Source organism: Mesorhizobium sp. LNHC209A00 (genome assembly GCF_000502915.1).
Lineage (GTDB): Bacteria > Pseudomonadota > Alphaproteobacteria > Rhizobiales > Rhizobiaceae > Mesorhizobium.
In genome coordinates, this window is the sequence record NZ_AYWT01000001.1 from 568,603 (window position 1) to 626,273 (window position 57,671).

Sequence of the window (57,671 nt, forward strand, 5' to 3'; positions counted from 1 at the left end):
TCTGCGCGTCGATTTTGATCGTCACGCCCCCTTCGAAGAACATCAGTGAGCCGGCCGGCAGCATCGACAGATGTGGCACGCCCCCGATCAGCATATTGGCTCCGATCCATTCCGGCTTGATCTCCTTCAGGCCCATGCGCTCGGCGACGATCGAAAGCTCGTCCGTGGCGACCAGCGACAATTGCCGCTCGTTGCGCATCTCCGTGCCGCGCGGATACCAAGGCTCGCGCCCGCCGGAACGCCGCGTCATTCCGGCATGGAAGTCATGCGCGATTCCGTCGAAGCCAAGATGCAATTCCTCGACGGCTTTCGTCTCGAAATGATCGGAGGGAGCGGCATAGAGCGCCACTGCCTTTGCCGTCAGCTTACGGCCCGGGACGATATCGATCGTGGGCTCGGCAGTTGGAAAAAGCTCTAGGTTTGTTTCCTGCATGCTGCTGGTCTAGAGACCTCGGACAATGCGGTCCAGTCGAAAGCGCTGATGATCCGATCACGGCGTTTGATGCCGATCACGACGTTATTACCGGAAATGCCATCCCCTTGCAGCGGGCGCGTCCCATTGCCGCCGCGCCACCGATATATATTCGGCGCCAACTCGGGAGGAGGTTCGGCATGGAGGTTGGACAAGCCATCGCAGCGCTCTGGCTGTTCTGGGTGGTATCCTGGATCGTCGCTGCATTCTGGGCTGATCCCGTCCAAAAGCGCGCCACCATCGTGGCGGAGGCCCGCTATCGCGTCTTCTGGCTGGCCGGCACCGTCCTGCTGTTCGTTCCAGCGCACGGCTATCAAGGCAGGCTGAGATTGTGGACGCCGACCCTTGCCGAAGCCTGGGTCTGCGTTGCCGTGATTGCGGTCGGCATCGGCTTCGCGTGGTGGGCGCGCATCCATCTCGGGCGGTTGTGGTCCGCCACGGTCACAGCCAAGGCAGGTCATCGCGTGGTCGATACCGGCCCCTATCGCCTGGTGCGGCATCCGATCTATACCGGGCTGTTGCTGGCTGTACTTGCCACCATGGCGGCAAAGGGCACGGTCTGGGGGATTGCAGGTACGGCCCTGCTCATCATCGGCGTCGTCATAAAGGCGAGGCTGGAGGAGCGTTTCCTGCGCGACGAACTCGGACCCGCCTATGACGATTACGCCAAGCGGGTGCCGATGCTGGTTCCCTTCACGCCGGCCTAGCGCGGCATCACTTCAGAGCATTCTCAGCAGCGCGCCACCGATCGAGTATCCCGCGCCGAAGGCGCAGATCAGGCCGTGGTCGCCCGGTTTCATGTCGGCATGGTTCTCCGACAGTGCTATGATGGCTCCCGCGCCCGCCGTGTTGCCGAGCCGCTCCAGCACCATCGGCGCGCGGTCATGGCCGACATCGTGGCCGAACGCCAGTTTCAGGATCATCGCATTCATGCGCGCATTGGCCTGGTGCAGCCAGAAGCGCCGCACCGCCTGCGGCGTCAGCCCGTGTTCGGCGAGGAATTCGACGATGAATTTGTGCCCGGCCACGGTGACTTCCTTGAACACCTTGTTGCCGACCTGCTTGATGAGGTTGCCCTCCAGGTCGATCATGTAGGGATCGTCCTGGGCGGTGCGGGTGTGATAGCCGAGATTGGTGCGGATGTTGTTCGACATCTGCGTCCAGATGCGTGTGTCCAGCACCTCGAAGCGGCCCGGCCGCTTCTCGCCCCGGGCCAGCCCCTCCACCACCATCGACACCGAAGCGTCCCCGAAGATGAAATGCGTCTGCCGGTCGCGGAAATTGAGATGGCCGGTGATGATTTCAGGCGTGGTCACCAGGATGCGCTTGTGCGCGCCCGAGCGCACCAGATTGACCGCCATGTGCAGCGCAGCCGCAGCCGACGAACAGCCAAGCCCCATGTCGAAGCCCGCGCCCCTCGTGCCCAGCGCCTCCTGCATTTCGATGGCGATCGCCGGATACGGCCTCTGTTGATGCGAGGACGAGCAGATCACCAGATCGATGTCCGACGCATCGACGCCGGCGTGGTCGATCGCCTTCCTGGCCGACGCAATGCCGAATTCCGCCTGCAGCGAGAGCGCGTCGTCTGGACGCGCCGGAATGCGCGGCGCCATGCGGGTCGGGTCGAGAATGCCTTCACGCTCGACCACGTGGCGGGACTTCACACCTGAAGCATGAACGATGAAGTCGGCATCCGATTTCTGCAGCAGCGTCTCGCCGGTATCCTGGCGCCGCGCGTTCTCGGTGTCGACCCAGGCATTGAAGCTGGCGACCAGTTCCTCATTCGTGATGACAGGCTTGGGAATTTCAGCGCCGATTCCGCTGATGATGACGCGATGCATGTTTCAGTCCGTCCCATCCGCGGGCGTTGCGGCTTGATGTGGGCGCCGAGACGTCTCGGCGCAAGGCTTTTCTCACTCGGCCGGTTTACGCCGGCTTAAACCAAGGTTTTCGCCAGCCTATCCCGCCTGCTTGGCGACAATGAAAAAGCGGGGGAAACGCAGCAGCACCTGGCCATCGGCGGTCTTCGGATAGGCCTTGGCGATCTTGGCCGTGTAGCTGTGGAGGAACAGCTTGCGCTCGTCCGCGTCCAGCTGATCGAGGAAGGGCTTCAGCCCTGTCGACTTCACCCACTCGACGATCGCCTCGGCATCGGCCAGCGGATGGTTGTAGATGGTGTGCCAGATGTCGAGCCGAGCCGAGAGCGGCGACAGCAGGTCGTAGTAGAACGACACCGGCGGTAGCGGCGCACGGGCCGCATCCCTGATCTTTGCCGCGAAAGGCGCTTCGGCGGCGGTCTCCCGCATCAGGCGATGCGAATCCTCGGCCATATTGTCGGGCATCTGGACGGCCAGCGCGCCGCCGGGCGCCAGAAAACCCATCAGACGCTGGAACACCGCCGGATGCTCCGGCAGCCACTGGAAGACCGCGTTGGCGAAGATCACGTTGACCGGCTCGTCCGGCTGCCATGTCGAGGCATCGGCGAGGTCGAAGCTGACATTGGGTAGGCGCGCCCTCGCCTTCTCGATCATGTCGGGAGACGTGTCGAAGCCGCTCACTTGCGCATCCGGCCAGCGCTCGACCAGAAGTTCGGTCGAATTGCCCGGCCCGCAGCCGATATCGACAACCCGACGCGGACAGTCGACCGGAACCTGTGCCACCAAGTCGCGCGCGGGCCGCGTGCGCTCGTCCTCGAATTTCAGATACTGGGCGGCGGACCAATCAGCCATCCGAGCTCCTCGTGTCTTGAGAATTCGCCGGCCGGGTGCCCTCTTACCGCGTCAGCCTCTTGTAGGTCATGCGGTGCGGGTTGACGGCTTCGGGCCCGAGCCGGCGGATCTTGTCCTGCTCGTAATCCTCGAAATTGCCCTCGAACCATTCGACGTGGCTATCGCCTTCGAAGGCGAGGATGTGCGTCGCCAGACGGTCGAGGAACATGCGATCGTGCGAGATGATGACCGCGCAGCCGCCGAAATTTTCCAGCGCGTCTTCGAGTGCCGCCAGCGTTTCCGTATCGAGATCGTTGGTAGGTTCGTCGAGCAGCAGAACATTGCCGCCGGTCTTCAGCATCTTGGCCAGGTGCACGCGGTTGCGCTGACCGCCGGAGAGGTTGCCGACCTTCTGCTGCTGGTCGCCGCCGCGGAAATTGAAGGACGCACAATAAGCGCGGGTGTTGGCCTCGAACTTGCCGAGCTTGACCAATTCGGCGCCGCCCGAGATTTCTTCCCACACGGTCTTTGACGGATCGAGCGCGTCGCGGCTTTGGTCGACATAGCCGAGCTTGACCGTCTCGCCGACGCGGACAGAACCGGCATCGGGCTTCTCCTGGCCGGTGATCATGCGGAACAATGTCGTCTTGCCCGCGCCATTCGGGCCGATGACACCGACAATGCCACCCGGCGGCAGCTTGAATTCGAGGCCTTCGATCAACAGCGTGTCGCCGAAGCCTTTCGACAGGCCCTCGACGTCGATGACCACGTTGCCGAGCCGCTCGCCATGCGGAATGACGATCTGCGTATCCGTCGGCCGCCGCTTGTCGGCCGCATCGAGCAGATCCTGGAACGCCTGGATACGCGCCTTGGACTTGGTCTGGCGAGCCTTCGGGCTCGACTGGATCCACTCGCGCTCGCGGCCGATGGCGCGCTGGCGGGCGTCGTCCTCGCGGCCTTCCTGCTTGAGGCGCTTGGCCTTGGCTTCGAGGTACTTGGTGTAATTCCCCTCATAAGGAATGCCGCGTCCGCGATCGAGTTCGAGAATCCAGCCGGTGACATTGTCGAGGAAGTAGCGNGTCTCGGCATCGAGATGGTTGGTCGGTTCGTCGAGCAGCAGAAGATCAGGCTGGCGCAGCAGCAGCTGGCAGAGCGCGACACGGCGGCGCTCGCCACCCGATAGCTTGGTGACGTTGGCATCCTTTGGCGGGCAGCCCAGCGCTTCCATTGCCATCTCGACCTGCTGTTCGAGATCCCACAGGTTCAGCCGGTCCATTTCGTCCTGGAGCTTGGCCGACTCGTCGGCCGTCTCGTCGGAATAGTTCATCATCAATTCGTTGTAACGCTCGATGATGGCGGTCTTGGCCGCGACACCTTCCATGATGTTTTCGAACACGGTCTTGTCCGGGTCGAGCGCCGGCTCCTGCGCCAGGTAGCCGACAGTGGCGCCTTCGGCGAGCCACGCCTCACCGCTCCAGTCCTTGTCGATGCCGGCCATGATTTTGAGGATCGTCGACTTGCCGGCGCCGTTTGGGCCCAGGATGCCGATCTTGGCGTCGGGGTAGAAGGACAGATGAACGTTCTCGAGCACCTTCTTGGTGCCATAGGCCTTGTTGAGGCCGGCCATGTGATAGATGAACTGGCGTGCCACGCGCGCTTTCCCTGAAAAAATGACTGGATTTGTCGAATTGAATGGAGGTTGGCCGCTATGTAGGCGATGCGGCGCCGAACGGCAATCGCTTTTGCCATATCAAGCCAACCACACGGACAAGTGTGCACCGACAGCCAGGTTTTCAACCCGTCGATGGCGCGCGGAAATCTCCGGTTAACCCTTCCACGTCAAAACAGGATCGGAGTGGAATCGCTGGCTGGCCGCGATTTCGAACAGAGAGCGGATCGACGGCATTGCTGAACAGTTTCCTGCTCCTTGCCGAAGCGATCGTCTACTTCAGCGTCATGGTGACACTTTTCCGCTTCCGCAAGCGCATCGGCCTGGGCGTTTTCATCTGCGCACTCGGCGTCATGCATTTCCTGGAAACCTATCTCGCCAGCGTCTTCTACGTCGCGCTGCCGTTCGGCATGGTCTCGCCGGGCTCGGCGGTGCTGTTTTCCGGCAAGTTGGTGATGCTCCTTCTGCTCTACATGAAGGAGGATGCCGCCACCGTGCGCCAGCCGATCTATGGCCTGCTGCTCGGCAATGCGGTGATGATCGGTCTGGTTCTGCTCCTGCGCCTGCACGCCATCGCTCCGCTACCCGATGGCCGGCTCCCGGACATCGGCTTCATCGACGAGATGGGCTGGCTGATGGTTTGGGGCACGACGCTGCTGTTCGTCGACGCCATCCTGATCATCCTGCTCTATGAGAAACTTGGCCGCGTCCTGCGCAAGGCGCGGTTCGCACGCATCCTGATTTGCGTCGCCTGTGTGCTGACGTTCGATCAGGCGGGGTTCTTCACCGCGCTCCATTTTGTTGCCGGCGCGCCGATCGCGGTCTTCTTCGGCGGCTGGTTCGCCAAGATGGCGGCGGCACTGACCTTCAGCGCCATGCTGGTGGCCTATCTCAAATGGTTCGAGGTCCGGGATGTCCAGATGCCGCGTGGGCTGACAGACATCTTCGAGACCTTGACCTATCGCGAACGCTACGAGGCGCTGGTCGAACATGTCGGCCGCGATGGCCTGACCGGCCTGCTGCACAGGGGACGCTTCGATGCCGATGGCGAGGCAGCCGTCCAGTCCAGCCTGCGCACGGCGAGGCCGCTCAGCCTGCTCATCGTCGACGTCGACCACTTCAAGTCGATCAACGATCGTTTCGGCCATGCCGAAGGCGACAAGGTGCTGAAGGCGGTCGCAACCGTACTTTGCGAGGCGGCAGGCGCTGAGGACCAGGTTTTCCGGATCGGCGGCGAGGAATTCGCGATCCTGAGTTCGCGTCCGCATTCCGTCGCCAGGCTCTTCGGCGAAAGCGTCCGCACCGCGCTCAAGGCATCGGCCGCCACCAGCCGGTTCGAATTGACCGTCAGCGCCGGTGTTTCCACGGTCAGCGAGACGACGCAGTGCCTGGCTGACCTGTTCGCGCTCGCCGACCAGCGCCTTTACAAGGCGAAATCGACCGGACGCGACCGCGTCGTCGGCGAACCCGGCGGGCATGAGGCGGACGCCGATATCGCCTGGACCAGGTCCGCCCAGATCTAGCCAAGTCAATCCAGGTCTAACCTTGTCGCTACGATTTCCTGTGCCGCGCAATGCCTGTCATGGTCGAGACGGCCATCAGCACGATCGCCAGCCATTTCAGCGCCGTGATGATCGGCCCGGCCTGGATGTCGTGGGCGATGAAAAGCAGGATGCCCGGCACCAGCAGGCCGCACATGATCAGCATGATGCGGTTGATCTGCCAGGAGACTTTCGATGCCAGCGCATCGTCTCCGGCCGCCGGAACCAGCGTCTCACGCATCCTCTTGCCACCGACGAGCATGGCCGACAGACGCATCGAGATCGGCAGGCCGAGGCCGATGATGAGGAAGGCGCAGGCGGCCAGGAGTAGCGAGAACTTCAGCGCGCTGGTCTCCGCCGGCACCGGAAACAGCACAGTGGCCAGCGGCAGGAAGACGCCGAAAATGCCGAGCGCGGCGATTGCGATGAAGATCACCGCGTTGATGATCGTAAAGAGATGATAGGTGCCGGCGCCGATCGGTGCGGACAGTGCGCGCATGCGCGCCCACTAGGGCTGGCTATAGGAAAACCCCGGCCATTCCATGCGAGCATCGTTGATCGCAACCATGCCCTTGGCCCAGAAAGCCAGCCGCGCCAGCGCGCTGCTCGTTATGCCACTCATTGCAACCCCCGCTGAATGAACCGCCCTGCGAACATAACAGCAGGCATGGCAAGCGAAAGCCCGCCTAGCTGCCTAAATACGTGCCCGTGCGTTACTGGAACCCGATCGCGTCGACCGTGCCGGTCGGGCAACCGGCCTTGTTCGTCGGCACTGAGGCCAGCAGCAGATCCTTGAGCGAACTGTTCGGACCGATCGGGCCGGCAAGGCCAAGCGTCAGTTCGCCGATCAGCCGCCGGCCGCTCGACGGATCGATAAGGCAGGACACACGCACCCGGTCCCCTGCTCCCGCGCCGAAGGCCTGGTCGAAGGCGCTGCGGATCTGGTCCGCGGTCAGCTTGCCGCCGATATTTTTGGCGAAAAGGTCGCGGACAGGCGAGCTGTTGACCTCACGCATCAGATGAAGGGCGTCGGAAAAATACTCCTGCTGGCTTTTGCCGTAGCAGGTGCCGTGCTTGATCCATTCATGCCGTTCCAGCTTCGAGGCGGTGCCCGGCATCACCTTGTCGAGCTCGGCGCGGGTCGCGGCATCGAGGTTGACTGGTGGCAGGTCCTGCCAGTGAGCCGGATTGTCATTGGCCTTGTCGCTGGCCGAAGCCTGGCAATAGAAATTGCCGTTCGGCTGCGGCCACAGACCGTGCAGCGTGAAATTGGTGGCATCGAATTCACCAGGGTTTTGCGCCTTGCATTCGGTCTTGTTCGACTTGGTCTCGCAGAAGGCCGGCTGCCAGCTCAGCGCGAAGACATATTCGGGTTTTCCCGAGGCCGCCGGCTTGCCTTGCCCGCCGGGTGCCGCCGGCGCGGTTACGGCACTGCTGCCCGAGAGATGGCCGCAACTGACCTTCACCCAACGGCGCTCGGGATCGGCGCCCGGCACTAGGATGAGGTAGTGGGTCGGAGCATCCTTGTTGCCGGCCAGCAATTGATAGGTCTTGCCCGCATCGGTCGAGACATTGCCGGGATTCTTGCCGTTCTTGATCGCCTGCGTCGCGGGACAGGCAGCGTCGGCCACGAAGGTGCCGCTCATCTTGACGTCGGCATGCGCCGCGCCTGCCAGCGAGCCCGCCAGCAAGGCCAATCCGAAAACAACAGCAATGCGCATGGAGAATCCCCTGCTGGAAAGTGGGCGACAGACTGAAGCTGTCTCCATGTCAGAATTGCGATATTTTGCGGGCCCGTGGCAAGAAAGATCGTCGCGGAAAAGCCGGCAGGCCCGATTGACGCAAATCTGGCGCCGGCGCACACGTTGGACATTGCAACGGCGGAACCAGGGGGAGGCCAGCCGGCATGCCATTCAGCCAGCAGCGCGTGGTCCGCTCGCCGACCAAGGCCGACCTCAATCTGTTGATCCGGCAGGCCGACAGCTCTCCGCGTGCGGTGGTCCAGATCAATCATGGCCTGGCCGAACATGCCGCGCGCTACGACCGCTTCGCCGGTTTCCTGGCCACCCGGGGCTTCCATGTCTATGTCCATGACCACCGTGGCCATGGGGCGACCAGGGCGCCAGACGCGCCGCTCGGCAGATTCGCCGACAAGGACGGACCGGCCAAGGTGATCGCCGATGTCGATGCCGTGCACGATCTTATCGCCCGCGAGCAGCCTGACCTGCCGGTGATCCTTTTCGGCCACTCGATGGGCGCGTCCGTGGCGCTGAACTACTTGTTACGGCACTCGAATCGGATCCATGCCGCCGCCATCTGGAACGGCAATTTCTCGCAAGGCTCGCTCGGCCAGGTGGCGCTCGGCATCCTGGCCTGGGAGCGAATGCGGCTGGGCTCCGATGTCCCGTCGCGCCTGCTGCCGAAACTCACCTTCCAAGCCTGGGGCAAGGCGGTCCCCGACCATCGCACCTTGTTCGACTGGCTTTCGCGCGACGAGGCGGAGGTCGCGAAGTACATTGCCGATCCGCTCTGCGGCTGGAATCCCTCCATATCGATGTGGCGCGATGTGGTCGCCATGGCGCTGAACGGCAGCAAGGATGCAGGCTTTGCCGGCATCCGGCGCGGCCTTCCCGTCGCCATCGTTGGCGGCGAGAAAGACCCTGCCTCGGACTACGGCAAGGGCATCACCCATCTCGCGAACCGCATGCGCGGGATGGGCTTTTCGAATCTGGTTTCGAAGGTCTACGCCGGCACCCGCCACGAGAGCCTGAACGAGGTGAACCGGGATACCGTCATGGACGATTTCGCCAACTGGGCGGACGCTGTCCTGAAAGCCTGAAGCTTTGGCCCATAGCAAGAACCGTGACAGCCGCTGCCGGGCTTGATAGAGGCTCTGCTTTCGCAGCGATCGGGATGATTGCAGCAACCACGGTGATTTATGGCCGAACCCCCGCTGAAAGGCGTCCGCGTCGTCGAACTCGCCCGCATTCTTGCCGGACCCTGGGCCGGGCAGTTGCTTGCCGATCTCGGCGCCGATGTCATCAAGGTCGAGAGCCCCGACGGCGGCGACGACACCCGCAAATGGGGTCCGCCCTTCGTCATGAGCCATGACGGCGAGAACCTGTCGGCCGCCTATTACCATTCCTGCAATCGCGGCAAGCGCTCCATCGCCATCGACTTCTCGACGCCGGAAGGCGCCGAGACGGTGCGCCGGCTGGTCGCGACGGCGGATGTGCTGATCGAGAACTTCAAACTCGGCGGCCTGAAGAAATACGGGCTCGACCATGGCAGTCTGAAGGAAATCAACCCTCGCCTCGTCTACTGCTCGATCACCGGTTTCGGTCAGGATGGGCCTTATGCGCCTCGCGCGGGCTACGATTTCATCATCCAGGCCATGGCCGGCATGATGTCGATCACCGGCGAGCCCGGCCGCGAGCCGCAGAAAGCCGGCGTCGCCATCTCGGATATCTTCACCGGCCTCTATTCGGTCATCGCCATCCAGGCAGCACTTCGCCATGCCGAACAGACCGGCGAAGGCCAGCACATCGACATGGCGCTGTTCGACACGCAGATCTCGGCGCTCGGCAACCAGAACCTCAATTATCTCGTTTCCGGCAAGTCTCCGGTGCAGATGGGCAATGCCCATATGAACATCGCCCCTTACGAAGTGCTCCCAGTCAGGGACGGCCACATCATCCTGGCCGTCGGCAATGACGGCCAGTTCGCCAAATTCTGCGCCGCGGTTGGGCTGGGCGATTTGCCGGCCAATCCCGATTTCACCACCAATCCGGCCCGCGTCGCCAATCGCGTGGAACTTCGCGCACGCATCATCGAGGCGCTGAAGATTTTTGATCGCGATCCGCTGCTGGCGAAGCTCGAAGCCGCCAGCGTGCCGGCGAGCCCGATCAACACGATCGGCCAGATGTTCGACGACCCGCAGACCATTGCCCGCGGCATGCGGCTCGACCTCGACGACGGGCATGGCAACCGCCTGCCGTCGGTGCGCGCGCCGATGGTGATGTCGGGCACACCGCTTACTTATGAACGCCCCTCGCCGCGCCTTGGCGAGCACACTGACGAAATCCTTGCCGAACTGGAGAAGTCTGGGAAATGAAGACCGGTGGACAACTGATCGTCGACGCCCTCGAAGCCAACGGCACCGACCGAATGTTCTGCGTGCCGGGCGAATCCTACCTTGCGGTGCTTGACGCGCTGCATGATTCCTCGATCCGCACCATCGTCTGCCGCCAGGAAGGCGGCGCCGCCATGATGGCCGACTGCCAGGGGCGGCTGACCGGCAAGCCCGGCATCTGCTTCGTCACCCGCGGACCCGGCGCCACCAACGCTTCGGCCGGCATCCACATCGCCATGCAGGATTCGGTTCCCCTCATCCTGTTCATCGGCCAGGTCGCCAGCCACGCCAAGGAGCGCGAGGCGTTCCAGGAAGTGGACTACGTCGGGTTCTTCGGCGACATCGCCAAATGGGTGGTCGAGATCGACGACGCCTCGCGCATCCCCGAATTCGTCACGCGCGCCTTTGCCGTGGCGACGTCGGGCCGCCCCGGCCCGGTCGTCATATCGCTGCCCGAGGATATGCTGACCAGCGTCGTCGACGCGCCGGAAGCACTTCCGCACACGCCGGTAGAAACCTATCCCGGCGAAGCCGAACTCGACGCACTGGAAATGCTGCTTGCCGGCGCGAAGCGTCCCTTCGTCATCCTTGGCGGCACGCGCTGGAACGCGGACGCGGTCGCGCGGATGCATGAGATTGCCGAGGCCTGGTCGCTTCCTGTCGGCTGTTCCTTCCGCCGCCAGATGCTGTTCGACCATCTTCATTCAAACTATGCCGGCGATGTCGGCATCGGCATCAATCCGAAGCTGGCAACGGCTATCAAGCAGGCGGACGTCGTTCNCTTGATCGGCGGGCGCATGGGCGAGATGCCCTCTTCCGACTACACGCTGCTGAAGAGCCCCTATCCCGACCAGGCCCTGGTGCACGTCCATGCCGATGCCGGCGAACTCGGCCGGGTCTACCGTCCGACCCTGGCCATCAATGCATCGCCAGCGGCTTTCGTCGAGGCTTTCACCAGGCGCATGCCGGCCGGAACGCCATCATGGGCGGCCGAGACGCCCAGGCACCATGCCTCATATCTCGAATGGTCGACGCCGCCACAGACCGGCCCCGGCGCGGTGCGGATGGGTCCAATCATGGATTATCTGGAAAAGGTACTGCCCGACGACGCAATCCTGACCAATGGCGCCGGAAATTACGCAACTTGGGTACACCGCTTCCATCGCTTCCGCCGCTTCGCCACGCAAGGAGCGCCGACGTCGGGCTCGATGGGCTACGGTACGCCGGCGGCGGTGGCCGCCAAAGCGCTGTATCCGGAGCGCACCGTGGTCGCCTTCGCCGGCGACGGCTGCTTCCTGATGAACGGCCAGGAATTCGCCACCGCTGTGCAGTACGACCTGCCGATCGTCGTCATCGTCGTCAACAACGGTATTTACGGCACCATCCGCATGCACCAGGAACGCGACTATCCCGGCCGCGTCGTCGGCACCGATCTGAAGAACCCTGATTTTGCAGCACTTGCCCGCGCCTATGGCGGCCATGGCGAGACGGTGGAGAAGACAGCCGATTTCGCGCCTGCCTTCGAGCGCGCGCGAACCAGCGGCAAGCCGGCGATCGTCGAGATCAGGCTCGATCCCGAGGCGATCACCCCGACCCGGACGATGACGCAGATACGCGACAAGGCTTAAGGACCGGCAGGACAGAGGGGGGCGCTGTCCCGCAGGCCGTCAGATGTTAGCCGCGCTTCGGGCTCTACATCGCCTTTTCGATCTGGCCGCGAATCTCGCCGTCCTTATTGGCCGCCGTGTGCACATTGACGTAATACTTGCCGGCCTCCAGGTCCGCGGCCTGCGCATCCGTCAGCGTCGCCGACCCCTTGATCGGGCTCTTGAGCTTGCCTTTGAACGGGATCACCGGAGGCGCGTTCTCGCCCGCCGCCGCCGGGCCGTGAATATGCGCCGCTGTCGCCGGGCCGCTGAGGCCGGAATACTTCACGTTCCAGCTGAGCTTCTTCTTGGTGGTGTCGAAGGTGAGAGTGGCCGTCCCCTTGCCCTTGGTGGTAACGGCTGGGCTCTGCTGGCCGCCATCGAGGGTCGCCTTGTATTTTACCATCTCGGCCATGGCTGGTGATGCGAACAGGAAAGCGGTGGAAATGGCGAGCGCCGATAGCGCCGGCAGGAAGGAGTAAGCGCGCATGAAGAACCTCCAATTGGATAGAGCGTGCGTCGCGGCTCCCCGACGCGCGCATGCTTCAATGCAACGGCTTGACGGCGCAATGTATCCCCGCACACGGTTTTGTGATTGGAGCGCATGAAAAAGGGGCGGTCGCCCGCCCCTTTTTGATCGTCAGACCCGGTCTCAGGCGCTGTTGATCGCGCTTGCGAGGCCTACTTGACCGCCTTGTCGGTGATGGCGGTGGTATAGGCGCCTTTCGGCTCCTTGGTGATGATCTTCTGGTCGAGCAGCGCCTTGGCGGTTCGTTCGTAGGTCGCCGGGTCGAGCTTGCCGTCGGCATTGTCGATCAGCTTGGCGACTTCGCTCATCATCCGCTTTTGGTGGTTCTCGTCCTGGCCGCCGCCGTCCATCACGATGCTTGCGGCTTCGTCATTGTTGTCGATCGCGTATTTCCAGCCCTTCATCGAGGCGCGCACGAAACGCACCATCTTGTCCTCGAAGGCCGGATCCTTGAGCTTGTCTTCCGAGGCATAGAGGCCGTCCTCGAGCAGGTCGTTGCCCATGGCCGAGTAGTTGAAAACGGTCAGCTGTTCGGGTTTGTAGCCGGCGTCGATCAGCTGCCAGTACTCATTGTAGGTCATCACCGAGATGCAATCTGCCTGCTTCTGGATCAGCGGCTGCACGTCAAAGCTCTGCTTCAGCACGGTGACGCCATCGGGACCGCCCTCCGTCTTGAGGCCAAGCTTGTTCATCCACGCGTAGAATGGATATTCGTTGCCGAAGAACCAGACGCCGAGCGTATGACCCTTGAAGTCGGCTTCGGTCTTGATCGGGCCATCCTTCGGGCAGACCAGCTCCATGCCGGCCTTCTTGAACGGCTGGGCGATGTTGACCAGCGGCACGCCCTTTTCGCGCGCGGCGAGCGCGCCGCCCATCCAGTCGACGATGACGTCGGCACCGCCGCCGGCGATCACCTGCTCGGGGGCGATGTCGGGACCGCCCGGCTTGATGTCGACGTCTAGGCCTTCGGCTTCATAGAAACCCTTGGCCTTGGCGACATAGTAGCCGGCAAACTGCGCCTGCGTGACCCATTTCAGTTGCAAGGTCACCTTATCGGCGGCCATTGCCTGGAACGCGGCCAGCGACATCGCGCCGGCCAGAACTGGAATAATAAGTCTTTTCATTTTTTTACCCTCTGGAGTTAGTGCCCTGAACCCACCGCCCCTATCCACCACGGACAGAGGGATGCCAAAACGTGACGGCCCTTTCGACAAGGGCGACCACGCCATAAAAGACCGAACCTGCAAGTGCTGCAACTGCGATTTCGGCCCAGACCATGTCGATGTTCATCCGCCCGACCTCGGTAGAAATGCGGAATCCCATGCCGACGACAGGCGTGCCGAAGAACTCGGCGACGATGGCGCCGATCAGCGCCAGCGTCGAATTGATCTTCAGCGCGTTGAAGATGAAGGGAGCGGCGGCCGGCAGCCTGAGCTTGACGAGCGTCGGCCAGTAGCCCGACGCATAGGTGCGCATCAGGTCGCGCTCCATATGACCGGACGCAGCGAGCCCGGCGACCGTATTCACCAGCATCGGGAAGAAGGTCATGATGATCACCACCGCCGCCTTGGACTGCCAGTCGAAGCCGAACCACATGACCATGATCGGCGCCACGCCGATGATCGGCAGCGCCGAGACCATATTGCCGATCGGCAGAAGTCCACGCCGCAGAAACGGTACACGGTCGGCGAGAACAGCGGTGATGAAGCCAGCGCCGCTGCCCACCACATAGCCGAAGAGCACCGCCTTGAAGATGGTTTGCCGGACATCGGCGCCGAGCACCGGCAGCGAGCTGACGATGCGCGCGCCGATGGCGCTCGGCGGCGGCAGCAGGATGAAAGGAATGCCGGCGCCCCGTGTGACGGCTTCCCAGATGATCAGGATCCAGGCGCCGAAGATAGCCGGGATGACCAGACGCAGTGCGGTCCGGACCCATCCTGCCTTCGGCCGCAATCCCGAAAGCACCGCCACACAACGCCAGCCAAGCAGCCAGGCAGCCGTGAGCAGAAGGAAATACGGCGTCAGCGCCGTCCCTTCGAAACCTGCAATGCCCGATATCAGCAGCCAGGCGACGAGATGGGCGCCCATGAAGAGCACCACGGCCTCCGCCAGGGGCGCAATCCTGACCATGGAGATCAGCGCCGCCAGCACGGCCACGCCAAGCATCAAGCCCTTCATTCCGAGATAGGGGTAACCGATACTGGCCGTCGGATCGGCAAGCGCTGCCGCTTCCGGCTTCGACATGGCGCCGAACGCAATCGCGATCAGGCACAGCACGATTGCCAGTACGGCCTGCCAGGAAGGTTTCAGCCAATTCATGCTGGCCTCCCGCCCATGGCGCGGTCGACGATGCGGCCGGCGATGCCGACCACCATCACCAGCAGTGCCGCCACGATGGAGCCGGCGACCAGCGCCGACCAGATGTCGATGGACTGGCTGTAATAGGCGCCGGCCAATAGCTTGGCGCCTATGCCGGCGACCGCACCCGTCGGCAGTTCGCCAACGATAGCGCCGACGAGGCTTGCCGCTACAGCCACTTTCATCGAGGTGAACAGGAACGGCACCGAGGCCGGCACACGCACTTTCCAGAAGGTCTGCGCGTTGCTGGCGTTGTAGGTGTGCATCAGGTCGAGATGCATGATCTCGGGCGAGCGCAGGCCCTTCACCATGCCGACCGTCACCGGGAAGAAAGACAGATAGGTCGAAATCATCGCCTTCGGGATCAGTCCGGTAATGCCGATCGCCGCCAGAACGACGATGATCATCGGCGCCACCGCCAGGATGGGAATCGTCTGCGAGGCGATAATCCACGGCATCAGGCTGCGGTCGAGCGTCGCCACATGGACGATGCCGACGGCGATGACGATGCCGAGCGCGGTGCCGAAGGCGAAGCCGAGCAGCGTCGAGGACAGCGTCACCCAGGCGTTGTAGACGAGACTGCGGTTCGAGTTGATGGGCCGCAGAAAAGTGTTCTCGAAGAAATTCACCGCCACCTGATGCGGCGCCGGCAGCGTCGGCTTGGGCTGCGACAGCGTCTTGCCTATGAGTTCGCCGAACGTGGAGGTTTCGTTGGCACGCCGGTCGAGATCGCGCTGGAACGGCGCGTTGAGGATAACGGCGAAGATGTACCAGAGCACGACCACGCCCAGAAGGATGGAGGTTACGGGGATGATCTTGGAGCGGAAGCTATCCATGGGCGAAGTCTCGCGGAGCACACGCCTTCGTCACATGCGCCTTCGTGATCCTAGGGCGGAGCAAGGAGCGAAGCGACGCGGCGCGGACCCTCGGCTCCATGCCGTTACATTTCTGCTCCGCAGCGGTGCGGAATACGGCTCCTTGCGCTCCACTCTGTTGGGCGGGTATTCTCAGCTGCTTACGCCTCTCGGCCAATGTCGCGGCATGGATCCTAGGGTCTGCGCAGGCTGCTACACGCCTGCTCCGCCCTAGGATGACGAAGGCGCGGTACGCCGCTCGCTTGTCACCCGCCTCAATCATCATAACTATGCCCTGCCCTCAACCCATCCCGCACCCGCGCGGCGATCGCCAGAAACTCCGGCGTCTCGCGGATGTCGAGCGGCCGCTCTCTGGGCAGCGTCGATTCGATGATGTCGCTGACCCGGCCCGGGCGCGGCGACATGACGACGATGCGCGTCGACAGGTAGACGGCTTCCGGAATGGAGTGGGTAACGAAGCAGATGGTCTTGTTCGTCCGTCCCCACAGTTGCAGCAATTGCTCGTTGAGGTGGTCGCGCACGATCTCGTCCAGCGCGCCGAACGGCTCGTCCATCAGCAACAGGTCGGCATCGAAGGCCAGCGCACGCGCGATCGAGGCGCGCTGCTGCATGCCGCCGGAAAGCTGCCAGGGGTATTTCTTCTCGAAGCCGCTGAGGTTCACGAGGTCGAGCGTGCGCTTGATCCGCTCCGCCTGCTCGGTCTTGGACAGGCCCATGATTTCCAGCGGCAGCCCGACATTGCGCTCGATGGTGCGCCAGGGAAACAGGGCGGCGGCCTGGAACACATAGCCGTAGGCACGTCGCTCGCGAGCCTGTTCCGGCGTCATGCCATTGACCGAGATCGTCCCCGAAGTGGGCTTTTCCAGATCGGCGATGACGCGCAGCAAAGTGGTCTTGCCGCAACCTGAAGGCCCGATGAAGGAGACGAACTCACCCTTGCCGATGGTCAGGTCGACATTGGACAGCGCCTGTACCGGCCCGTCATTGGTCTGGAAGGTGAGGTCCAGTTTGCTTGCCGAAACGACGGCTGGCGAAGGTCCCGTCATCGGTTGCTGCCTGCCTTCCGCCGCACGAAAGCGATTGCTTTTATCGTGATGTTGTTTTCCACTCGACCCGTCCCATTGGCCCCAGTCCTGCTGAGTTTGTCCCACTCGATCGACGCCCGGAGTTTCCCCGATGTCGCCTAAACCCACTTGTCATCTTATCCGCCCTGAAAGCACTTATGAAGGCAAGCAGGGCCTGACCTATTTCGCCGGCATCGCCACCGAATCGGTCGGCTCCTCCGGCATCTGCATGCACGTGCTCACCATGCCGCCCGGTGCCCGCGCCAAGGCGCATCTGCACGAGAACCATGAAACGGCGATCTACGTGCTCTCCGGCGAGGTCCATACCTGGTATGGCGACCGGCTGGAGCATCACATCGTCGTCAAGGCCGGCGACCCTTCTACATTCCCGCAGGCGTGCCGCATTTGCCGGCCAATCTGAGCAATGCCCCGTCCTCGGCCGTCATCGCCCGCACCGATCCCAACGAACAGGAAAGCGTCGTCCTGCTGCCGGAGTTGGACGCGCTCGTCGCCTAAGGCTGACGGAAAGCCTTCCGCCCTCATCGGCACCGGGCAACTTCGCCCATGACGCTGCCGTCCTCGTCGGCGATCACCAATTTCTTGGCATTCTTGGCGCTGTGCTTGATCGTGAAGGTGGCGGGCGACTTTCCCTCCTCGCCTTCCGCTTCGCACTCTGCCTTGACCGTCAGCGAACCATCGGCCTCACCGTGTTTGCCCGTGAAAGTGCAGGCACTGGTCGCGGTAATAAAATCGGTGTCGGTCAGCAGCAGCATGTCTTCGGCATAGACCTGCTGGCCGTTCTTGTTGATGCAGCCGGACTTGTTGCCATAGGGCTTGGACAGGTCGATGCCGGCCGCCACGGCGGAGCCGGCTGCCAGAACAACAACGGCGGTGAGATAGAGCCCCGCGCACCTCACCGTCACACCCCCGTCGCCGGAATGCCTGACCGCTCCACCTTGCGCGGCGCGGTGATTTCCTTCCAGGTCGACAGCGCCCGGTTGACGGCCGCGTTCGGTTCGCGGCCGACGAACTCACCATGGCCAGGCTTCGCCTTGACCTCTGCCTCCTCGACCGACAACTCGCCGCGCGAGAACACGAAGCGCGGCAGGCCGGTCACTTCGACCCCTTCGAAGACGTTGTAGTCGATGACGGACTGCTGCTTCTTGGCGGAAATGTTCTTCTTGCGTTGGGGGTCCCAGACGATGATGTCGGCATCCGCGCCTTCGACGATCGCGCCCTTCTTCGGATACATGTTGAGGATCTTGGCGATGTTGGTCGAGGTCACGGCGACAAACTCGTTCATCGTCAGCCGGCCGGTATTGACGCCCCTGGTCCACAGCACCGGCAACCGGTCCTCGAGGCCACCCGTGCCGTTGGGGATCTTGGTGAAATTGCCGACGCCGAAGCGCTTCTGGTCGGTGGTGAAGGCGCAATGGTCGGTCGCCACCACCTGCAGCGAACCGGCCTGCAGGCCGGCCCACAACGAATCTTGATGCAGCTTGTTGCGGAAGGGCGGGCTCATCACGCGGCGCGCCGCATGGTCCCAGTCCTTGTCGAAATACTCGCTCTCGTCCAGCGTCAGGTGTTGGATCAGCGGCTCGCCGAACACCCGCATGCCTTTCTGGCGTGCCCGGCGGATCGCCTCGTGGCTCTGTTCGCAGGAGACATGCACGACATAGAGCGGCACGCCCGCCATGTCGGCGATCATGATGGCGCGGTTGGTCGCCTCGCCTTCCACTTCCGGCGGACGCGAATAGGCATGTCCTTCGGGACCGTTATTGCCGGCGGCAAGCAGCTTCTGCGACAGGGCCGCGACCACGTCGCCATTCTCGGCATGCACCAGCGGCAGCGCGCCGAGGTCGGCGCAGCGCTGGAACGACGCGTACATCTCGTCGTCGTCGACCATCAGCGCGCCCTTGTAGGCCATGAAGTGCTTGAACGAGGTGATGCCCTTGTCGACCACGGTGGCCATCTCGTCGAACACCTGCTTGCCCCACCAGGTGATCGCCATGTGGAACGAATAATCGCAGGACGCCCTCGAGGTCTTGTTGTCCCACATCCGCAAGGCTTCGAGCAGCGATTGCTGCGGCGCCGGCAGGCAGAAATCGACCACCATGGTGGTGCCGCCGGCTAAGGCCGCACGCGTGCCGGATTCGAAATCATCGGCCGAATAGGTGCCCATGAACGGCATTTCGAGATGGGTATGCGGGTCGATGCCGCCCGGCATGACAAAGCAGCCGGTGGCGTCATACTCATGGTCGCCATGCAGGTCCGAGCCGATGGCGACGATCTTGCCGTGCTGCATCAGCACGTCCGCCTTCCAGGTTCGGTCGGCGGTGACGACGGTGCCGTTCTTGATGACTTTGGTCATTTTGCTGTTCCCTTGTTCTTCTCTTCCCGCTTCTTGGTGAGCGGCGTTTGAACGTAAATCTCTAAGTTCACTCCACGATGACGGCCGTCTCCACCACGGCATGAAACAGAACGTCGGCGCCGGCCGCGGCCCATTCCTTGGTGATTTCCTCGGCCTCATTGTGGCTCAACCCATCCACGCATGGGCACATCACCATGGCGGTCGGCGCGACGCGGTTGATCCAGCAGGCGTCGTGGCCGGCACCAGAGACGATGTTGCGATGCGTATAGCCAAGCCGCTCGGCCGCATCGCGGATCGCCTTGACGCAGCCCTTGTCGAAGGTGACCGGATCGAAAGCGCCTACCTGCTCGATCTTGTACTGGATGTCGAGCGCATCGCAGATCGTGTCGATGCCTTCGCGGATGCGGCCATCCATGGCGTCGAGCACTTCCTTCTCCGGCGAGCGTATGTCGATGGTAAAAACGGTGCGGCCGGCGATGATGTTGCGCGAGTTCGGGTAGACTTCCATGTGGCCGACCGCGCCGACAGCGTCGGGCTGGTAATCCATGGCGATCTCGTGGACCAATTCGATCACTCGGGCCATGCCGAGCCCGGCATTGCGGCGCTTGGGCATCGGCGTCGAGCCGGTATGCGCCTCCTTGCCGGTCAGCGTCACCTGCAGCCATTTCAGGCCCTGGCCGTGGGTGACGACACCGATGTCGATCTCTTCGTCCTCGAGGATCGGGCCCTGCTCGATATGCAGTTCGAAGAAGGCGTGGATCTTGCGATCACCGACCTTCTCGGTGCCCTTCCAGCCGATGCGCTCCAGTTCCTCGCCGAATTTCTTGCCGTTCTTGTCCGTGTGCTCGTAGACATCGGCTTGGTCTAACACGCCGGCGAACACACCGGATGCCATCATCGCCGGCGCGAAGCGCGCGCCCTCCTCGTTGGTCCAGTTGGTGACGACGATCGGATGTTTCGTCTTGATGTCGAGGTCGTTGAGCGAGCGCACGATCTCCAGGCCGCCGAGAACCCCGAGAACGCCGTCATATTTGCCGCCGGTCGGCTGCGTATCGAGATGGCTGCCGACATAGACCGGAGGCAGGCTGGGGTCGGTGCCTTCGCGGCGGGCAAACATGGTGCCCATCTCGTCGACACCCGTTTCGAGCCCCGCGGCATCGCACCAGCGCTTGAACAGATGCCGGCCCTCGCCGTCCTCGTCGGTCACGGTCTGGCGATTGTTGCCGCCGGCAATGCCGGGGCCGATCTTCGCCATCTCCATCAGCGAATCCCACAAACGGTCTGAATTGATTCGCAGATTCTCGCCGGGTGCGGCCATCTTGAGTTCCCATCTACACCAGGAGTCTTGTCGCCCCTTGAGTGAATTGCAGCCTGACCGTATGGTCAGCTTTTAAACTACACAACCTGACCAACCGGTCAACTAGAATCTTGGGGAAGACATGGCTGAACCCACCCGCCCCATGCGGCGACAGGACATCCGCCGGGAGAATGAAAAAACCATTCTCGTCGCCGCCGAAAAGGTTTTCGCGGAGGCAGGGTTTGGCGGCGCCACGATGCAGTTGATCGCCGATCTGGCGGGTCTGCCAAAGGCAAATCTCCACTATTATTTCGCCACCAAGGAGGAACTCTACCGATCCGTAGTCCAGAACATTTTTGAAATCTGGCTACAGGCGGCCAATTGCTTCGACGCGGCGCGCGGCCCGATCGACGGCATCAGTGCCTATGTCGACGCCAAGATGGAAATATCGCGCCGCCATCCGGACGGCTCCAAGGTCTGGGCTTCCGAAGTGATGCACGGTGCGCCTGTGCTTCAGGACTATATGGAATCAACGCTGCGCGAATGGACCGACGGCCGCGTCGAAATCATCAGGCGCTGGATCGAGGAAGGCAAGATGGACCCGGTGGATCCACGCCACCTGCTCTACATGCTTTGGGCCGCGACACAGCATTATGCCGATTTCGGACACCAGATCGAAACACTCAACGGCGGCAAGCCTCTGTCCGACCGGCAATGGCGGGAAGCCAAGGACAATATCAAGCGGGTGATCCTGACCGGGATCGGCGCGCGGCCCGCCTGACTCCGACCGTTTGCGGCAAAGATCAGGCCGGCGCGGTGCCGCGCCGACCAGCCGCTTCGCGGCCACTCTCCTGTGTGGGAGCGTGGCCGCATCAGGCCTCAGTCGATCGACCGCAGCACTTCACGCACGTGGTCGATCAGTTCGTTGATCTGGCCCTTGGTGATGATCAGGGGCGGCGACAGTGCGATGATGTCACCGGTGGTGCGGATCAGCGCGCCGCGCTCGAACGCCTTGACGAAGGCCGAGAAGGCCCGCTTTGTCGGACTGCCGGCGATCGGCGCCAGCTCGATCGCACCGATCAGGCCGATGTTCCTGATGTCGATGACATGCGGCTCGCCCTTCAGCGAATGCAGTGCCTCTTCCCAGTAAGGCGCCAGTTCCTCGCCGCGCGTCAGCAGGCCCTCTTCCTTGTAGGTGTCGAGCGTGCCGAGTGCAGCCGCGCAGGCGATCGGGTTGCCCGAATAGGTGTAGCCGTGGAAGAATTCGATCATGTGCTCGGGGCCGGTCATGAAGGCGTCGTGGATTTCCTTCTTCACGAACACCGCGCCCATCGGGATGACGCCGTTGGAGACGCCCTTGGCGGTGGTCATGATGTCGGGCGTGACGCCGAAATAGTCGGCCGCGAACGGCGCACCGAGACGGCCGAAACCGGTGATGACCTCGTCGAAGATCAGCAGGATGCCGTGCTTGGTGCAGATTTCGCGCAGCTTCTCGAGATAGCCCTTCGGCGGCAGGATGACGCCCGTGGAACCCGCGACCGGCTCGACGATGACGGCGGCGATGGTCGAGGCGTCATGCAGGGCGACGATACGCTCGAGTTCGTTGGCGAGTTCCGCGCCATATTCCGGCACGCCTTTGGAGAAGGCGTTCTTCTCCGGCAGATGCGTGTGCGGCATGTGGTCGACGCCGCCCAGCAGCGTGCCGAACATCTTGCGGTTGGTGACGATGCCGCCGACCGAGATGCCGCCGAAATTGACGCCGTGATAACCGCGCTCGCGGCCGATGAGACGGGTGCGCGAGCCTTCCCCCTTCACGCGATGATAGGCGATCGCCATCTTCAGCGCCGTTTCGACCGATTCCGAACCGGAATTGGTGAAGAAGACATGGTCCATGCCCTTGGGCGCGAGGTCGACCAGGCGGTTCGCCAGTTCGAACACGATCGGATGGCCCATCTGAAAGGCGGGTGCATAGTCGAGTTCGGCGGCCTGGTGCTGGATCGCCTCGGTGATCTTCGGGCGGCAATGGCCGGCGTTGACACACCACAGGCCGGCGGTGCCGTCCAATACCTTGCGGCCATCGCTGGTCGTGTAATGCATGTCCTTGGCGGACACGAACATGCGCGGCGCTTGCTTGAACTGCCGGTTTGCCGTGAACGGCATCCAGAATGCGCTGAGATCGTTCGGCGTGACTTTCAGCCGGTTGGACATGACCAAGACTTCCCCTTGTAACCTGTTTCGCTGCGTCCAACGCTTGGTCTTTGCCGCGCTTTCATGCTACGCAAATTTTGACCGATTGGACAAACGTTAGCACCGCCATGTCGGCGGTCAATGGATTACTAGCGGAAATGCGGCTCCTGAAGTGCGTTCCACAGCCTAGGGAAAAACTGGTCCAGAGAATTGGTCCAGATGACCTTGAATGCGAGATTTGGCAAGGCGAGGGCCCGCAACGGTGACCACGAGCACGCAAGCCCCTCGCCGCACCCGCATCCAGCAGGAAAAACGCGAACTGATCCTTGAGGCCGCGCTCGAAGTGTTTTCCACCAGCGGCTTCCGCGGTTCGACCATCGACCAGATAGCCGAAGCCGCCGGCATGTCGAAGCCGAACCTACTCTACTATTTCCGCCGCAAGGAAGACATCCACGAGACATTGATGGAACGGCTGCTCGAAACCTGGCTGGCGCCGCTGCGGGAACTCGACGACATCGGCGATCCGATGACCGAACTCAGGAGCTACATCAGGCGCAAGCTGGAAATGGCGCGCGACTTTCCGCGCGAGAGCCGCCTCTTCGCCAACGAGATCCTGCAAGGCGCGCCGCGTATCATGCCGCTGCTGGCGGGCGAGTTGAAGACGCTGGTCGACGAGAAAGCCGCCGTCATCAAGGGCTGGATGCGCGCCGGCAAGATCGCCCGGACCGATCCCTGGCATCTGATCTTCTCGATCTGGGCGACGACGCAGCATTACGCCGATTTCGATGTCCAGGTCCGCGCCGTGCTGGGGCCGAACCGTGGCGGCGACGGCCGCTTCGAGGACGCTGCCCGCTTCCTCGAGCAATTGTTCCTCGATGGGCTGAAGCCGAAGGCTTGATCCTACGACGGCTCACGCGCTGCGCCGTTCGGCCGGCATCGCCTCGAGCAATTGTTGAAGTTTGGCGATCGAGTTCTGCTCGGCGAGCGGTGTGTAGACGATCAGCCGCATGTCCGAGCCGTCGTCGATCGACAGGCTCATATGCTCGAAGGCCATCAAGCCCACCGTGGGATGCCGGACATGCTTCACGCCGGTCAGCCTGCGCGCCACGTCGCGCCGGGGCCACCAGTCACGGAATTCGGGACTTGAACTCATCATCAGCGCGATCAGCCGTTCGAAATCCGGATCGCCGACATATTTGGCGCTTTCGGCACGAAACGACGCAAGCACCACGCGGGCGAGTTCTTCCCAGTCGACCAGCAGGCGGCGATGGTGCGGGTTGGTGAACACCATGTGGACGATGTTTCTGCTATCGCCCTCGAGCAGGCCGTAGTCGCCGAACACCGCCACGGCCGCGTCGTTCCAGGCAAGAACGTCCCAACGACGGCCAACGACATAGGCGGGCTGCAGCACCAGGCTTTGCAGCATGTGCAACAGCGTAGCGTCGACCTTTTCAGGCGCCGCCACACGACGCTCAGGCTGCTGGCGGCCGGCCAGGATGAACAGATGCCGCTTCTCGACGACGTCGAGGCGCAAAGCCTCGCAGAGCGCCGCCAGCACTTCCACCGAGGGCCGCACGTCCCTGCCCTGCTCGAGCCAGGTGTACCAGGTGGTGCCGACACCTGCGATCATCGCCACTTCCTCGCGTCGCAGACCCGGTGTGCGCCGTCTGGGCCCCGTCGCGATGCCGGTGGCCGATGGCGCCAGCCTTTCCCGGCGCGACCGCAGGAAGGCGCCGAGTTCGCGCCGGCGGCTCTCGTCGGCTGATCGGGTGGAGGCAACGGGAGCTTTCATGCCGGTCATTATAGCAGTATTGATACCAGGATAAAGTTTGAACTGTTTGACATGGGCGAAGCGCTCCATCTTGCGTTCAGAGCAACAACAGGAGGCTCTGAACATGAAAGTGAAAGACAAGACCGTCCTCATCACAGGCTCGACCGATGGCGTCGGCCGCGTGGTAGCGCAAAGGCTGGGTGCCGCCGGCGCACGGGTGCTGGTGCATGGCCGCGATGCCACACGCGGAGACGCCGTTATCGCCGAGATCGAAGCCGCCGGCGGCAAGGCAGAATTCTGTGCCGCCGACCTTGCCTCGCTGGCCGAAGTCCGCCGGCTCGCCGCGACCGTTCGCGCATGCACCGATCGGCTCGACATCCTCATCAACAATGCCGGCGTCGGCACCGCCGGCGACGAAAGACAGACAAGCGCCGATGGCTACGAGTTGCGCTTTGCCGTCAATTATCTCGCCGGCTTCCTGCTGACCTCGGAGCTTCTGCCGCTGCTGAAGGCGAGCGCGCCGGCGCGCATCGTCAATGTCGCCTCGGCCGGCCAGCAGGCGATCGATTTCGGCGATGTCATGCTGACCCGCGGCTACAGCGGCGTGCGCGCCTATTGCCAGAGCAAGCTGGCCCAGATCCTGTTCACCGTCGATCTGGCCGGGCAGTTGAAAGGCAGCGGCGTCACCGTCAACGCGCTGCATCCGGCGAGTTACATGAACACCACCATGGTCCGCCAGGCGGGCGTCACGCCATGGAGTTCGGTCGAAACCGGCGCCGAAGCTATCTTGAACCTCGCCACCTCGCCCGCGCTGGAAGGGCGCAGCGGCCTCTATTTCGACGGCCTGCAGGAATCCCGCGCCGACGCCCAGGCCCATGACGTCAAGGCAAGACAACAATTGCGAAGCCTGAGCCTAGACCTCGTCGGGATGGCTCCGCCAGAATCGAAGGAAGAACAGCCATGACCAACAGAACCGAACACACAGTCATCATCGGCGGCTCATCCGGGATCGGCCTGGCGACGGCGCGCAAACTGCTCGGCCCGGGCATGAAGGTCACGATCACCGGGCGCAACCAGGACAAGCTCGTCGGCGCCTGGAAAAGTCTTGGCGGCGCCGCCGGCAAGGCTGCCTTCGACGCTTCGAAGCCGGATGAGGCGCGCCAGTTCTTCGAGCGCCTCGGTCCGTTCGACCACCTCGTTCTGGCGGCGAGCGGCGGCAAGGGCCTTGGCCCGTTCGAGACCCTCGACCTTGCCGACATCGGCGGCGGCGTCGAGGAGAAGGTACGGCCGCAACTCTCCTGCCTGCAGGCGGCCTTGCCGACGCTGAACAAATCGGGGTCGGTCACCTTCATCTCGGCGGTGTCGGCGCAGGTCGCCATGCCGGGCGTCGCGGGCATCGGCGCCATCAACGGCATGCTCTTGACCGTCGCGCCGATCCTGGCCGTCGAACTGAAGCCGCTGCGCGTCAACGTCGTGGCGCCGGGTGTCATCGACACGCCATGGTGGGACTTTCTGCCCGCAGAGCAGCGGCAGGCGGTCTTTGCAGAATATGCGGGGAAAACGCCGGTCGGCCGCATCGGCCGCGCCGAGGACGTCGCCTCGGCGATAGCCTTCCTCGTCTCCAACGGCTTCGTGACCGGCCAGGTGCTGACCTGCGATGGCGGCCTGCGGTTCGCGGCGTAAACGTTGAAGAGTTAAAGCGACTGGGCGACCAGCGTCAGAAACCCTCCGCTCAGCGCGACATCCTTTGAAACAGTAGGGGCGCCGCCTTTCCCCGGGGGTGCCCCAATAGATATCCGGACTGTCAGGCCGCCTTGGCGGCCGGCATCGGATGGATGGCGTGAAACGGAATGCAAAGCCGGTTCCAGGTGTTGATCATGCCGACCGCGACGGAGAGCTTGACCAACTCCTCTTCCGAGAAATGCTCCAGCGTGCGGGCGTAGAGTTCGTCCGACACGCCGTTGCCGGCGATCAGGGTCACCGCTTCGGTCCAGGCGAAGGCGGCGCGTTCGCGCTCGGAGAACAGCGGCGATTCCTTCCAGGCGGCGACGAGATAGAGCCGCTGCTCGGTCTCACCGTCGCGCCTGGCTTCGCGGCTGTGCATCTCCACGCAGAAGGAACAGCCATTGATCTGCGAGGCCCTGAGCTTGACCAGGTGCAGCAGGCTCACCTCCAGTCCACATTCGTCGACCGCCTTGTTGAGTGCCGACACAGCCTTCATGATCTCGGGCGCCTTGGCGAAGAACTGCAGCCTCTGTTTCATCGTCTTTCCTTTCGCATCCTTGGGGAGGTAATTTAGGCTTGGTTGGTTGAACTGGGTTTTTGCCGCCGTTGATGGCGCTCGACAAAGGCGCAGCTCGCGGCAAACGATCTGGGGTCGCCTTCCGCGGCGTAGTCCGCCACGATGTCGGACAACTTCACCTCGGCGAGGGCTGCCCGATAGGCGCGCTCCGCCTTCAGCATCGCCGCATTGATGCCGCAAGGTTTGACATAGGCAGAGGCATCGATCTTGACCGGACCGTTACGGCGGATCTCGCCGCAGCGAAAAGCCGGCTCGCGCCCTTCGATGGCGAGCACGATGTCGAGCAGCGTGATGCGTTCGGCAGCCCGTGCCAGCCGGTAGCCGCCGGCGGGACCCGGCACTGATTCCAGAATGCCGGACGCAGTCAGCATATTGAGGTGTTTCAGGAGATAGCTCGGCGACAGGCCAAAGGATTCCGCCAGCGCCGCGCCCGGCATCGTACTGTTGCCGTCGACGCTCGCCAGTGTCGCCGCGCAGTGGATGGCCGCCTCAACGCCCTCGCCCAGCTTCATAATGCTAGTCTCCAATTCATAGATAAGACATATCCTGGATAAAACTTATCTGCAATAGCAAAATGGAAAAAGCGACGTCCGGAGACGCCGCTTTTGAAGGTTGCCCCTACTCCGCCGCCACCTTGGCCATCGGATTGTTCGGGTGCGTGGTCCAGTTTGCATAGACCGGCGACACCGGTCTGCCGGTGCGCTGGTCCAACGCGCCGGCCGCTAGCGGCTCCATGGTGATGCAATTGTCAACCGGGCAGACATTGACGCAGAGATTGCAGCCGACACATTCAGCTTCGATCACCTCGAAATGCCTGACCCCGTTGACCACGTTGGTGATCGCCTGGTGCGAGGTGTCCTCGCAGGCGATGTGGCAGCGGCCGCATTTGATGCAGGCGTCCTGATCGATATGCGCCTTGGCGACATAGTTGAGGTTGAGATACTGCCAGTCGGTGACGTTGGGCGTGGCGCGGCCGATGATGTCGTCGAGCGACCGGTGGCCCTTCTCGTCCATCCAGTTTTCGAGGCCGGCGATCATCTCCTGCACGATCTTGAAGCCGTAGGTCATCGCCGCCGTGCAGACCTGCACATTGCCAGCGCCCAGCGCCACGAATTCGGCGGCGTCCCGCCACGTGGTGATGCCCCCGATGCCTGAGATCGGCAGGCCGCGGGTTTCGGGATCGCGGGCGATCTCGGCCACCATGTTCATGGCGATCGGCTTCACCGCCGGGCCGCAATAGCCCCCATGCGAACCCTTGCCATCGATGGTCGGCATCGGCGCGAAACTGTCGAGGTCGACGCCGGTGATCGAATTGATGGTGTTGATCAGCGACACAGCGTCGGTGCCGCCGGCATGCGCTGCCCGCGCCGGCTTGCGGATATCGGCGATGTTGGGCGTCAGCTTGGTGATGACGGGCATGCGCGTATATTGCTTGCACCAGCGCACCACCATTTCGATATATTCCGGCACCTGGCCGACGGCCGCACCCATGCCGCGTTCCGACATGCCGTGCGGGCAACCGAAATTGAGCTCGATGCCGTCGGCGCCGGTCTCCTCGACCAGCGGCAGGATCGATTTCCAGCTTTCCTCGACGCATGGCACCATGATCGACGCGATGAGCGCGCGGTCGGGCCAGTCCATCTTGACCTGCTTCATCTCGCGAAGATTGGTCTGCAAATCGCGGTCGGTGATCAATTCGATGTTGTTGAGGCCGAGCAGGCGCCGGTCGGCGCCCCAGATCGCGCCGTAGCGCGGGCCGTTGACGTTGACCACCGGCGGCCCCTCTTCGCCAAGCGTCTTCCAGACGACGCCGCCCCAACCCGCCTTGAAAGCGCGGATGACATTGTAGGCCTTGTCGGTCGGCGGCGCCGACGCCAGCCAGAACGGATTGGGCGATTTGATGCCGACGAAATTGTTTCTGATGTCAGCCATGACAGGTCCCTTTCAACGGAGACGAAGGAGCATTTCCACGGGTGCAAGACTGCCGCCCTCAAGCGCGGCGGTGAGATTGGCGATCTTGGTGCGGGCATCCTCGCCCATGACGAGGCCGACGCCGGGCGGCGGCTTTTTGCCCTCGGCCTGCGCGGCGGCCATGCGGGCACGCATGGTGTCGAAGAACTCGATGGCGAAAGCACCGCGCGGGCGCTCGGCGATTACTGAAAAGCCGCAGGCGGTGGCGGCCGCTCGATAATCAGCAGGCGTGGCGACGAACGACATGGTCGCGTCGGATGCCCATGGCAGCGGATAGGTCAGTGCCCCATCCTTGAGCCGCATCACGTCATAGACGGCAAAGACGCCGCCGGGCTTCAGCACGCGGGCGGCCTCGCTCATCAGCTTGGCCTTGTCAGGCAGGTTCATGCCGACATGCAGGATCATTACCGCATCGAAGCTGGCCTTGGCGAACGACATGTCCAGCGCGCTGCCTTGCACGAAGCGCGTCTTGCCGGCCATTCCCACCCGCTTCGACAGGCTGGTCGCGATATCGACATAGCTTTGCGTCAGGTCGATGCCGGTGACATCGGCGCCGGCATTGGTCGCGGCAAAACGGGCCGGACCGCCGATGCCTGAACCGATGTCGAGAAGCCGGGCTCCAGGCTTCAGCCCCATCTGGTCGATGAGTTCCCGGGTGGCGGCGATGCCGCCAATGTGGAATTCGTCGACCGCTGCGAGATCGTCGGCGCTCAAATGGGCAATTTCCACGCCGGTGTCGGCAAGCGCGGCAAGAATCCGCTCCTCCAGGGCTAAAATCTCATAGTGACGGGCAATGCCCGGTTCCACCGTGGCCATGATCCTTATCCCTGGGTCAGGTTCCTGTGGATGCTTTCCGCCGCGTCGCGCCCTTGCGCCACGGCCGAAACGGTCAGGTCGTCGCCACCGAATATGCAGTCGCCACCGGCCCAGACCTTGGCCAGCGACGTGCGCCCTTGCGCGTCGACCTTGATGCGGCCGGCTTCAAGATCGATCGACGCCCCGCTGCCGTTGAGTGCAACCGGCACGAAACTCTGGCCGATGGCCTTGAACACCTGGTCGGCAACCAGCGTCAGCGTCTCGCCGGTGCCGGCAAGCCGCTCGCCGTCGAGCGCCGTGTATTCGAGTTCGATGGCACTGACCTTGCCGCTTTCGGTAATCACCCGCTTCGGCTGCAGCCAGTGACGGATGGTGACGCCATTGGCGGCGGCCAGGTCCTGCTCGAATTCGGAGGCGTTCATATGCTCCTGGCCGCGCCGGTAGCAGATCGTCACCTCCTCGGCGCCAAGCAGCTTCGACTGCACGGCGGCGTCGATCGCCGTCATGCCGCCGCCGATGACGACGACGCGGCGGCCGACCGGCAAGCCGGAGAGGTCGCTGGCCTGGCGCAATTCGGCGATGAATTCGACCGCATTGGTGACGCCGGCGGCATCCTCGCCATCGGCGCGCAGCGCGTTGACGCCGCCAAGCCCCATGCCGAGGAAGACGGCGTCGTAATTGCGGATCAGGTCGGAGAGCTGGTAGTCGCGGCCGAGCGTCTTGCCGTTCTGGATGTCGATGCCGCCGATCGCGGTGACATAGTCGACCTCGGCCTGGGCGAAGTTGTCGACGCTCTTGTAGGCGGCAATGCCATATTCGTTGAGGCCGCCCGCCTTCGGGCGCGCCTCCAGGATGGTCACGTCATGGCCATGGCGGGCGAGCCGGTGCGCGGCGGCAAGACCGGCCGGGCCGGCGCCGACGACGGCTACGGTCTTTCCTGTCGGCTCGGCACGCGGATAAAACTGCCTGCTCTCGCTCATCGCGACATCGGTGGCGTAGCGCTGAAGACGACCGATCTGCACCGGCTTGCCTTCCGCAACCTCGCGGACGCAAACCTCCTCGCACAGCGTCTCGGTGGGACAGACGCGGGCGCACATGCCGCCCAAAATATTCTGGTCGAAGATGGTCTTGGCCGACCCGATCGGGTTGCCGGTCGAGATCTGGCGGATGAACAGCGGAATGTCGATCGAGGTCGGGCATGCGTTCATGCACGGCGCGTCGTAGCAGAAATAGCAGCGGTCGGATTCGACCAGCGCCTCGTGGTGATCGAGCGGGGGATGCAGGTCGGAAAAATTGTCCGCGTATTGGTCGGGCAGAAGCCGGCCGGCGACAATACCCTCTTTGAACTGGCCTTCTGGCATTCTCAGTTCCCCTGTTTTCGTTTTGGGGAAGGCTAGCACGTTTTGTTTTTTTATCAATTGGTCAATTTTTGGGGTAAGCCGTTGAAAAGACCGCAAGAAAATATGACAATTATATTCATGTTATGATGACGGTGACGCTGGGATGGGGCCGCCACCCCTGCCGTGGATCGACCTGATCTCGTCGGCGACCAATTGCTGCAACGTCCAAAGATTGCGGTCGCGGATGCCGAATTCCTCGAGGTGGCTCACAGTGTTGTAAAGATATTCCGCCCCGGAGCCGACATGGCCGCAGGCGCGCGCCAGCACCCGTGCCACTGTCTCCAGCGGCTGCCCGAGCGAAGTGCCCCTGCCCGTCACCCCGACCCAGAAACCCAGCGCCCGCAGATGCCCTTGCGCCGTACGCACCGGGACCCACCTGACCGAAGCGACGCTCTCGTGATCGTCGATCTCGCGCCGCAACAGCCTTTCGATCCGAGCAGCCTTCTCCCCTTCCGGCAAACGATAGATCACACCATCGCACCGCCCACCGCGTTCCAGCGCCATCATCAATCCAGGCTGCGCGACGCTGCCGCGCCAGCGAACCATGTCGATGCAGAACGAGCGGTGCCAGCCATGGGCGGTGGCCCGCTTGCGTTCGACGGACTCGAAAGCCGGCTTCCAGATCAGCGAGCCATAGGCGAACACCCATAGCGGCCCCGCATCTGCTTCATCGGCGAGCCGCTCGGAAAGGACCCGGAAATCCTCGTCGCTCAGTTGCGTCCAGCTGCCGCTGGGCCCGGGATCGGCCTCCTCGCGATGGCACAGTGCGACAAGCTCGGCTGTGAGTGACATCTGCCGCATGGAACGACGACCCCTCCTCGGGGCCAAGCAAAGGCGAAAATCGCAAGACACGCACGATCGCCAGAGGGTGCGCCTTGCCGTTCCCGATTTCCAGCCCAGATGTCGGATTTCCGTCGTCAAGATCGTCCTGGGATGGATCGAACGACGATCGGTGCACAACGGTGAGGAGACCGACCATGCCACAATCCCCGATGCCCTTCTTCTGGTACGAACTGATGACATCAGACCTCGACGCCGCCGAGGCTTTTTACCCCGCCGTGGTGGGCTGGAAGGCCGAGCCCTTCGACAAGGTCCCAGGCATGCCGCGCTATGTCGTCATGAATGTCGGCGAGCGTGGCGTCGCCGGCCTGATGACGATGCCGCAGGATGCCGCCAAGATGGGCATGCCGCCGGCCTGGCTGGGCTACATCCACGCCAGGGATGTCGACGCGGCAACAGCGTCGCTGGAAAAGGCAGGTGGCGCCGTTCACCGCCAGCCCGACGACATTCCAGGCGTCGGCCGCTTTGCCGTCGTGGCCGATCCGCAAGGCGCGACCTTCATGTTCCTGCAGCCGAATGGTCCGGACCAGCCCGTCGTGCCAGCCAACACGCCTGGCCATATCGGCTGGCATGAGCTTTATACGAGCGACTGGAAGGCCGCGTTTGATTTCTATTCCGACCAGTTCGGCTGGGCCAATGCCGGCGAATTCGACATAGGGCCGATGGGCATCTACCAAACCTTTACCGCCGGCCCCGAATCCGGCGGAGGCATCATGAACAAGCCCGAGCAGATTCCGGTGCCGGTGTGGCAGTTCTATTTTAACGTCACCGGCATCGACGCGGCCGCAAAACGCGTCACCGACAATGGCGGCAAGATCCTGATGGGACCGATGGAGGTCCCCGGAGGCAGCTGGGTCGTGCAATGCCAGGATCCACAAGGCGCGCACTTCGCTTTGATGGCGCCGGTGCGATAAGCGCCCGCGTCAACCGCTGATATCATGCTTGCTGGCGTCGGCTCATTCCGGTGCCAGCACCGCGACCTTGAGGGTCTCTTTCTTGGCACCGCTGAACTGGACGGTGGCTTGGCCGGCCGCGAGCTTGAAGCGCACGCTTTTGCGGATGCCGGGGCAGGTCTTGACGCCGCTATAGCCGGACGATTTCACGGGTTTGCCGTCCTGGATGACATCGACCCAGGCCTCTCCCGACAGGCTGATCTGGATGGTCCCTTCCGGCGGTACCGCCACATTGGCGACAGCGCCGAACGTGCCCTGCGCGGGCGCGCGTTCGGGCGGCACCGGAAAGCCGGCCTTCTCGGCCGGTACCAGCGCCAGATCCGCGGCCTGCCCCACTGCCAGTGTCGCTCCGGACGGCGTTGAGGGCGCCGTTGCAAACAGCGCCTGTTCGCGCGTCACAGGCCATTTGAAGGCCTCGCAGCCGGCGTCCTCGGCCATGGCTAAGCTGGTACTCACAAGGATCGCGAACAGGCTGATGGCGGCTTTTTTCATGGCAAGGGGCCCACATGTGAAGAGCGTTCAAATCGCGACTACAACCAATACAACCATATAGAAAAGAATGCAACCTAGACGAGAGCATAATGAAAGGTCAGGCCGGGGAACAGTTCCAATCACTAATTGTTGATGACCGGCCCTGGGAAGTGAATGGTCCACCGCCGGGCAATAACCTATGGCCGATCCGAGAAGCTAAACGGAGTTTTGGATGAAGCTTTTCGATGGCCTTGCCAGATATCAACCGCAGGCGCTCGGCGTCCTGCGCATCATGACCGCGCTGCAGTTCATCGAGCACGGCACGCAGAAACTGTTCAATTTCCCTGCCAGCGACCACGCAGCCACCGCGTTGAGCGGATTGCCGCTAGCAGCCGGCATCCTCGAATTCGCCGGTGGCATTCTGCTGGCGCTGGGCCTTTTCACGCGCCCGGTCGCATTCCTTCTGGCCGGCGAAATGGCGATCGCCTATTTCATGGCGCACATGCCGCGTGACTTTTTTCCGGTCAACAACAGCGGCGATTCGGCGATCTCGTTCTGCTTCATCTTCCTCTATCTGGTCTTTGCCGGCGCCGGCGCCTTCGCGCTCGACAACCGCCGGAGCGCTTGATCCCCGTGCGGGGGGTGGTTCACCCCCGCATCCGTTCGAAATTCGCATCGAACAGCGGCGCCGCCTGCATGCGCGCCGCATGCCGCTTGCCGAGCAACTCGATTTCGAAGCCGTCGCTCTCGTCCGCGATCTCCTTCGGCACATAGCCGACAGCGACCGACTTCTTCGAATGATGGGCATAGCCGCCCGACGTCACCCAGCCGCGCACCGCGCCACCGAACCAGATCGGTTCGTCGCCAATGACATCGGCATCGTCGGCATCGACGACGAAGGCGCGCAGCCGCAACTTGCCGCCCTGTTTGCGCTCGGCCAGAGCCGCCGCCTTGCCGATGAAATCCGCGTCCTTGCCGTAGGCGACGAAACGATCGAGGCCGGCTTCCAGCGGCCCGTAGATCGGCCGGTATTCGCGCCCCCATGAACCGTAGTTCTTCTCCAGCCGCAGCGCGTTGAGCGCGCGCGAGCCGAACAGGCCGATACCGAATTCCACCCCCGCCGCCATCAGCGCCTGATACGCGGCACGTTGATATTCCGGCGCCACCCAGATCTCGTAGCCGAGATCGCCGGTGTAGCTGACGCGGCCGACCATGCACGGCGCCATGCCGACGTCCATCTTGCCGACTGCCATGAAGGGAAATGCCTCGTTAGATGTGCCGGAGCGCGTGGCTTTTGCCAGCACGTCCCTGGCCTTGGGGCCGGCAATCGACAGGCCGGTAAGCTTTTGTCCCAGCGCTTCGATATGAACCGAGCCATCATCAGGCAGATGCTGCTCGAACCAGCGCATGTGATATTGCTCGGCAATGCCGGAGCCGGCCAGGAACCAGCCCCCTTCTTCCCGATCTTGGGGGCTGAGATTGGCCAACGTGAAGTCGCCGATCAGCCTGCCGTCTTCCTTCAGCATCGGGGCGAGCGTCATGCGACCGGGTTTCGGCAGCTTGCAGGCGAGCATCCGGTCGAGCCAGGCCGCCGCCCCCTCGCCCGTCACCTTGTATTTGGCGAAGCTCGATATCTCCGATAAGCCGACGCCTGCGCGAACCGTGGCGACTTCGGCGGCGACATGGCTGAAGTCGCTCGAGCGCCGCCATGAGAACTCGTCCTTGACGCCTTCCGGCGCATACCAGAGCGGCACTTCCAGCCCGTAGGCGACGCCCCACTGAGCACCCTTGGCCGACAACAGGTCATAGACGGGCGAAGTCTTCAGCGGCCGCCCGGCCGGCAATTCCTCGTTCGGGAAGCGGATCGAAAAACGCCGGGAATAGTTTTCGCGCACCTTGGCGTTGGTGTAGGCCATACCAGCCCAGTCGCCGTAACGCGCCACGTCCATCGCCCAGATGTCGGCGCCGGGATCGCCCTCGATCATCCAGTTGGATAGCGCCAGACCAACGCCACCGCCCTGGCTGAAGCCGGCCATCACGCCACAGGCGACCCAGAAGCCCGGCAGGCCGCGCACCGGCCCGACCAGCGGGTTGCCGTCGGGCGCGAAAGTGAAGGGCCCGTTGATGATCTGCTTGATGCCGGTGTTCTGGAAGGCCGGGAAATGCCGGAAGCCGACCTCGAGCGACGGCGCGATGCGGTCGATATCCGGCGCCAGCAATTCATGGCCGAAATTCCACGGCGTCTGGTATTCTGACCATGGTTTGTTGGCCTTCTCATAAGTGCCCATCAGCATGCCGCCGCGCTCCTGGCGCAGATAGAGCTCGCCGTCGAAATCGACCGCATGGATGATTTCGGTGCCGGTTTTCTGGTTCCAGGCGGCAACCTCCGGCATGTCCTCGGTGATCAGGTACATGTGCTCCATCGCCAGCACCGGCAGTTCGAGCCCGACCATGCGGCCGACCTCGCGCGCCCACAGGCCGCCGGCATTGACGACATGCTCGGCCACCACCTCGCCCTTGTTGGTGATGACGCGCCACAGCCCGTCGGGACGGCGCACGATATCCTCGACCTTGGTGAAGCGCTCCACCTCGGCGCCGAGTTTTCGCGCCGCCTTGGCATAGGCGTGGGTGACACCGGAGGGATCGAGGTGGCCGTCCTCCTTGTTGCGGACGGCGCCGACGAATTGCTTGGGATCGAGCAGCGGCATCAGTTCGGCCGCCTCCTTCGGCGAGATTTCCTCCAGCTCGATGCCGAGATAACGGCCCTTGGCGACGACGCCGCGCAGCCAGTCGAGCCGCGCCTCGGTGGCCGCCAGAAGCACGCCGCCGGTCAGGTGGACGCCGGTCGCTTGTCCCGACAACTCCTCGATCTCCTTGTAGAGATTGATGGTGTATTTCTGCAGCTTGGCGACGTTGGGATCGCCATTGATCGTGTGCATGCCGCCGGCCGCGTGCCAGGTCGAGCCTGAAGTCAGCTCGTCGCGCTCCAGCAGCACGACGTCGGTCCAGCCATGACGGGCAAGATGGAACAGCACGGAACATCCGACGACGCCACCGCCGATGACTACGACCTTTGCATGCGATTTCATCGATTTTTCCCTGATATCAGTGAGTTGGGAGAGAAAGTGATGCGAAAGGACAGCGCCCGGCTCCCCTGCCGCGCGCCAACACCGCGAAATTCACGGCTCGCCCTGCCCGATCGCTTCCTTGCGCTTGGCCACATAGGCCTCGAGCGCTTCGCGCACGGCGATGTCCATCACCGGCTCGACATAATCCTCCAGCGCCTTCTTCCACAGCCGCGTCGCGCGCGCGGTCGCGTCGAGGCCGCCGGCCTCCTGCCAGGCTTCGTAATTTTGCCAGTTGGAGAGCATCGGCTGGTAGAAGGCGGTGGCGTAGCGCTCCAGCGTGTGCGGCTCGCCGAAGAAATGGCCGCCGGTCGGCACAGCCCCCAGCGCCTCCACGGCAAGCTCCGCCTCATCGACCACGATCGGGCGCAGAAACTCCATCATGTGCTGGATCATCTCCACGTCGATGATGAATTTCTCGAACGACGCCGTCAGCCCGCCCTCCTGCCAGCCGGCGGCGTGGTAGACGAGATTGCCATGGCCAAGCACCGCGCCCCACAACGCCATCAGCGTCTCATAGGCGCCTTGCGCGTCGGCGGCATTGGAAGCCGAGCCGGGCGTCGTCCGGTATGGCAGGCCATAGCGGCGCGCCAATTGTCCCGAAGCAATGTTGGCCTTGGTGTTTTCAGGCGTGCCGAAGGCCGGCGCGCCCGACTTCATGTCGACATTGGAGGTGAAGGCGCCGTACATCACAGGCGCGCCTGGCCGCACCAGTTGCGTCAGCACCACGCCGAACAGCGCCTCGGCATTCTGCTGCGCCAGCGCCCCGGCCAGCGTCACCGGGCTCATCGCTCCCATCAACGTGAACGGTGTCACCGCAACCGACTGGCCGTACTCGGCCATGGTCATCAGCCCCTCGGCCATCATCTCGTCGAAGCGACGCGGCGAGTTGACCGAGATGATGGTGGCAATGCCGGGATCATCAGCCATCTGGGCCAGCGTCATCCCACGCGCGATCGCCATCATCTCGATGCCGTCCAGCGCCCTGCCGCGGCCGATCGCCGAGACATGAAAACTCTTGTCGGTCAGCGTCAGATTGGTGAAGTATGTATCGAGATGGCGTGAGTTGGCCGGCAGTTCGACCGGCGCGCAGACCTGGTTGCCAAGCATGTGGACGCAGTTGAAATGCTGCGCCAGCCTGGTCAGATCCGCATAGTCGCGCAGATTGCCGGCACGGCGGCCCCGCTCCATGTCATGCACATTGGGAGGACCGGCAACCAGCGTGAAATTAATGGTGTTGCCGCCGAGATGGATTGTGTTGGCCGCATTGCGTGGGGTCAGCGTATAGCCGGACCGCGTCGTCTTCAGCGCCTCGTCGATCATGCCGCGATCGACGCGCACATTCGCCGAGGCGTGATCAACCTTCGCGCCGGCCTGCTCGAACAGCGACAGCGCACGCGGACTCATTACCTCGATGCCGAAATTCTCCAATATGTGCATCGACGCCTGATGGATCGCCTCGACCTGTTCTGGTGACAACAACGCCATCGGCGGATAGGGATTGATCACCCGCCTGGGCGGCAGTTGCGTGATGGGCGCTGGCCCCCGGTTGCTGGTGCGCTCGGCGCCGCGCTTTCGTCTAGGTTCGCTCATGTCGGCATCAAAGCTTCGGCAGGGCGGTCAAGCTGTCGGAAATACGCCATTTGTCGACGCGATTTTAGCCAAGGCGCCATATATGCGATGTCCCTTTAGAAAAGGCGACAAATAGCGTCGGAATACCTATATGGCATTTTCTTGCCCGCTCGTGCCGACAAGGCGTTAACGGCGACAGCAAGATTCCTTTTATGATTTCGGCCTATTGCTCATCCAATGCGTAGGTCGAGTTTTAGTAAAATTGTAGCGGTTGGCGTGCTGCTGGCACTTTCGGCCTGCGCGACGGCACCCAGTCACATCAACAATGTCTGCGCCGTCTTCGATCAGAACGATGGCTGGTTCGACAATTGGCAGTCGGCTGCAGAGCGCGCCTCACAGAAATACGGTGTGCCGGTGCCGGTGCTGATGGCGACCGTGCGCAAGGAATCCGGTTTCAAGAGCAACGCCCGCCCGCCACGCACCAAACTCCTCGGCTTCATTCCGTGGAAACATGTCTCCTCGGCCACCGGTTTCTCGCAGGCGCTGGACGGCACCTGGTCGCAATATCAGCGCGAAACCGGCAACTGGGCGGCGCGGCGCACGAGATTCGCCGACGCCGTCGACTTCGTCGGCTGGTACCATTCCAAGACATCGGACAGCTACGGCGTCGCCCGCAACGACACCTACAACCTCTACCTCGCCTATTATCTCGGCTGGACCGCCTATGGCCGCGGCAATCGCGGCGATGCCGGCGTCCAGGGCTACGCACGGGCCACCGACAAGATGGCCCGCGACTATGACGCTCAGCTAAGGCAGTGCAACAACTGATCCGCCGGGGTCAGCGAAATCACTCGGCATCTTTGATGCTATGTCAGAGCCGGGCCTGAGTCCGGATTTCACTCGGTCGGTATGAGGTGGAGAACCAACTTTCCTCCCTTTACCGCCGCCGTCGACAATTTTCGATCAAAGGTCGCCAACTTGCCGTCACGCGCACTGGCTAGCGCCAGTAGGTAACTATCCGTGACTTGCGCCGAGGTCAGGATCTTGCCGGTATCGATATCGGCAGAACCGACCAGACTGATGTCGTCCGGCCAGAATTGATGTCCTGGAAGTGCGTGCATTTTACCAACAATCCGCGCAACGACCGCAGGCGAGCCGGGAGAATTGGGGTATTTGGAATTGCCCACGATCCTGATGACACCATTCTCGGTGATAGGGCTTGTGGCCCATGAGGTGCGTCCGACGGATTCGAACCATCGATGGGCATCGTCATGCGCGACATGGCTGGGATCGATCAGCGCGATCAAGACATTCACGTCGAGCAGGAAGGTCACGGCAGTTCGTCGCGAAGCCTGTTGACCGTCTCGAGATCAACCATCGTGCTGCCAGGCTGGGACGACAGCAAGGGAATGCCATTGCGCTCATCGCCCGCCTGAGGCCGATGCAGCGAGCGGCGAACAAGATCGGAAATGACCTCCCCAACGCTGCGATCCTGCTGCCGCGCCATGGCTTTGGCGGCAAGGAGGACATCATCGTCGATGGCAAGTGTCGTTCTCACAACTTATCTCCTTGCGCGCATCAAGCATCACGCATCACATAGGACAACAAGGAGAAATACTCAAGGCGATGGGGGGAATATGGTCCGCCCTCCAAACGCATGTAAGATATCCCGGCCGCTTCGAGAGGCAATGCGCCGCCCTGACGGCCCGGCTTTAATGCATATCAAATCGGCTTCTTGCCATGTGGCCGCTTCGGCGGCTCGCCGGCAAAGCCCGGACCTTCGCCATGGGGCGCGTCGTCAGGCACGCCTTCATGGGCAGCATGTTCCTTGTCGAACTTGATCACCGGCTCCATGGTCTTGAGCACGTCGTCGGAGAGCCAGCACAGGCTCATATGGCCATCGCCGAGGTTCTTGACCGGCGGCACCTTGGTCTCGCACAGATTGTCAGGCACCAGCTTCTTGTAGCCGCAGCGTGTCTGGAACGGACAGCCGGACGGCGGGTTCATCGCCGAGGGGATGTCACCTTCCAGCACGATGTGCTTCTTGACCACGCTGGTATCGGCAATCGGGATCGCCGAGAGCAACGCCTCGGTATAGGGATGATAGGGCGGCGCGAAGATCTGGTCGGTCGTGCCTTGCTCGACGATATAGCCGAGATACATGACGACGACGCGGTCGGCTATGTAGCGCACGACGGAGAGATCGTGGCTGATGAACAGCATCGTCGTCTTGTTCTTGCGCTGGATATCCATCAGCAGTTCCGTCACCGCCGCCTGCACCGAGACGTCGAGCGCCGAAACCGGCTCGTCGGCCACCACCACCTTGGCATCGCCGGCGAAGGCTCGCGCCACGCCGATACGCTGCTTCTGGCCGCCGGAAAGCTGACGCGGCTTGCGGGTTTCGAACGCCCGCGGCAGTTTCACCAGGTCGAGCAGTTCCAGCATGCGCTTGCGCCGGTCGGCGACGGTCCTGCCGACGTTGAATTTTTCCAGCGTCCGGATGATCTGCGACCCGACCGAATGGCTGGGGTTGAGTGTGTCGAACGGGTTCTGGAACACCATCTGGATCGACGACACGGTGTCGACGCTGCGCTTCTCGATGCCGGTCGACTGGATTTCCTTGTTGCCGAGCGTGACGCTGCCGGAGCTGGCGGTTTCCAGTCCGAGCAGCACCTTGGCCAGCGTCGACTTCCCGCAGCCGGATTCGCCGACGATGGCGACTGTCTCGGATTCGCGTGCCATGAACGAGATCGTCTCGTTGGCCTTGACGACGCGGCCTTCGCTCGAGCCGAACACCTCGCTGCCGCCGACCTTGTAGTATTTCCGCAGGTCCTCGATCTTGAGTACTGGCGCGCCCGGCACGACGCGCTCATTCACCTTCTTGGCGCCCGGCGGCAATGCCTCCCAATCGATCTCGTTGAAGCGCACGCAGCGCGAGAAATGACCCTCGTGTCCGGCGACTTCTATCATCGGGATTTCGGCGGCGTTGCAGACGCCCTCGACGAAATGGTGGCAGCGCGGGCCGAAATTGCAGCCTTTTGGCCGTTCATGCGGCAGTGGCAATTGCCCCGGGATCGAGATCAGCGGCCGCGAGTTCTTGTCCGCGCCAGGCAGCGGGATCGAACGGAACAGCCCCTGCGTATAGGGGTGGCGCATCCGGTCGAAGACGTCCTTGATCTTGCCGGTCTCGACCGCCTCGCCCGAATACATCACAGTGATGCGGTCGCAGGTTTCCAGGATGAGGCCGAGGTTGTGCGAGACGAAGATCATCGAGGTGCCGAACTTCTCGCCCAACCCCTTGACCAGATCGACAATGCCCGCTTCCACGGTCACATCGAGCGCCGTCGTCGGCTCGTCGAGCAGAAGCAGCGCCGGCTTCGACAGCAGCGCCATCGCGATAACGATGCGCTGCTGCTGGCCGCCGGAAAGCTGGTGCGGATAAGAGCGCATCATGCGCTCGGGATCGGGAAGCTTGACCGAGCGCACCATTTCGAGCGCCCTGGAGTAGGCCTCTTTCGTCGACACCTTGTCGTGGATCAACGGCACTTCCATCAGCTGCTGGCCGATCTTCATCGCCGGATTGAGGCTGGCCATCGGCTCCTGGTAGATCATGGCGATCTTGTTGCCGCGGATGCCGCGCAGCTCCTCGTCGGAGAGCTCGCCCATGTCCTTGCCCTGGAACTTGATCTTGCCGCCGACGATCTTTCCGATGTTGGAGAGGTCGCGCATGATGCCGAGCGACACGGTCGACTTGCCGCAACCGGATTCGCCGACGATGCCCATTGCCTCGCCCGGCATCACCGTGCAGGAAAAGTCCATGACGGCCGGTATCTCGCCCTTGCGGGTGAAGAAGGAGATCGAAAGGTTTTCGATCTCGATGATCGGCTGTGCCGGATTTCGAACTGCCTCGTTCATGGGTCGCTCCAATCCTATTCTTGGCCAAGTGGGATCTGGGACCCCGCCATCAATCCTTCATCGATTGCTCACGCAGTGAGTCGGCGAGCAGGTTGAGACCCAGAACGAACGACATCAACGCGATCGTCGGCGGCAGCGCCGGGTGAATGAAGGAACGCAGCAATCGGCTGGCATCCTTGATCGCCGTACCCCAGTCCGGGCTCTCGGGCGCAAGGCCCAGGCCGAAGTAACCCAGCGTGCCAAGCAATATGGTTGTGTAGCCGATGCGCAGGCAGGCATCGACGATCAGCGGCCCGCGCGCATTGGGCAGGATCTCCCACAGCATGATGTACCAAGGCGATTCACCGCGCGTCTGCGCCGCCGCCACATAGTCGCGCGTCTTGATGTCCATCACCAGGCCACGCACGATGCGGAACACGCCCGGGCTGGAGGCGAACACCACCGCCACGAAGATGTTGAGCTGGTTGGGATCGATGTGGACGATGTGCAGCGGGTCCCTGTCGAAGACAAGGCCGAGGTAGATCCAGCCGCCTATGATCAGTGTCAGGCCAAGCAGGATATAGATCCGGTCGGGCCGGTTCTTGTAGCGCGTCCAGAACAGCACGCTGAAGAAAATGATCGGAAACAGGAAGAAGACGCCGGCCAGCGCATAGGGGATCGGCGTGTCCATGATGCCGGGCGTTACCAGCAGGTAGAACAAGAGGATCACCGGGAAGGCCAGTACGAGGTTCGCCAGGAACGACAGGATGGAATCGATCTTGCCGCCGTAGTAGCCGGCCGGCAGGCCAAGCGTGATGCCGACCATCAGCGCGAAACCGGTCGCGGCGGGTGCGATGATCAGCACGATCTGGCTGCCATAGACCATGCGCGAGAACACATCGCGCGCCAGCTTGTCGCCGCCGAACAGATAGGCGAGCCCCGATTGCGGTTCGATGGCGCCCGGCAGCGTGTCCTTCATCATCGGGATCTGGCCGAGCGGATCGAAAGGCGAGATGGTCGAGGCGAAGATCGCCGTGAACAGCCAGAACAGGCAGATAAAGACGCCCGCTACGCCGACGCCGCTATCGAACAACTGGCCGTAGAGCGCCAGCTTCTTCTTGTAGAGAAAGCTCGCACCCATGACGATGGCGAGGGCGACCCAGACCGGCCAGAAGCGCCAGAGCACTTCGAGGATGATGGTGGAGGCGCCGATATATTGAGCTTGCATGCGCCTTCTCCCTACTGAACGCGGATGCGCGGATTGAGGAATGCGTAGCCGACGTCGGAAATGAGCTGGGTGATCAGCACGATGAACACCGAGACCAGCGAACAGCCGAGCAGAAGATCGATGTCGTTGTTGCCGGCGGCCTCGACCAGCGTGTAGCCGAAGCCCTGGTAGCGGAACATCACCTCGACGATGACGACGCCGGTGAGCAGCCAAGGGAACTGCAGCATGATGACCGTGAAGGGTGCGATCAAGGCGTTGCGCAGCGCGTGCTTGACCACGACGCTTTTAAAGGAAAGCCCCTTCAGGCGTGCCGTGCGGATATATTGCTGCGTCATCACCTCGACCATGGAGGCGCGTGTCATGCGTGCGATATAGCCGATGCCGTAGATCGCCAGCGTGATCACCGGCAGGGTGAAATTGTAGAATGTGATGCCCTGGCTCGCGGAAGCGGCCGACCCGTTCAGCCAGCCGAGCCAGGAGGCGAAGACGACGGTGAAGATGACGCCCGACACATATTCAGGTGTCGCCGTCGAGGCGATCGAGGCGATCGACAGAACGCGATCGGTGCGCGACCCCTCCCGCATGCCGGCAAGGATGCCAACCAGCAGCGACACCGGCACCATTACGCCCAGCACGCAGAGCATCAGAATGCCGGTAGCGCCCAGCGCAGGGAATAGCTTGGCCGCGACCGTGGTCTTGAACTTGGTCGAACAGCCGAAATCACCCTCGATCACGCCGGAGAATGTCGGCACGGCCGGGTCATTGCAGAAGGAGAAGCGCTGCGTGGTCTTTCCGGTCGCCGAATCCGTGATCGGCTGCTTGGGCACGACGCCGAGCCACTGGCCATAGCGAACGAAGAAGTTCTGGCGATAGCCGTGGTTAACCAGCCAGCTTTCAAGCTGCTCGGCCGATGTGTGCATTTCGGTCTGGCTGATCGCCAGCTTCTTCAGATTGGGTTCGAGATTGACGAGGAAGAAGACGACCAGCGTCAGGCACAGCATCGTGAGCAGTATCGTGCCGATGCGTCTGATGATGAATGAGAACATTGTGCCCCCCTGCCGGCCGGGTTGGGGTCAGATATGGTCAACCCTGTGACGAAAACCTTGTGACGTCACGCCGCCGCTGCATCCAATGCAACGGCGACGATCCCGAGAATATGAGGGACACGCGCCCCTCATATTCATCAAGCAGCAGTCACGCCTTGTCGAGCCAGACCTTGCCGAAATCGTGCTCGTAGGTGGGGTGCATCGAGTGGTTCTTCACCTCGGGCTTGATGTTGATGTAGAGCTTGCGCCAGTAAGGCTGGATGATGATGCCGGAATCCTGCAGCATCTGCTCGATATCCTTCATCACCACCTTGCGCTTCTCCGCATCAGCGACGCCGAGCGCCTCGTTGACTTTCTTGTCGAAGTCCGGATTGGCATAGGCCGTCTCGTTCCAGGCTTCGCCCGAGCGGTAGGCGATGGCGATGACCTGGATGCCAAGCGGACGCATGTTCCAGTTGGTCTCCGAGAATGGATACTTCGTCCAGTCGTTCCAGAAGGTCGAGCTCGGCAGCACGGTGCGCTTCACCTTGATGCCGGCTTCGCGCAACTGGGCCGCGATCGCGTCCGTGGTGTTCTTGTGGTAGTCCTCGTCGTTGCTGATCAGCTCGTGTTCGAAATCGATCACGCCGGCTTCCGTCAGCATCTGCTTGGCCTTGGCGACGTCGCGCTTGATCTTCGGCAGTTCGACATATTCCGGATGGATCGGCGCGACATGGTGGTTTTCGGCCGGCGTGCCGGCATTGCCGTAGCCGAGTTGCAGGACCACCGAATTGTCGACGGCCAGGCACATCGCCTGACGCACCTTCTGGTCGCCGTAAGGCTTGGCGTTTACGTTGAAGCGCGACACCACGGTAGCCGCGGTCACCACTTCCGAAGGCGGCGCGCCGACGTCCGCGATGATCTTTACGTAGTCGGCGGTCGTTTCGTGGTTGGTCTGCACTTCGCCCGATTCGAAGGCCGAAACGGTCGCGGCCGGATCGGTGCCGTAGTCGATGAACTCGACGCCGTCGAGGAAGGCTTCGCCCTGCCACCACTTGCCGGTCGTGCGGCGCTTGTAGACCACCTTCTGGCCGACATCATAGGAGACGAGCTCGAACGGACCAGTGCCGATCGGGCAGTTCTTGAAGTTGGCGCCCTTCTCGTCGAAGCTCTTGTGGACGACGAGGCCGGGATAGTCGCACAGGTTCGGGATGATGGCGATGTCGGGCTTCGACAGCTTCAGTTTCACGGTCATGTCGTCGACCTTGACGATCGACCCTTCGCGCAACTTCTTGGTCTTTTCGTCGACGAGGCTGCCGAGACGTCCCGGCATCGAGTTGCCTTCGGCTGATTTGTCGGCCCAGCGTGTGAAATTGTAGATCACGTCATCGGCCGTGAACTTGTCGCCATTGTTCCATTCGACGCCAGGCCGCACATGCAGCGTGTACTCGGTGGCGTCGTCGTTGATGTCCCAGCTTGCCAGCAGATATGGAGCGAATGTGTACTCCTTGGTGTATTTCACCAGCGGCTCGAGCGCCTGGCGCTGGGCGTTGGAAATCTCGGACCAGTCGGCGGTACGCGGATCCTTGGGATCCTTGACCGACATCGCCACTTTCAGCACGCCGCCCTTCTTGCCCTGGACGTCCTCGGCCTTGGCCGGGGTCGGAGCGGCAAGGCCGAGCAGGCCGTAGGCCATGGCGGTCGAGGCACCGAAGACGCTGGCGAGCGCGAGGAATTCGCGGCGATCGACTTTGCCCGACTTGGCTTCTTCGGCCATCGCCAGGATGTGATCCGGAACGCTGTCGCCGTTGCTCTTATAGATTGTCATGACTAACTCCCATTGTTGGCTTTCCGCCGATTAACATTCCGCATCCGGGCCATGATGTCAAAGACGGCATGGATTGGGAACATGTTAGCGAATGTGCAACTTTGAAAGGGGGGCAGTTCGCGTGATAGCGACAGTCTTGGCGCAAAATTGCTAGTGCGCCCAGATTTCGCCAAAATCTCTTCGAGCAATTAAATTGAGACATTCGCACTGGTTACGACAGCGCCAGTTATGGCCAGGATGAAGGCCAGGGCCTCAATATTCCTTCTCGTAGAAGATGCCGCCCTTGGCTTCACCGGCGTCCGTCGCCTCGCCGCGCAATTTGACGCCGCGCCCGACATTGAGGTCGATGGTCGCCTTGCCGGAACCCGGCTTGTCCCCCTTCTGGATGGTCACATAGGTGCGGTCGTTCAGGTACTTGCCGGCCGAGACCGCCGTGCCGCCCTTGTCGTCGGTGGTCACGTCGAGGTCGTCGACGCCGATGGCGCTGCGCAGGTTTTCCAGAAGAGACGTCGAACCGCCGACGCCGGCCAATTGTCCGGCGGCCTCGGCCAGCTGCGCGATCTGCAGCGGCGACAGGTTCGACATCGACCGCCCGAAGATGAGTTGCGCCAGCACCTCGTCCTCCGGCAGCGCCGGCACCGAACTGAAGTTGAATTTGGGATTGGTCGCCTCGCCCGACACGACGATGGTGACGGTCGCGCCGGTTGTCGTCGTTGTCGCCGTCAGGTTGAGATAAGGCACCAACGAACCTGAGAACCCGACCGTGCCTTCGGTGAAGGTCAGCCGCTTGCCAAGGATCGACAGCCGGCCGCGCTGCAAGGTGAAGGTGCCGACGGCTTGGGGCGACGAGGCCGGGCCGGTCAGCTTGAGCGAGCCGCCGAGTTCGGCGTCGACACCCCTGCCCTGGATGAAGATCTGGTTCGGCGCGTTGACCGTGACGTCGAGCGCAAGACCGCTGCCACCGCTCTTGCCGCTGGTCGTGGCCGGGCGCAGCGCCTTGTCCTGCGCCCTGACCGGGCCCGGCGCATTCTTGTGCTTGACGTCGAGCGCCGAGAGCGAGCCCGGCAACTTGTCCGGGACCGTGATGACGGTCTTGGCCAGGTTGACGGTGCCGGCAATCGCCGGTGCCGAAGTCAGCGGTCCCTTGATCGTCAGGTCGCCGCCAAGGTTGGCGGTCACCACGCGACCGTCCGTATAACGACCGTCCGCGAGCTTGATCGACAGGTCGGCCGGGAACCCTTGCGCCGGATTGATACCGACCGTGCCACTGGCCGACAGGCTGCCGCGCGTCGACAGTGTACCGGTCAGCCGGTTGATCCTGGCGACGCCGTTGCCGATCGAGACATCGAGGGCGATGTCGTTGACCGCGAGGCCCGAATTGGCATCGACCAAGCGTGCGCCGGACGCCCTCACCGTACCGCCGATGACGGGCGATTTCGCCGGGCCGCGCACCTGCACATTGACATTGGCGTTGCCGCTCAGCGACAGGCCCTGCGCGGCAAGCTTCTCGCTGAGGAGACCGAACGGCACCGCACCGTTGAAGTCGAGCGACAGCGCCGGCGTGCCTGCTGTCGTCACCGTGCCGCCGCCCTTGAGGCCAAGGCCGGCCCCGTCGCTGATATTGGCGTTGAAGGCCAGCTTGTTGCCGGCAAAGGTGCCGGTCGAGGAAACGCTCACCGCGCCGACGCCCGCGCCACGGGTCTGCGATGTCTGCACGCCCGCCGCGTCTATGTTGAAGGCAACGGCGGGGTTCGCCGGTGCGCCCGTCACCTTCACCGTGCCGGAGATGGAGCCCGCGGCATCGAGCCCGGGCGAAAAACCGTTGGCGAGCGACATCGGCACGCGCGCCAGCACCGCATTGATGTCGAGCGCCTGCCCGACCTTGCCGGTTACCGTCGCGGTGCCGCCGCCAAGGTTGAGCACCAGCCTGTCCAGCGTCGTCGTGCCATTGGCGATGCTGACGGTCGAGGCCTGGGCGATGGCCGCCTTGATGCCCTGGACGGTTGCCTGCCCCGAAGCGAGCTCGATCGTGGTGGTGCCGCCGGCCACCTTCACGCGGCCGGCTGCCTTGGCCGGAATGCCCTTGACCGTGGCGCCGCCGGAGAAGCCGGTCCAGTCGCCGTCGCGCCTGAGGTCCACGTCGATGCCGCTGATCACGGTGCCGCCCGATATAACCGTGTCGGCGCGGATCTTGCCGGAGACGACTGGCGCCGCAAGATAGTTTGCGATCAACGCATCGATGGAAACTGCCTTTGCCTGGAGATCGCCACGCGTGATCGAGGTGGTAGCCGCCTTGATGGCGACCTGGGGTGCCGCGCCATTACTGGAGAAGGCGATCGTGCCGCGAACGTCGCCTTCCGCCTTTTCCAGCGCCAGCGCGGCAAGTGGCCCGATGTCGGGGAGGTCGAGCGAAATTGTGCCTTCAGGCACGAACTTGTCGTCCAGCTCCAGATCGCCTGAGACGCGGTTCTTGCCCAGCGACAGCAGCAGTCCGTTGATGGCGCTCTTGCCGTTCGTCGTTGCCAGCACGGCACTCCCCTGCAGCGCCTGCCCGGCGACATTGCCGGTGAGTTGGACATTGGCCGCCGGATTGGCGGCATCGGCCTTGCCGGTAGCCGTGAGCTTTAACCCGGTGATCTCGCGCGATGCCACCGACAGCCCGTCGCTGTTGACGGTAAGCGACAGGTCGGGCGCCATGGCCGGCCCTTGCGCGCTCAGCGCGAAGGCGATGGCGCCCTTGGCATCCCTAGACAATGGCGAGATGTCGCTCAGCGTCCCCCTGATGTCGGCGGTCACCTTATTGTCGGCAAGGCTTGCCTGTCCGTCGGCGCTCAGCGCGCCGGAAGCCAGCTTCAATCCACCGATATGGAGATTGCCGTTGGGTTCGCGCTTCAGCGTGGCGCTTATCTGGGCGCGGTCGCCAAGCATGCCGCGTGCCGCCGTCGGCAAGGCCGACGATGGCGCATCCGCCTTCAGGTTGAGATCGATGGCACCGTCACGCAGCGATACCTGGCCGGCCACCTGGCTGCTCAGCGTATCGCTTTTCAGCGAGCCGCTGTCGATGGCCACGGTGTCGGCGCTCAGCCGGGCGCTGAGCGCGGCCGTGACCTTGCCGGCGATGAGCGGCGCAATCGTTGGATTGTCGAGCCCAACCTTGTCCACCGATACCTTTCCGGAAACCGGCCCGGCGCGATTCCGGAGATCGAATGCGTCCGAGTGCAGTGCCAGGGTCAGTCCGTCCACCTTCGCCGGGCTGGTGACGACCGAGGGCAGGATCACGGAAAGGTCCACTCGGGCATGCGTGCTTTCGCCCGCGATTTTGGCCGATACTGATCGGACCTCCATCTTGACGGGGCTCTCGGCGCTGCCGACCGTCAGCGGCAGGCTGGGGCCCGACGAGGTCAGATCGATCGCAAAATCGCTCGCGCCATTCGGATTGATGGTGCCTGTCGCCTGCCCGGAAACCTTGTCGCCGGACAGGGTTGCATGGTCGAGGGCGACGCCGCCGGCGATTGTGTAGCTGCCGGCCGCATCGACGGCGAGCGGTCCGAGCCCTGCCTGGCGGGTCTGGCTAGTCTCGGCACCGGCCAGTTTCGCGTTGAAACGGATGTCGGGAGTTGCCGGCGCTCCGCTCACTTCAGCGATACCGTCAAGCGTTCCCGTGGCATCCAGGCCAGGCGAAAACGCATTGGCAAGGGCCGCGGGCAAGGCGGATACCTGCGCCGCCAGATCGAGCGTCTCGCCAGCGCTGCCCGACAGCGCCACCCTGCCGCCGCCAATATCGAGCGCAAGCTTCTCGATCTTGGCCGTACCGTCGGCGATGGCCAGAGCCGACGGTTCGGCGATCGCCGCCTTGATGCCGCGAACGGTGGCCTCACCCGAGGCGATCTCGACGCTGGTGGTGCCCGCGGCGATCTTCACCCGGCCGGCAGCGGTCGCGGGAATGCCCGCTATGGTCGCGCCACCAGTGAAATCGGTCCAGTCGCCATCGCGCTTGAGGTCGACGCCGATGCCGCTGATTTCCGTGCTTCCCGAAGTGACCGCATCGGCCTTGATGGTGCCCGAGATCGCCGGCGCCTTGAGATAATTGGCGACCAGCGCATTGATGGCGATCGCTTTGGCGGTAACCTCGCCACGCGCGACCGACGTGCTCTTGGCATCGATGGCAATGGACGGTGCATCGCCGTCCTTGCTGAACAAGATGGTGCCGTTGATGTCGCCGGTCACCGCCTGGCCGGCGAGCGCGGCCAACTGGTCGATGGCAGGTGCGGCGAGCGTCAGCCTGCCCAAGGGCATGAACTTTTCGTCGAGCGCCAGGTCGCCCGAGACCTTGTTGTCGCCCAGCGACACCAGGAATCCATTGATCGAACGCTTGCCCTCGCTGGTCACCAGGGCCGCCTTCATGTCGAGCGGCTGGTCGTTGACGGCGCCGGTCAGCGAGACGTTGGCGGAAGGGTTCGTTATGTCGGCCTTGCCGCTCGCGGTCAGCTTGATGGCCTTTACCGTACGGCCCGAAGCGGTCAGGCTGTCGCTGTTGGCGCTAACGGTGAAATCCGGCGCGGTCATCGCGCCGCTTGCCGACAGCGCGAAATCGACCCCGCCGGCAACCGGCACGCCGACCGTCGGCGACAACACCGAAACGTCGCCCAATTTGCCCTTGATGTCGGCCTGGATGTCAGTGCCTTGCATGCTGGCCGTACCGCTGGCGCTGAGCGATCCTGAAGTGAGTTCGATGGAGTTCGCGGCGAAAGATCCCTGCGGATCGCGCGATGCCGTGGCCGAGAACTTCACCCGCCCGCCGAGTACCGAGGCTATCTGCTGGGGAAACGCGGTGGCCACGGCATCGGCATTCATTTTGAGCTGCATCGACATGTCGGCGAGCGCCACCGTCGCGGTCAGCGAGGCATTGACCGCATCGGAGCGCAGCGTACCCTGATCGATGGCAATGGCGTCCTTGCTGATTGAACCGGCCAGATCGACATTGACCTTGCCGGTGATCAGCGGCGCCAACGTCGCGACGTCGGTTTTCAGGCCGCCCGCCTCCAGCTTGACGGCAACCGGGCCGGCGCGGTTCTGAATATCGAACCCGTCGGAATGGATTTGCGCTGCCAGATCGTCCAGCCGCGTGCCGCCGGCGACGATCGAAACGAAGGAGGCGCCGATGTCGACGATCGGCGCCTTGCCGTCGCCGAAGGCGCGCGCGGTGGCGTTCTTGATCGCGAGCGTGATCGGCTGCGCCTTGCTGCCGACACTGATCACCACGGGCGGGCCCTTGGCGGCGAGTTCGACCGACAGGTCGCTGGCGCCGGCAGGATCGGCAATGCCGGAGGCGGTGCCGTGCACCGCATCGCTCTCGATGCTGGCCCGGTCGATGCTGATGCCGCCCGCCGACGTGGCGGTGCCCGCGACATCGAAGCTGGTCTTGCCGGCAAACAGCGGCTTCAGGTTTTCCGGCAGGAAACGCGCAAAATCGCCGTCGCCCTTCGCTTCGAGATGATTGCCCTTGTCGGTGAGCTGGTGACGCCCGGTGAGTTGGGTGACGATTCGATGATCGACGAGGAAGGTGGCGACACCGCTCCAGTTGGCAAGCGGCCCACTGCCCGAAACCACGATATCGACCGGTGGCGCATCGGGCAGCTTGAGCAGGTTGGCAATGATGCCGCCGGCCGGCTCCGACGCCTTGAGGTCGAGGTCCAGCTTGTTATCGGCGGGTGCGAAGTGGATCTTGGCGTCGACATTGCCCTGTTTGCCGTCGTGACGGGTGACGTTGAGCACCGTCTGGACCGCCAGTGGCGCGGCATCGGCCTTGAGCATTCCCTTGGCCGCCAGCTCGGCGATGCCGCTGCCGGCCAGTTGCTGGCCAAGCGCGATTTCCGGAAGCTCGATCTGCTTGATTTCGATGGAGACCGGCAGCGTCGTCGTGCCGCTCCGTGCGGGCGGCTGCGTACCGGCCACCGGCAGGCGTGCGAGTTCGACGCGATCGGCGGCGATGCGATCGGCGCTGAAGCTTTTGGACAAAAGGGCGGTCGGCGACCAGTCGACGGCCACCTTGCGCGCCACCAGCCAGGCGCCCTCACGGTCCTCGAGCACGACATGGTCGACGCTGAGATTACCCGACCAGATGCCGTCGATGCCGCTGACGGTGACCTTGCGGTCGTCGCTCGAAGCCAGCCGCGAAATGATGCCGGCGAGGTTGTCGCGCCCGCGCTCGGTCTTGGTCAGCACAACCAGCGCGCCGATCGCACCCGCGACCACGATCAGCAGCGTGTAAAGGACAATGCGAAGAATGCGCCAGACCGTCTTCATCGTCAGAACGCCTGTCCGATGCCGGCATAGATGCCGAAATGCGGATCACCTGGATCGCGGTTAAGCGGCACGGCCGCGTCGATGCGCAGCGGCCCGAACGGCGTGACGTAGCGCAGGCCGACACCGGCGCCGACCTTGACGTCGGAGAAGCTGGGAACCGACTTGGTCGACACAGTGCCGGCATCGACGAACGGCACGATGCCGATCGTGTCGGTGACGGCGATGCGCATCTCGACTGAAGTCTCGAAGAAGGACAGGCCGCCGATCGGCTGGCCCGTGAAGTCCTTCGGGCCGATGCCCTGATAGGCATAGCCGCGCACCGAACCGCCGCCGCCGGAATAAAAACGTCGGTCGGCCGGGACGTTCTGCAGCCCGGTACCGACGATCGAGCCTACGGCGACACGTTCGGCCAGCACGAATTTCGAGGCCGTGTCCAGCGACTGATAGGCCGACCCTTCGCCCTTCAGCTTGAGGAAGGCCGCACCGCTCAAAATATCGTAGCTCGGCTCGGCATAGGCCAGCAAACGGAAGCCGGTGGTCGGATTGAGCCGGTTGTCTCTGTTGTCATAGACATACTGCAGCGGAATGCTGGCGATCAGGTATTTGTGCTTGCCGAAGGCGTCGTGAATGCGCGAATAGTCGAGCGCGACCTCGGCTGACACGGTCTGCTTCTTGTCGAGTTCATAGGACAGGCCGGTGCTGCCCTTGACCGAGAAATGGTCATAGGCGTCGGGATGTTCCAGCACCGTCTTGACGCTGGCGAAGAACTTCGATGCCGGCCCGATGACGCCGGGTTTCTCGAACATGATGCCGGCATTGTAGTTCAGTTCGGACAGATTGTTGCTTCCGATGCCGCTGATGGCACCGTCGATGCGCAACTTTTCGGCACGGCCAAACAGGTTGCGATGGCCCCAGTAGCCCTCCAGGCCAAGCCCCTCGGTATTCGAGAATGTGCCGCCCAGCCCGAAATAACGCGGCTTGCGCTCGCTGACCTGGACGCCGATCGGGATGTTGCCGTCCGCATCGAGCTTGTCGGCTTCCTTGAAGGTGACACTGTTGAACACCTCGAGCGCCAGCAGCCTGTCGCGCGCGTCACTGATCTCCTGCGGCGAGTATTGCTTGCCGCGCTTCAACCCGGTCATGTATTCGGTGAAGTCGCGGTCGACCTTCTCGGTGCCTTCCACCGTGGTCGCGCCATAGCCGGCTACCGGGCCGGCCGCGACCGTCAGCGTCACGTCGAGCGTCGATGTGGCATGGTCGGCGACGATCTGCCGGTCGGTCACCCTGGCCAGCGGCCTGCCCTGCTCCTTCAGCGTCCGCACGATCAGCGCCTCTGCCTTGAGCACCGCGCCGGATCCGGCATCGCCGCCTGATATCAGCCCATAATCGGCGCTCATCAGCCCCGCCGCGTCGCCTTCCAGCCTGATGTTGCCGAGCGTGAATTTGGGGCCGGCTGAGATGGTGATCGCTACCGGGATGGGCTGCGGCCCCTTGAATTCGGCGTCCGGCGGCAATTCGTCGAGCGGCTTGCCGTCGATGGTGACGGTGACGACGCCTTCATAACGGGCATCGGCATAAAGGGCTGCGACCAGCTGTTCACGGTCGCTGCGTGCCTTGGCCATCAGCCCGAGCGAGCCCGAAACCGGTCGGTCCTCGTCGCTTTTCAGCGCCGAGGCGTTTTCGAGCTTCTTGACGAGGTCCTTGTCGGCATCGGGCGCGGAGATGGTCACCGCATAGCGCAGGGGATCGACAATGTCGGCGTCCTCGTCGCTGGACGATCCCCACAGCTTGATGCCGAAAAGCTCGAACGCGGCCGCGGACCCCGATTCGCAAAGCAGCGCCATCGAGCACATCATGGCCAAAGCCAGGGCGCGCGGAAGCACGCGCCCTGGCGCGATCCCTCCTGACATCTGCTCTTCATGCGCCGGCATTAAGACAACCTAGTTCGTAAAACTAAAATTGGAATGAAGTTCTGAAGCGCTCGTAAAGGGGCCACAATCCAATTGTCTGAAATAGGACGGGCTTGGAATTCACACCTTCTGCGTTTCCGCAAGAAAGCGTGATCCCCTTTGCCATGGAGGTTACTGTTCGCATACCGGTCCTTGGCCGGAAAATAAACCGTTGGCAGGCGGCACCTGCCGCGTTCGCGCGTTGACAAGCCCGACTGAAGCTTGATCATGCCCGGACGTCTGCAATTGTCTGGAGGGTGTAATGGCAATGCGCGCGGCTCGTGGTCTGTCGATTCTCGTCCTTTTTTTTCTTGCCTGGGGTAGCGTCGCGCAAGCGGCCGAGGCCCGGCGAATCGCGACGACGGACAATTCCGATTATTTCGGCTTCGATCTCCGGTCCGACCAGAACGTCACGCTCGACCAGTGCAAGACGACATGCCTCGGCGATCCGGCCTGCCGCGCCTTCACCTACAACACCAAGGCAAAATGGTGCTTTCTCAAATCCGATTATAACCAGTTGAAATCCTTCACCGGCGCGATCGCCGGCAAGGTCGTCAACATAGACGGCGATCCCGATATCGGCGCGCCGCCGGAACTCGCCTTCTTCCCCAACTGGATGGCCGACCAGGCCCAGCAATACCGCAACAAGCTGCTCGGCCCGGCCTTCGACAAGCCGACAGAGGGCATGGCGGCGCTGACCAATGCCGCCGAACAGGCCGTGTTGACCGGCGACCATCGCTCCGCCATGCAGAAATACGAGGCCGCGGTCTCGGTCATGCCTGACGATGGCCAGCTCTGGCTCAAGCTGGCGCGCGAAACGCTGGCCGTGCAGCCTGCCGCCAACACCTCCGAAGCCTCGACTTTGCCGGCAAACGGCACGTCGGCCGCGTTCAACGCCTATAAGCTGCTGCGCACCACCAAGACTCGCGCCGAAGTGCTGGCGCTGCTCGGCGACGGTCTCGATAAGCGCGATCTCTACCGGCCGGCGCTGCAGGCCTATGAGGCCAGCCTTGCGCTGGAAGGCTCGCCCGCGGTCCAGGCCGACTATGCCGATCTGAAAGCCCGCAAAGGGTTCCGCGTTGTCGATCACAGCATCGATGCCGACACCAGCGCGCCGCGCATCTGCGCGCAATTCTCCGAGAATCTAGCCAAGACCGGCGTCGACTACGCGCAGTTCGTCACCGTCGACAACGCGCCGCCAAAAGGCGTCGAGGCCAAGGACAAGCAGATCTGCGTCGAAGGCCTGGAGCATGGCCAGCACTACGACGTCACCTTCCGCGCCGGCCTGCCGGCCGCGATCGGCGAAGTGACCGCCGCCCCAGTGGTGCTGTCGATCTATGTGCAGGACCGCGCGCCGTCCGCCCGCTTCACCGGCGACAGCTTCGTGCTGCCGGCCGGCGCGCGCCGCGGCATCCCGGTCGTCACCGTCAACATGAACGCCGCCGAAATGAAGCTCTACCGCATCGGCGACCGTTCGCTGGCGCAGCTTCTGTCGGGCTATCAGTTCCTGCACCAGCTCGACGGCTATGACATCTCCAACATCTCCGAGCAGATGGGCGCGCCGGTCTGGCAGGGCCAGCTCGACATCGGCAACGACCTCAACAAGGAAGTCACCACCTCCTTCCCGGTCGACGAAGCGCTGCCGCAGCGCAAGCCCGGCGTCTATGTGCTGACCGCGCAGCCCGTCAACGACAAGAGCGACGACTACGGTTCGCTGGCCACGCAGTGGTTCGTCGTCTCCGACATCGGCTTGTCGACCTATACCGGCCAGGACGGGCTCAATGTCTTTGCCCGTTCGCTAGGCAGCGCCAAGCCGATTGCCGGCGCCGAATTGACGCTCGTTGCCAGGAACAACGAGGTTCTCGGCACCGCGACGTCGGATGCCGACGGCCATGCCGTCTTCAACCCTGGCCTGACGCGCGGTGACGGCGGGATGGTGCCGGCCGTGCTGATGGCCAAGCAGGGCGACAATGATTTCGTCTTCCTCGACATGGCCAAGGCCGGCTTCGACCTGTCCGACCGCGGCGTCACCGGACGCGCGGCACCAGGCGCGCTCGACGTCTATGCCTGGACCGAGCGCGGCATCTACCGCGCCGGCGAGGACGTCCATGTCGCCGCCCTTGCCCGCGATGGTGCGGCCAAGGCGGTCGAGAACCTGCCGCTGACCTTCATCTTCTCGCGCCCCGATGGCGTCGAGGACCGCCGCATCGTCAGTGACGGCGCATCGGCCGGCGGCCATGCCGTCGACCTGCCCCTCGAACCCAACGCCATGCGCGGCACCTGGTCGGTGTCGATCCATACCGACCCCAAGCAGCCGGCGGTGGCAAGCCAGATGTTCCTGGTCGAGGACTTCGTGCCGGATCGCATCGAATTCGACATGAAGGCCGACAAGCAGGAGATTGCGCGGGGCGAAACCGCCAACATCAACATTGACGGCCGCTTCCTCTATGGCGCGCCGGCGGCGGGCCTTGCGCTGGAAGGCGAGCTGACGCTGTCGACCTCTCGTGACTGGGACCGCTTCCCCGACTTTTCCTTCGGCCTCGCCGACGAGCAGTCGTCGGAGCCGACGGTCACGCCGCTCACCGACCTGCCGGTGGTAGGCGATGACGGCAAGGCGACCTTCCCTGTTACCGTCGACCAGTTGCCCTCGACCACCAAGTTGGTCGACGGCAAGGTGACGGTGCGCATGCGCGAAACCGGCGGCCGCGCCATCGAGCGCTCGCTCAACATCGGCATCCGCCCGCAAGGCCACATGATCGGCATCCGTCCGGATTTCGCCGATGGTGAGGTGCCGCAGGGCGGCACCGCCAAGTTCAGCCTGATCGCCGTCGATCCCGACGGCAAGCGCGAGGCGCTGAAAGCCGCGCAGTGGACACTGGTCAAGGTCGAACGGAACTACCAGTGGTATCGCTCCAACAATTCCTGGAACTACGAGCCGGTCTCCTTCACCAAGTCGATTGCCAACGGCCAGGTCGACCTCGGCGCCGACGGCGACGCAACCGTCTCCGTGCCGGTCGATTGGGGCCAGTACCGGCTCGAGGTCGAGACATCCGATCCCGAGGGGCCGGCGACCAGCTATGAGTTCGACGCCGGCTGGTATGTCGCCTCGACGACCACCGAAACGCCCGACGGCCTGGAGATCGCCCTCGACAAGGACAATTACGCCGCGGGCGAGGTTGCCAAGCTGAAAATCTCGCCGCATTTTGCCGGCGAACTTCTCGTCAACATCGGTTCCGACAAGCTGTTGAAGACCATCACGGCGACCGTGCCGGCCGGCGGCAGCACCGTCGACATTCCGGTCGGCGACGATTGGGGCGCCGGCGCCTATGTCACGGCCACCCTGTTCCGGCCGGGCGATACGCAGGAAACGC

General features: G+C 63.2%; 45 protein-coding genes and 2 pseudogenes (2 of these 47 only partly in view). 14 read left to right on the forward strand and 33 right to left on the reverse strand.

Annotated elements, in window-relative coordinates:
- A protein-coding gene (locus tag X739_RS163140) for an MOSC domain-containing protein (protein ID WP_023792228.1) crosses the window boundary here: on the reverse strand, window positions 1–433 show its 5' portion. It extends 197 nt beyond the left edge of the window; only the first 433 of its 630 coding nucleotides appear in the window; the start codon lies at window positions 431–433; its stop codon lies beyond the left edge, outside the window.
- A gap of 179 nt (window positions 434–612) precedes the next feature.
- On the opposite strand from X739_RS163140, the gene X739_RS163135 reads away from it, so the two are divergent.
- Complete coding sequence (locus tag X739_RS163135) at window positions 613–1,179, forward strand: isoprenylcysteine carboxylmethyltransferase family protein (protein WP_023792235.1); 567 nt, start codon at window positions 613–615, stop codon at window positions 1,177–1,179.
- A gap of 12 nt (window positions 1,180–1,191) precedes the next feature.
- On the opposite strand, the gene X739_RS163130 is transcribed toward X739_RS163135, so the two are convergent.
- The 3 genes from X739_RS163130 to ettA form a co-directional block, all read right to left on the reverse strand.
- Complete coding sequence (locus X739_RS163130; protein ID WP_023792239.1) at window positions 1,192–2,313, reverse strand: beta-ketoacyl-ACP synthase III; 1,122 nt, start codon at window positions 2,311–2,313, stop codon at window positions 1,192–1,194.
- Window positions 2,314–2,430: 117 nt separating this feature from the next.
- The gene (gene tam / locus X739_RS163125) at window positions 2,431–3,201 is read right to left on the reverse strand and encodes a trans-aconitate 2-methyltransferase (protein ID WP_023792242.1); all 771 of its coding nucleotides are present in this window, start codon (window positions 3,199–3,201) and stop codon (window positions 2,431–2,433) included.
- A 43-nt stretch (window positions 3,202–3,244) separates the two neighbouring features.
- Entirely contained in the window at window positions 3,245–4,831 is a 1,587-nt protein-coding gene (gene ettA / locus X739_RS163120) for an energy-dependent translational throttle protein EttA (protein WP_023792245.1), read from the reverse strand.
- A gap of 254 nt (window positions 4,832–5,085) precedes the next feature.
- Here ettA and X739_RS163115 point away from each other — a divergent pair, with 254 nt between their 5' ends.
- Window positions 5,086–6,372 (forward strand): GGDEF domain-containing protein, encoded by a 1,287-nt coding sequence (locus X739_RS163115; protein WP_023769629.1) that lies wholly within the window; start codon window positions 5,086–5,088, stop codon window positions 6,370–6,372.
- Window positions 6,373–6,400: 28 nt separating this feature from the next.
- On the opposite strand, the gene X739_RS163110 is transcribed toward X739_RS163115, so the two are convergent.
- A complete protein-coding gene (locus tag X739_RS163110; protein WP_023769628.1) occupies window positions 6,401–6,889 on the reverse strand; it encodes a hypothetical protein in 489 nt (162 codons plus the stop codon).
- Window positions 6,890–7,103: 214 nt separating this feature from the next.
- Complete coding sequence (locus tag X739_RS163105) at window positions 7,104–8,111, reverse strand: ribonuclease (protein WP_023769626.1); 1,008 nt, start codon at window positions 8,109–8,111, stop codon at window positions 7,104–7,106.
- Window positions 8,112–8,296: 185 nt separating this feature from the next.
- Between X739_RS163105 and X739_RS163100 the strand changes: the two genes are divergently transcribed.
- The 3 genes from X739_RS163100 (at window position 8,297) to X739_RS163090 (ending at window position 12,150) form a co-directional block, all read left to right on the forward strand.
- Entirely contained in the window at window positions 8,297–9,229 is a 933-nt protein-coding gene (locus tag X739_RS163100) for an alpha/beta hydrolase (protein WP_023769625.1), read from the forward strand.
- A 99-nt stretch (window positions 9,230–9,328) separates the two neighbouring features.
- Window positions 9,329–10,504, forward strand: coding sequence for a CaiB/BaiF CoA-transferase family protein (locus X739_RS163095; RefSeq protein WP_015317168.1), 1,176 nt, complete (start codon window positions 9,329–9,331; stop codon window positions 10,502–10,504).
- Window positions 10,501–12,150, forward strand: a complete 1,650-nt coding sequence (locus tag X739_RS163090; protein ID WP_023792252.1) for a thiamine pyrophosphate-binding protein — start codon at window positions 10,501–10,503, stop codon at window positions 12,148–12,150. Before X739_RS163095 ends, X739_RS163090 begins: the two co-directional genes overlap by 4 nt.
- A 64-nt stretch (window positions 12,151–12,214) precedes the next feature.
- Here X739_RS163090 and X739_RS163085 read toward each other — a convergent pair whose 3' ends face one another.
- The 5 genes from X739_RS163085 to X739_RS163060 form a co-directional block, all read right to left on the reverse strand.
- Entirely contained in the window at window positions 12,215–12,658 is a 444-nt protein-coding gene (locus X739_RS163085; protein ID WP_023769623.1) for a CHRD domain-containing protein, read from the reverse strand.
- Between the two features lie 191 nt (window positions 12,659–12,849).
- Entirely contained in the window at window positions 12,850–13,821 is a 972-nt protein-coding gene (locus X739_RS163080; protein WP_023769622.1) for an ABC transporter substrate-binding protein, read from the reverse strand.
- A 40-nt stretch (window positions 13,822–13,861) separates the two neighbouring features.
- Window positions 13,862–15,016 (reverse strand): ABC transporter permease, encoded by a 1,155-nt coding sequence (locus X739_RS163075; RefSeq protein ID WP_023792257.1) that lies wholly within the window; start codon window positions 15,014–15,016, stop codon window positions 13,862–13,864.
- Complete coding sequence (locus tag X739_RS163070; RefSeq protein WP_023769620.1) at window positions 15,013–15,891, reverse strand: ABC transporter permease; 879 nt, start codon at window positions 15,889–15,891, stop codon at window positions 15,013–15,015. Before X739_RS163070 ends, X739_RS163075 begins: the two co-directional genes overlap by 4 nt.
- 293 nt (window positions 15,892–16,184) lie before the next feature.
- Window positions 16,185–16,976, reverse strand: coding sequence for an ABC transporter ATP-binding protein (locus tag X739_RS163060; RefSeq protein WP_023769618.1), 792 nt, complete (start codon window positions 16,974–16,976; stop codon window positions 16,185–16,187).
- A gap of 130 nt (window positions 16,977–17,106) precedes the next feature.
- On the opposite strand from X739_RS163060, the pseudogene X739_RS01000000165755 reads away from it, so the two are divergent.
- Window positions 17,107–17,510 (forward strand): annotated as a pseudogene (locus tag X739_RS01000000165755) (cupin domain-containing protein).
- A 23-nt stretch (window positions 17,511–17,533) separates the two neighbouring features.
- Here the strand turns inward: X739_RS01000000165755 and X739_RS163055 are convergent.
- The 3 genes from X739_RS163055 to X739_RS163045 form a co-directional block, all read right to left on the reverse strand.
- A complete protein-coding gene (locus X739_RS163055) occupies window positions 17,534–17,917 on the reverse strand; it encodes a hypothetical protein (protein ID WP_245273770.1) in 384 nt (127 codons plus the stop codon).
- On the reverse strand, window positions 17,914–19,365 hold the full coding sequence (hydA, locus tag X739_RS163050; RefSeq protein WP_023792263.1) for a dihydropyrimidinase: 1,452 nt from the start codon (window positions 19,363–19,365) through the stop codon (window positions 17,914–17,916). The genes X739_RS163055 and hydA overlap by 4 nt, the downstream gene beginning before the upstream one ends.
- 67 nt (window positions 19,366–19,432) lie before the next feature.
- Window positions 19,433–20,683, reverse strand: a complete 1,251-nt coding sequence (locus X739_RS163045) for a Zn-dependent hydrolase (RefSeq protein ID WP_023792266.1) — start codon at window positions 20,681–20,683, stop codon at window positions 19,433–19,435.
- Window positions 20,684–20,804: 121 nt separating this feature from the next.
- Between X739_RS163045 and X739_RS163040 the strand changes: the two genes are divergently transcribed.
- Window positions 20,805–21,443 (forward strand): TetR/AcrR family transcriptional regulator, encoded by a 639-nt coding sequence (locus X739_RS163040; protein WP_023792270.1) that lies wholly within the window; start codon window positions 20,805–20,807, stop codon window positions 21,441–21,443.
- Between the two features lie 98 nt (window positions 21,444–21,541).
- Here X739_RS163040 and X739_RS163035 read toward each other — a convergent pair whose 3' ends face one another.
- A complete protein-coding gene (locus X739_RS163035) occupies window positions 21,542–22,870 on the reverse strand; it encodes an aspartate aminotransferase family protein (protein ID WP_023769613.1) in 1,329 nt (442 codons plus the stop codon).
- Between the two features lie 241 nt (window positions 22,871–23,111).
- On the opposite strand from X739_RS163035, the gene X739_RS163030 reads away from it, so the two are divergent.
- Complete coding sequence (locus X739_RS163030; RefSeq protein ID WP_023769612.1) at window positions 23,112–23,747, forward strand: TetR family transcriptional regulator C-terminal domain-containing protein; 636 nt, start codon at window positions 23,112–23,114, stop codon at window positions 23,745–23,747.
- A 12-nt stretch (window positions 23,748–23,759) separates the two neighbouring features.
- Here X739_RS163030 and X739_RS163025 read toward each other — a convergent pair whose 3' ends face one another.
- Window positions 23,760–24,641, reverse strand: a complete 882-nt coding sequence (locus tag X739_RS163025; RefSeq protein WP_023792275.1) for a helix-turn-helix transcriptional regulator — start codon at window positions 24,639–24,641, stop codon at window positions 23,760–23,762.
- A 103-nt stretch (window positions 24,642–24,744) separates the two neighbouring features.
- Between X739_RS163025 and X739_RS163020 the strand changes: the two genes are divergently transcribed.
- Both X739_RS163020 and X739_RS163015 read left to right on the forward strand, forming a co-directional pair.
- The gene (locus X739_RS163020; RefSeq protein WP_023792278.1) at window positions 24,745–25,584 is read left to right on the forward strand and encodes an SDR family oxidoreductase; all 840 of its coding nucleotides are present in this window, start codon (window positions 24,745–24,747) and stop codon (window positions 25,582–25,584) included.
- On the forward strand, window positions 25,581–26,303 hold the full coding sequence (locus X739_RS163015) for an SDR family oxidoreductase (RefSeq protein WP_023792281.1): 723 nt from the start codon (window positions 25,581–25,583) through the stop codon (window positions 26,301–26,303). Before X739_RS163020 ends, X739_RS163015 begins: the two co-directional genes overlap by 4 nt.
- A gap of 121 nt (window positions 26,304–26,424) precedes the next feature.
- Here X739_RS163015 and X739_RS163010 read toward each other — a convergent pair whose 3' ends face one another.
- From X739_RS163010 to X739_RS162985, 6 genes are all read right to left on the reverse strand, one after another.
- Window positions 26,425–26,883 carry a carboxymuconolactone decarboxylase family protein gene (locus tag X739_RS163010; RefSeq protein WP_023792284.1) on the reverse strand — a complete coding sequence of 153 codons (459 nt, stop codon included), beginning with the start codon at window positions 26,881–26,883 and terminating at the stop codon, window positions 26,425–26,427.
- A gap of 32 nt (window positions 26,884–26,915) precedes the next feature.
- The gene (locus X739_RS163005) at window positions 26,916–27,434 is read right to left on the reverse strand and encodes an Rrf2 family transcriptional regulator (RefSeq protein WP_015317148.1); all 519 of its coding nucleotides are present in this window, start codon (window positions 27,432–27,434) and stop codon (window positions 26,916–26,918) included.
- Between the two features lie 106 nt (window positions 27,435–27,540).
- Window positions 27,541–28,854, reverse strand: a complete 1,314-nt coding sequence (gene preA / locus X739_RS163000; protein ID WP_023792287.1) for an NAD-dependent dihydropyrimidine dehydrogenase subunit PreA — start codon at window positions 28,852–28,854, stop codon at window positions 27,541–27,543.
- Window positions 28,855–28,866: 12 nt separating this feature from the next.
- The gene (locus tag X739_RS162995; protein ID WP_023792290.1) at window positions 28,867–29,709 is read right to left on the reverse strand and encodes a methyltransferase domain-containing protein; all 843 of its coding nucleotides are present in this window, start codon (window positions 29,707–29,709) and stop codon (window positions 28,867–28,869) included.
- Window positions 29,710–29,714: 5 nt separating this feature from the next.
- Entirely contained in the window at window positions 29,715–31,070 is a 1,356-nt protein-coding gene (locus X739_RS162990; RefSeq protein ID WP_023792293.1) for an NAD(P)-dependent oxidoreductase, read from the reverse strand.
- Between the two features lie 120 nt (window positions 31,071–31,190).
- Window positions 31,191–31,910 carry a gamma-glutamylcyclotransferase gene (locus X739_RS162985; protein ID WP_023792296.1) on the reverse strand — a complete coding sequence of 240 codons (720 nt, stop codon included), beginning with the start codon at window positions 31,908–31,910 and terminating at the stop codon, window positions 31,191–31,193.
- Between the two features lie 176 nt (window positions 31,911–32,086).
- Between X739_RS162985 and X739_RS162980 the strand changes: the two genes are divergently transcribed.
- Entirely contained in the window at window positions 32,087–32,863 is a 777-nt protein-coding gene (locus X739_RS162980; protein WP_023769602.1) for a VOC family protein, read from the forward strand.
- Window positions 32,864–32,905: 42 nt separating this feature from the next.
- Here the strand turns inward: X739_RS162980 and X739_RS162975 are convergent, their stop codons facing one another.
- Entirely contained in the window at window positions 32,906–33,394 is a 489-nt protein-coding gene (locus tag X739_RS162975) for a hypothetical protein (RefSeq protein WP_023769601.1), read from the reverse strand.
- A gap of 211 nt (window positions 33,395–33,605) precedes the next feature.
- Here X739_RS162975 and X739_RS162970 point away from each other — a divergent pair, with 211 nt between their 5' ends.
- Complete coding sequence (locus tag X739_RS162970) at window positions 33,606–34,001, forward strand: DoxX family protein (RefSeq protein WP_015317141.1); 396 nt, start codon at window positions 33,606–33,608, stop codon at window positions 33,999–34,001.
- A 19-nt stretch (window positions 34,002–34,020) separates the two neighbouring features.
- Here X739_RS162970 and X739_RS162965 read toward each other — a convergent pair whose 3' ends face one another.
- Both X739_RS162965 and X739_RS162960 read right to left on the reverse strand, forming a co-directional pair.
- On the reverse strand, window positions 34,021–36,462 hold the full coding sequence (locus X739_RS162965) for an FAD-dependent oxidoreductase (protein ID WP_023792301.1): 2,442 nt from the start codon (window positions 36,460–36,462) through the stop codon (window positions 34,021–34,023).
- A 90-nt stretch (window positions 36,463–36,552) separates the two neighbouring features.
- Window positions 36,553–38,091 (reverse strand): trimethylamine methyltransferase family protein, encoded by a 1,539-nt coding sequence (locus tag X739_RS162960; RefSeq protein WP_023769599.1) that lies wholly within the window; start codon window positions 38,089–38,091, stop codon window positions 36,553–36,555.
- A 216-nt stretch (window positions 38,092–38,307) separates the two neighbouring features.
- Here X739_RS162960 and X739_RS162955 point away from each other — a divergent pair, with 216 nt between their 5' ends.
- Window positions 38,308–38,898 carry a transglycosylase SLT domain-containing protein gene (locus tag X739_RS162955; protein ID WP_023792305.1) on the forward strand — a complete coding sequence of 197 codons (591 nt, stop codon included), beginning with the start codon at window positions 38,308–38,310 and terminating at the stop codon, window positions 38,896–38,898.
- Window positions 38,899–38,966: 68 nt separating this feature from the next.
- On the opposite strand, the gene X739_RS162950 is transcribed toward X739_RS162955, so the two are convergent.
- The 8 genes from X739_RS162950 to X739_RS162915 all read right to left on the reverse strand — a co-directional run bounded on the left by X739_RS162950 (window position 38,967) and on the right by X739_RS162915 (window position 54,282).
- On the reverse strand, window positions 38,967–39,404 hold the full coding sequence (locus X739_RS162950) for a TA system VapC family ribonuclease toxin (protein WP_023769597.1): 438 nt from the start codon (window positions 39,402–39,404) through the stop codon (window positions 38,967–38,969).
- Window positions 39,401–39,628: a hypothetical protein gene (locus X739_RS1000000169085; protein ID WP_023769596.1), complete on the reverse strand. Its 228-nt coding sequence runs from the start codon at window positions 39,626–39,628 to the stop codon at window positions 39,401–39,403. The genes X739_RS162950 and X739_RS1000000169085 overlap by 4 nt, the downstream gene beginning before the upstream one ends.
- A 164-nt stretch (window positions 39,629–39,792) precedes the next feature.
- Window positions 39,793–41,985, reverse strand: a complete 2,193-nt coding sequence (locus tag X739_RS162940) for an ABC transporter ATP-binding protein (protein ID WP_023769595.1) — start codon at window positions 41,983–41,985, stop codon at window positions 39,793–39,795.
- Window positions 41,986–42,034: 49 nt separating this feature from the next.
- Window positions 42,035–43,192, reverse strand: a complete 1,158-nt coding sequence (locus X739_RS162935; RefSeq protein WP_023769594.1) for an ABC transporter permease — start codon at window positions 43,190–43,192, stop codon at window positions 42,035–42,037.
- Between the two features lie 11 nt (window positions 43,193–43,203).
- On the reverse strand, window positions 43,204–44,238 hold the full coding sequence (locus X739_RS162930) for an ABC transporter permease (RefSeq protein WP_023769593.1): 1,035 nt from the start codon (window positions 44,236–44,238) through the stop codon (window positions 43,204–43,206).
- 148 nt (window positions 44,239–44,386) lie between these two features.
- Complete coding sequence (locus tag X739_RS162925; protein ID WP_023769592.1) at window positions 44,387–46,045, reverse strand: ABC transporter substrate-binding protein; 1,659 nt, start codon at window positions 46,043–46,045, stop codon at window positions 44,387–44,389.
- A 252-nt stretch (window positions 46,046–46,297) separates the two neighbouring features.
- Window positions 46,298–52,351 carry a translocation/assembly module TamB domain-containing protein gene (locus X739_RS162920; protein ID WP_023792313.1) on the reverse strand — a complete coding sequence of 2,018 codons (6,054 nt, stop codon included), beginning with the start codon at window positions 52,349–52,351 and terminating at the stop codon, window positions 46,298–46,300.
- A gap of 2 nt (window positions 52,352–52,353) precedes the next feature.
- The gene (locus tag X739_RS162915; protein ID WP_023792316.1) at window positions 52,354–54,282 is read right to left on the reverse strand and encodes an autotransporter assembly complex family protein; all 1,929 of its coding nucleotides are present in this window, start codon (window positions 54,280–54,282) and stop codon (window positions 52,354–52,356) included.
- A gap of 280 nt (window positions 54,283–54,562) precedes the next feature.
- Between X739_RS162915 and X739_RS01000000165760 the strand changes: the two are divergent.
- A pseudogene (locus X739_RS01000000165760) lies at window positions 54,563–57,671 on the forward strand (alpha-2-macroglobulin family protein) (it continues 2,406 nt past the right edge of the window).

Excerpts from the sequence above, each read along its gene's own strand:
- X739_RS163005 (WP_015317148.1), bottom strand. The coding sequence starts at position 27,434 with ATGAAGCTGGGCGAGGGCGTTGAGGCGGCCATCCACTGCGCGGCGACA.
- hydA (WP_023792263.1), bottom strand. The coding sequence starts at position 19,365 with ATGACCAAAGTCATCAAGAACGGCACCGTCGTCACCGCCGACCGAACC.
- X739_RS162920 (WP_023792313.1), bottom strand. The coding sequence starts at position 52,351 with ATGAAGACGGTCTGGCGCATTCTTCGCATTGTCCTTTACACGCTGCTG.
- X739_RS163080 (WP_023769622.1), bottom strand. The coding sequence starts at position 13,821 with ATGAAAAGACTTATTATTCCAGTTCTGGCCGGCGCGATGTCGCTGGCC.
- X739_RS162960 (WP_023769599.1), bottom strand. The coding sequence starts at position 38,091 with ATGAGCGAACCTAGACGAAAGCGCGGCGCCGAGCGCACCAGCAACCGG.
- X739_RS163015 (WP_023792281.1), top strand. The coding sequence starts at position 25,581 with ATGACCAACAGAACCGAACACACAGTCATCATCGGCGGCTCATCCGGG.
- X739_RS162915 (WP_023792316.1), bottom strand. The coding sequence starts at position 54,282 with ATGCCGGCGCATGAAGAGCAGATGTCAGGAGGGATCGCGCCAGGGCGC.
- X739_RS163075 (WP_023792257.1), bottom strand. The coding sequence starts at position 15,016 with ATGAATTGGCTGAAACCTTCCTGGCAGGCCGTACTGGCAATCGTGCTG.
- X739_RS163040 (WP_023792270.1), top strand. The coding sequence starts at position 20,805 with ATGGCTGAACCCACCCGCCCCATGCGGCGACAGGACATCCGCCGGGAG.
- tam (WP_023792242.1), bottom strand. The coding sequence starts at position 3,201 with ATGGCTGATTGGTCCGCCGCCCAGTATCTGAAATTCGAGGACGAGCGC.
- X739_RS162930 (WP_023769593.1), bottom strand. The coding sequence starts at position 44,238 with ATGTTCTCATTCATCATCAGACGCATCGGCACGATACTGCTCACGATG.
- X739_RS163035 (WP_023769613.1), bottom strand. The coding sequence starts at position 22,870 with ATGTCCAACCGGCTGAAAGTCACGCCGAACGATCTCAGCGCATTCTGG.
- X739_RS162970 (WP_015317141.1), top strand. The coding sequence starts at position 33,606 with ATGAAGCTTTTCGATGGCCTTGCCAGATATCAACCGCAGGCGCTCGGC.
- X739_RS163095 (WP_015317168.1), top strand. The coding sequence starts at position 9,329 with ATGGCCGAACCCCCGCTGAAAGGCGTCCGCGTCGTCGAACTCGCCCGC.
- X739_RS163020 (WP_023792278.1), top strand. The coding sequence starts at position 24,745 with ATGAAAGTGAAAGACAAGACCGTCCTCATCACAGGCTCGACCGATGGC.
- X739_RS162940 (WP_023769595.1), bottom strand. The coding sequence starts at position 41,985 with ATGAACGAGGCAGTTCGAAATCCGGCACAGCCGATCATCGAGATCGAA.
- X739_RS162980 (WP_023769602.1), top strand. The coding sequence starts at position 32,087 with ATGCCACAATCCCCGATGCCCTTCTTCTGGTACGAACTGATGACATCA.
- X739_RS163130 (WP_023792239.1), bottom strand. The coding sequence starts at position 2,313 with ATGCATCGCGTCATCATCAGCGGAATCGGCGCTGAAATTCCCAAGCCT.
- X739_RS162925 (WP_023769592.1), bottom strand. The coding sequence starts at position 46,045 with ATGACAATCTATAAGAGCAACGGCGACAGCGTTCCGGATCACATCCTG.
- X739_RS162965 (WP_023792301.1), bottom strand. The coding sequence starts at position 36,462 with ATGAAATCGCATGCAAAGGTCGTAGTCATCGGCGGTGGCGTCGTCGGA.
- X739_RS162985 (WP_023792296.1), bottom strand. The coding sequence starts at position 31,910 with ATGCGGCAGATGTCACTCACAGCCGAGCTTGTCGCACTGTGCCATCGC.
- X739_RS163085 (WP_023769623.1), bottom strand. The coding sequence starts at position 12,658 with ATGCGCGCTTACTCCTTCCTGCCGGCGCTATCGGCGCTCGCCATTTCC.
- X739_RS163105 (WP_023769626.1), bottom strand. The coding sequence starts at position 8,111 with ATGCGCATTGCTGTTGTTTTCGGATTGGCCTTGCTGGCGGGCTCGCTG.
- X739_RS162955 (WP_023792305.1), top strand. The coding sequence starts at position 38,308 with ATGCGTAGGTCGAGTTTTAGTAAAATTGTAGCGGTTGGCGTGCTGCTG.
- preA (WP_023792287.1), bottom strand. The coding sequence starts at position 28,854 with ATGGCTGACATCAGAAACAATTTCGTCGGCATCAAATCGCCCAATCCG.
- X739_RS162990 (WP_023792293.1), bottom strand. The coding sequence starts at position 31,070 with ATGCCAGAAGGCCAGTTCAAAGAGGGTATTGTCGCCGGCCGGCTTCTG.
- X739_RS163010 (WP_023792284.1), bottom strand. The coding sequence starts at position 26,883 with ATGAAACAGAGGCTGCAGTTCTTCGCCAAGGCGCCCGAGATCATGAAG.
- X739_RS163110 (WP_023769628.1), bottom strand. The coding sequence starts at position 6,889 with ATGCGCGCACTGTCCGCACCGATCGGCGCCGGCACCTATCATCTCTTT.
- X739_RS163135 (WP_023792235.1), top strand. The coding sequence starts at position 613 with ATGGAGGTTGGACAAGCCATCGCAGCGCTCTGGCTGTTCTGGGTGGTA.
- X739_RS163100 (WP_023769625.1), top strand. The coding sequence starts at position 8,297 with ATGCCATTCAGCCAGCAGCGCGTGGTCCGCTCGCCGACCAAGGCCGAC.
- X739_RS163070 (WP_023769620.1), bottom strand. The coding sequence starts at position 15,891 with ATGGATAGCTTCCGCTCCAAGATCATCCCCGTAACCTCCATCCTTCTG.
- X739_RS163025 (WP_023792275.1), bottom strand. The coding sequence starts at position 24,641 with ATGAAAGCTCCCGTTGCCTCCACCCGATCAGCCGACGAGAGCCGCCGG.
- X739_RS163045 (WP_023792266.1), bottom strand. The coding sequence starts at position 20,683 with ATGGCCGCACCCGGCGAGAATCTGCGAATCAATTCAGACCGTTTGTGG.
- X739_RS162975 (WP_023769601.1), bottom strand. The coding sequence starts at position 33,394 with ATGAAAAAAGCCGCCATCAGCCTGTTCGCGATCCTTGTGAGTACCAGC.
- X739_RS162995 (WP_023792290.1), bottom strand. The coding sequence starts at position 29,709 with ATGGCCACGGTGGAACCGGGCATTGCCCGTCACTATGAGATTTTAGCC.
- X739_RS162935 (WP_023769594.1), bottom strand. The coding sequence starts at position 43,192 with ATGCAAGCTCAATATATCGGCGCCTCCACCATCATCCTCGAAGTGCTC.
- X739_RS163060 (WP_023769618.1), bottom strand. The coding sequence starts at position 16,976 with ATGACGGGACCTTCGCCAGCCGTCGTTTCGGCAAGCAAACTGGACCTC.